Raw genomic sequence first — 42,092 nt, 5'->3', positions numbered from 1 at the left:
GGCGGAGGCTAACGAAGAACGTTAGTTTAATAAAAAACAACCGGCTACACCATTCGAGGAGGGAATTGCTGCAACCCTCCGCGAAATTCAGCGTTCAAAATAAAAGCAATACAAATCAAGTAGGGCTACTCCTCAGAAATGTATGGGATGCAGCCCCGCCGTTAAATAGAAAGACGTGTTATTGTTTGTTTTCCGCCCTGAAGGGCCTGCAAAAGGCGCGAATGTCATCGGCCATCCGCTCAGGCTCTTCCATCGCTGTGAAATGGCCAACGGAAGGTATTTCCGTCCAGCGAGTCACATTCAGATTGCGGATGATCCATGACTTGGGCGGAAGCGCGATATCTGCAGGGAAAATGGCGATGCCGGCAGGGACCTCTATTCGTCCTAGCGGCGGCAGCGTATGGGAATTCTCATAATAGATGCGCGTGGACGATCCAATCGTGTTCGTCACCCAATAGATCATAATCGCAGTCAGCAGATCATCCTCGCTAAATTTCTGTAGAAGGTTACCCTTACAGTCGCTCCATGCGCGAAATTTCTCGAGAATCCAGCCGGCCAAGCCTGCAGGAGAATCCGAAAGTCCATAAGCAAGCGTCTGAGGCTTCGTCGACTGAAGCGACATATAGCCTCCCTCCTGCGCAATCCATCTGGAAGCACTGATTTTATACTGCCGTTCTTCTTCCGTAAGCGCATCCTCATTATGAGCAGACAGGAGATCTCTAATAATGCCAACATCCGTTAAATGGATGCCGTATAGAAGCTCTGGATGATTGGCAGCCAGATAGCGGGTAACCCCCGAGCCAACATCCCCGCCTGCAGCGACAAAGCGGCTGTAGCCTAATACGGATGTCATGAGCTTTGCCCACATTTCGGAGACGGTCAAATTGTTGAAGCCAGGCTGGGTTGGACGGCCGGAGAAGCCAAAGCCCGGAAGCGAAGGGACAATGACATCAAATGCATCCTCCGGACGACCGCCGTGACTCGCCGGATCCGTCAGCAGTGGAATGATTTTGTGATAACGAAGATAACTATCCGGCCATCCATGGGTAAGAATAATAGGGATAGGGTTAGGCCCTTTGCCGCGCTCATGGACGAAATGCACGTCAATGCCGTCAATCGTGCAGCGATACTGGGACAAGCGGTTCAACTCGGCTTCCTGCGCGCGCCAATCGTACTGATCTCTCCAATAGGAGACAAGTGATTGCAATTCATATAAATCTGTTCCTCGCTCCCAGCCTGAGCCTTCTAATTGATCAGGCCAGCGGACGCGATGGAGCCGTTCTTTCAGATCGTCAAGAATATTATCGGAGATATGAATGCGGAAGAGTTCAATTGTCATGAGGCAAGCCCCCTTTTTAGCTGGTTCACAACGATATTATATCCCTAGGGCGTGTATGTTACACTGGTATACGTGCAGCAATTAACTATACTATTTGATAGGTGATGATGATGCCGCAATGGGATCGGCACAAGAAGCGTCTCGTGAATATCGAATTTGTTGCAGTGGAGGAGCTTAATCTTCTACCCTATCCCGAACGGTCTACACTGGTGTTTATTACATCCGGCAGCTTGAAGGGGATGTTGAACCAGCGGCCCATAACCATTAGCGCTCCTGGCATCCTTTGTCTGACCGAGGACGATCAGATGCAGGTGATGGAAAAGAATGATGTATCCGCCCAGTCCTTTAGCTTTCATACCGAGTTTCTGAACACGATCAGGCTGACCGAAACAGAGGCGCATTTTCCTGCAGCACCCAGAATACAAACGGGTCTATCGCTGTTTGAGCACGGATGTACGCATCATGGCGTGCCTCGCATAACCGAAAAAGCGTATCCGTTATTATTTGAATGGTTCTTTATTATGGGCACTGAGGTGCAGGCGCAAAGCGACGACCTCTGGGTATGCCGGATTAAAAAGTACCTCATTCAAATTATGGGGCTGCTGGAGGAGCTGAATCAGAGGCGGTACTGGATTATATTCACACGAACTACGCGAGAAAAATTTCGCTGGGGGATTTGACGGACTGTGCCCATTTGAACCGTATGACGCTGAATAAGCGGTTTCAGGATAGGTGCGGGAAGACAGCGATTGGTTATTTACAATCGCATCGCTTGAAGGTTGCAAGCGAGCTGCTGACACATACGGATATGAGTCTGAGTGACATTGCGCAGGCGACTGGATTTGAGTATGACACCTATTTGATCAAGCAGTTTAACGCCAAAAAAGGAATGTCCCCGACCATGTATCGGAGGTCATCCCGTCAATTCGCTATCATTCAATAAATCTGGCACGATCGGAATTTGTGCTATACTTGCGAAGAAGAGGGGGTGCTTTACTGATGGAGAATCTCTTGAGATTGTCTGTGACTTTCACAACTCATGCAAAGCCTATTATTGGAAAAGCGTTACTTTGCATGGGGTGAAACATGATTAACGCTGCATAGGCTTTTCTAATATTTTGGCTTTGCACCTTATTTTTCAACTTAAAAATAAGGAGTGGAGCGCAAGTGAAATATACGAATGCCAAACACATCTTGCCTGAAAAGCTGATTACAGAAATCCAGCAATATATTCAAGGAGAGACCCTTTACATTCCCAAGCAGGAAAAGGCATCTCGCAAGTGGGGCAGCATTAGCGGCGGAAGACAGTGGATTGATCGCCGTAATGCCGCCATTAGGCAGGCTTTTCGCAATAATAGTAGCATTGGACAGCTTGCTGAGGAGTATTTTCTCTCTGCTGATACCATTAAGCGGATTGTATATACCAAGCAAAAGTAAAAGCAGGAGCACTGGTGAAGATTTTCATCAGTGCTTTTTATTTTGCCTATGTCAACATTGATTCTTAGTTATTGTTTTCATATGATCAGGCGCTTGCGCAGCCTTAGAATAGGGATAGGGAACGGGTGATGAAACCTGTTTCTAAGGAACACTACGCCCATAATGGTCAGGTGATAAATAGGAAGGCGAGGAAGCAGCAGTGAGTGAACAAAAGAGCAGAAGCAGACATCTGGTTGACCCGGAAATTTCGAGCGCACTTGATTTATTTCCTACGAGCGATCTTACCGCCGCATCGCTGATGGTATCGCGTGAAAACCAAGCCAAGATGCTGCCGCAAATTGATGTAACGCCAATGTTTCCTGTTTCATTTGAAGAAATATCGGTGCCAAGCTACTTTGGCGGTCCAGATATACGCATCGAAATCATTAAGCCCCTTCAGCCCAAGCATGACAAAATGCCACTATACTACTCAATTCACGGCGGTGGCATGGTTATGGGCAGTCCAGTCGTTGACCGGACCGGCAATGCAGCGCTCGCTGCACAGCACGGCTTTTGCTGCGTAGCGGTCTATTACCGCCTTGCTCCCGAGCATGTTCAGCCAAGTCAATTGCAGGATTGCTATTCGGGCCTCAAGTGGTGCGTGGAGCACGCAGACACTTTGGGGATCGATGTGCAGAAGGTCGCTATTGGGGGAAGCAGTGCCGGCGCTGGCCTGGCAGCGGGGCTGGCTCTATATATTCGTGACCAGAAGGAATTTGACATTCATCATCTAAGGCTGCGCAGCCCGATGCTCGATGATCGCACAAGTGTATCGCCAGAGCATCCCTGTGCAGGCGAATTTGTCTGGACCAAGGGCAGCAACCATTTCGGCTGGAAGTCCGTACTAGGGCATGAACCCGGGCAGGCAGAGGAAAGCGAGTATTACGTCCCTGCGCGCGCCAAATCGCTGGCTGGCCTTCCGCCTACCTATATCAGTATCGGCAGCATTGATTTGTTTATTGACGAAGCCTTGTTATTTGCGAAGCAGTTGGTATTTGACGGTGTCCTGGTTGAGCTGCATGTCTATCCCGGATATCATCATTTATCCCCGATGTTTCCGAATGCCCATTATTCTCAGGAAGGCGCAAGATCAAGTGAACATGCCTTGCTGAAGGCATTAGGGCTGCTTTGATTTAAATTTTCGTGCCTTGCCACACTTTGGATTGTACCTGGATTTCGCCGCCGTGCGCTTCCACGATGGTTTTGGAGACCCTCAGCATTAAGGGAATTCTTGAATGAAAGCAGCCATTGGCTGGCCTTCGGGGATTCGAACGCGATGGAGGGTTAAAAATCCCTGATTTTTTACGGCGAACCCAGGCTTTGTCGTTACGGCAAATTCAAATCCAGCACGCTTAACCACCTGTAATACTTTCTGATTGAATTTACCAGAAGGATAAGCAAAAGCGATTATTGGATGCCCCAATCTCTTCTCCATCTTCTGTTTAGCTCCCCAAACTTCGTCCACAAGTTGTAATGGGGTGTTTTTTGTCAATTCTGCGTGATGCCGGGTATGCGCACCAATTTCAACGTATCTGGATTGTTCCATTTCTTTTATCTGCTCCCAATTCAAGTGATTAGGGTAACCGATAAAATCACTGGTGGCAAATATCGTTGCTCTCATTTGAAGCTTTTTTAAAATTGGATAAACGATCGTAAAATTATCCAAATAACCATCGTCAAACGTAATCAAAATCGGCTTATCCGGGATCATTTCTCCCGTTTTCCAATTGATTAAATCTTTGAAAGTCATAGTATGATATCCGGCATTCTTCAAATGTTCCATTTGTTTATGAAATAGCTTCGGGGGAACAAAAAGCGTACTGGATGGATTGTTGCCAATCGAATGATACATCAAGATGGGAATTGAATCTATGTTGACTTGAGAGATCATTTGAATGGGCTTACTTTTGGATGGAGATTGTTTTTCCTCAATTCGTGATTGGGGAAGAGGATCCGCTTTTCGTTCGCATCCGGTAATTAAAATAATGAGGATCATAAAAATGATGCTCATAGTGTGCGGTTTAAACACGATACTCAACCTCCCGTGTAGTATCATGTTCATTTTAGAACAAAATAAACTGGGAATTTTATTTAATGTTATCCCAGCATATTTCATCTTTAAGTTCTCAACTTTCTTTAATTATTACAGGAACACATATTTCGCAAAAATGATGGTTAATCATATCACCAGTGTATCTTTCTATAATCGGTTTATGGTCCATTTGATATCCGCTGTTTTGTAAGGCTGGAATAATTTCAGTCCATGCTTTTTGAACATCCTCCGTTGTATGTTTGACTTTGAAAACAACATATTTTCCCCCAATAAGTTCGCCTTCGCAAACGGAATCATCGATTGGATAATCCTTTGAAATGACGATACATGCATCATATCTACAGTGTTCAGGAAGTGTTGTTTCAGAGTTATCCTGTGGAATTCCGAGTATTATTGCCGATTCAGTAAGCAGATTTTTCTCCCTCGCCCATTTTTTTAACTTTTCCATGGTTTGAGTATTAGCAGGACCATAGGGACCAACTTGCCGTACATAGGCGATGCGATGGTTTGGAAGAGTTTCGACTTTAATATGCATTGTTTTTTCTCCCTTTCCTATTCATATTCAATACATTTGGAATACTATCATGATATAAAAATAAATTCATTCATTTTTTTAAATTATTTCCAGGAGGCGATAGTTCGATGGAGTTGTTAATTAAAATTGGGTGTACTAATAAATTTTCGTTGAACGTTCTTCGCTAATTTTTTAAAAAAGTTGACATAGTCCACTAAATGGATTAAATTATTTGTTGACATAGTCCATAAAAATCGGGGAGGCTGCAATGAACCTAGATGAAAATATCATAGCTGATATCCGGCAATTTAACCGGTTTTATACGAATATACTCGGCTTATTGGATAAGCACGTATTGAATACCGGATATTCTTTTACAGAGGCGCGGGTAATTTTAGAGATTGGTTTCCTGGAACAGTGTATCGCCAACCATTTAGTCGAAAAATTGGATATTGATCGCAGCTACATGAGCAGAATCATTGCCAAGCTCAGTAACGATAGCCTGATTATTAAGGAAAACTCGGCCTTGGACAGCAGAACGAGTCTGATTCGATTGACACCCAAAGGGACCGCTCTTTTTAACCAGCTGAATGAAAAATCTGATGAACAAATCGTGAGATTGCTGCAAGGTTTATCACAAAAAGAAATTAAAGACTTACATACTTCGATGTTGACGATTCAGAAGAAATTAGAAAAGGCGGAGGGAATTGAATGATACGTTTTGAAAACGATTATACGGAAGGCGCCCATGAGCGTATTTTGAATCGGATCGTGGAAACCAATGAAGAGCAGACACCCGGGTATGGTACGGACGAACATTGTGAACAAGCCAGAGCCTATATCAGAAAAGCATGCGGTGCAGAGAATGCGGATGTACACTTTTTAGTTGGAGGAACGCAGACGAATACTACGATTATCGCTTCCATCTTGCGTCCGCATCAAGGCGCGGTTGCTGCGATTACGGGGCATATTGCGGTTCATGAATCGGGAGCGATTGAAGCTACTGGCCATAAAGTGCTGACTTTGCCGAGCGATGATGGAAAAATTCAAGCCAAGCAGGTAAGAGAATTATATGATGCCCACTGGAATGATGTCACTCATGAGCATATGGTGCAACCTGGCTTGGTTTACATATCCCACCCTACTGAGAACGGAACGACTTACAGTAAATCCGAATTGGAAGAATTAATCGAAGTCTGCCGGGAATGCGGGTTGCCATTGTTTATGGATGGCGCGAGGTTAGGCTATGGTTTGGTTTCAAAAGACAGTGATTTATCCTTAGCGGATATTGCAAGGCTTTGTGATGTGTTCTATATCGGGGGGGACTAAGATCGGAGCATTGTTTGGGGAAGCAGCAGTCATCATAAATGATAACCTGAAAAAAGATTTTCGGTATTTGATCAAGCAGAAGGGAGGATTACTGGCTAAGGGGAGATTACTTGGAATCCAATTTGAATTATGATGTTATTAACGGAGGCATACATCGCTATAGTCTCGACTTCGGGCAGGATTTCATTGATTTTAACAGCAAATGGATTTCAGGCGGTCCGCACTTAGGGCAAAAGGGTCGGCATTGACTAAAAAATACGATTTACTCTAGGATACACTCGTCTCGCTTCCCGCAAATCCTGTTCAATTTGCTCCATCGTTTCGACATGAAAAGGAACATCGCTATACATGGTGCAGAAGCTGCACTCATTATGGCTGCATCCTCAGTCACTTGCAGTAATAATGAGTTCGCTTCAAAAGGCGGACGGTTTCATTTTCACTTCTCCTTTGTACATAGCATTTATTTCTATAAGTTTACAGCGGCAAAAATATTTAAGGTAGTACGCACTTTAAAGTACGTATCTTAAAGAAACCGGAGTCCGTTCGCCATCGCCTGAAGATGATCTTGATCCGCCCAGAGGATAAAGTACGGATATGTGCTGCCGTTAATCACTACAGGCTGCGGATATACGGCGATGAGTGCGGATTGCCGCCGAAACTCCGGCGCTTGATCCGGGGAAGGGAAGATAAAGCAGGCTTCCTGATTCTGCACTCGCCCCGGAACGATCCGCGGCGAAGTGCCGTATGGCATTAGCGGATGATACGCTTCGGAACGGCACAGTTCTTGAAACGGCAGATCGCTGGCCAGGGCGGAGATTTGGAAGAAACCGTCTGCGCCCTCGTACCGGGTCTCGCTGACCGCCCGCCACGCGGCGGGGTAGGGGAAGCTGACCCGGTACGCTGTACTGCGGAACTGGACGTAGCCTTCCGCCGGAATGGCTCCATGCGACCATTGTATGGAGGTAATGGCGCCTGTCCCGGAAATAACGCGGATCGGTGCGGGATGACGGATGTCGACGATCCAAATCTCACTTGCAAGCCCCGTTCCCCGGCAGCCGGACAAATAGGCAATGGATTCGCTGTCAGGGGACCAAGTGACGGGAGACGCGAAGCAATCGGAGACGGCCAGGATTTGTTGGCCCCCGCCTTGCGGACGTTCTGTCCGGATGGTCGAGAAGTAGCCTTTGCGTTCGGCGAAATCGGTTGCGCTGTACGCGATGATGGCGCTGCCCGGAGCCCAGGCCGGGTAATAATTTTTCGCTAATGGCCCGCCAGTGAGCTCGGTCACGTTCCCTGTGTTGATGTCAACGACATAGATGATGGAGATGCTTACGCCGGGAGAGGTGAAAAGGGCATAGAAGCCGTTCGGGGAGAGCTTTACATCGTTCTTAGGACTGAACGTATCGTGCGTAATTTGGCGCTGACCGGTTCCGTCGACACGAATCTCATAGAGCTGATCGTTCCCTGTGGTGTCCTGAGCCGCGAATAAAAGTTTATCGCTGGAGGGAAACCACTGCACATGCTTGGCGCCGGAAACGGGCAGCGTTCTGGCGAAAAAGGTTGCCAGCTCATAGAGAATGATCCGGCCTTGCTTCGTGTAGCCGATCTGCGTACTGTCCGGGGACCAAGTGAGAGTGGTATAGGGCTCGATTTGATCGATCTGCGTCAAGGTGCCTTGCAGCACGTCCAGGACGAAGAGAACTCCTTGCTTTCCGATAAAAGCAATCCGGCGATTATCCGGCGACCAATACGGCACGGAATGGGTATCGGCCTGCTGTTTCCCAACCGCTGTCGATTGGCCGCTCATTGGATCATATAGCCAGACATCGTATGCGCCGCCAAGGTTTGAAACATAGGCAAGCCGGCCGATTCCGCCCGGAGGAGCATATGGGATGATAAGGCGCATGCCAATGTTGATCAAGTCGGAAGGCAGCCTGTTCGCTTGGCGGATCAGCTCCGGTCTTCGGACGCCGCTAGTCGTGACGTTGTATCTGCCGGCAAGTCCATATAATGTATCTCCGGGCTGCACCACATAGTAAGGGATGCCCGGCGGAATTATCAGTATTTGATCAATATAGATTGTGTATGGCGGACTCAGCCGATTGGTTTCTATAATAACAGCCATAGGGACGCCGTACATTTGGGCAAGGAAGTAGACGGAGTCCCCGGATCTAACCTGAACGGTTGTCACACCGGCCGGAACCGAGAGCTGCTGACCGGGGTAGATCGTATAGGGAGACGAGAGATTGTTCGCTGCGATGAGCGCAGGGACAGGAACTTCCCACCTCTTGGCGATAGCCGACACGGAATCGCCGGGTCGCACGGTATAGAACGTCTGCACGAGGCTGACCTCCTCCTTAAAACCTTTTGTAACAAGTGTATTCGGCAGATGAACTATGCAGAAGAACGGAAGGGGTATAATAAATCGGCTGAAGCAGACAATAAAGGGGCAGTCCGTGGGTTATATAATAAGTAGATAGCTAAACATCCTAATGAAAAATGGAGATACGATGACAAAAACAATCATTGAAACAGGATGGAACTTCGACAACAGTTATGCCCGTCTGCCGGAATCATTTTTTACCAGACAAGATCCAACCCCTGTGCGCTCGCCGCAGCTGGTCATTCTTAATGATCCGTTGGCAGCCTCCCTGGGATTAAACGTCCAAGCGCTGCAAAGCCATGATGGCGCAGCGGTGTTTGCCGGGAACGAGATTCCCGAAGGTGCTGAGCCTCTTGCTCAAGCCTACGCAGGGCATCAGTTCGGGCATTTTACCATGTTAGGGGACGGCCGGGCTCTGCTGCTTGGCGAACAGATCACTCCCGGCGGTGAGCGGGTGGATATTCAGCTTAAGGGTTCGGGCAGAACGCGATACTCCCGCCGGGGCGATGGCCGGGCGACGCTTGGGCCGATGCTGCGCGAATACATCATCAGCGAAGCGATGCATGCGCTGGGCATTCCGACCACCCGGAGCCTGGCCGTGGTGACGACCGGGGAGTCCATCGTGCGCGAAACCCTGCTTCCCGGTGCAATCCTGACCCGCGTGGCCGCCAGTCATTTACGCGTCGGTACTTTTCAATACGCTTCAAAATGGGGCTCTCCCGAGGACCTCAAGGCCCTGGCCGATTACACGCTGCAAAGACATTTCCCGGAAGCGGACGCGGATGAGAACCGTTATCTGGGCCTGCTTCGGGAAGTGATCAAGCGTCAGGCCGCACTGATTGCCAAATGGCAGCTCGTTGGCTTTATCCACGGGGTGATGAACACCGACAACATGGCCCTTAGCGGAGAAACCATTGATTATGGTCCGTGTGCCTTCATGGATACGTATGATCCGGGAACGGTATTCAGTTCCATTGACCTTCATGGCCGCTATGCCTATGGCAATCAGCCGCATATTGCCGCGTGGAATCTCGCGAGATTTGCCGAAACTCTTTTGCCGCTTCTGCATGCTGATGAGAAGGATGCGGTCAAACTGGCCGAGGATGCAATTTCAGATTTTTCCGAATTGTATCAACGGAATTGGCTCGCCGGAATGAGGGCAAAGCTGGGGATTGTTAACGAAGAGCCGGAGGATGAATCCCTGGTTGAAGACCTTCTTCATATGATGCAAAAGAATCGTGCAGACTACACCAATACCTTCCGCGCATTAACTTTTGATAAGCTGGAGGATACGGTCTTGTACGGCACTCCAGAATTTGCGCAGTGGCATGGGCGGTGGCAGGCGAGACTGAGCAGACAGCAGGAACCCAAAGCCTCCTCGCAGCAGCTGATGCGAAGCAGCAATCCAGCGCTAATCCCGCGCAATCACCGGGTGGAAGAGGCGTTGGAGGCTGCGGTGCAAGGAGATTATAGCGTGATGGAGCGGCTGCTTGATGTTCTTGCGAGACCCTTCGCGCATTTCCCCGAACAGGCTGATTACTCGGCGCCGCCTGCACCGACCGCCTGTCCTTACCGAACCTTTTGCGGCACCTGATACCGAGGTATTAGACCAACGAATAAGAAAACTTTATAATCATATTACAGAAGAGGGCGGGCATATTGGCCCTTTTTTCTTTGGTCTTTTTTACAATGGAGGATGATACGCTTTGGATATTAAGGTGATTCAAAAAGAGCAAGTCTGGCAGCTGCGGCATGAGGTCATGTGGCCGGAAATGGATCTCGATTATGCAAACCGAACACACCTTTACTAAAGGCGGTAAAGATTATATTGTGATGGAACGGAATTTGTGAAATTGCTTGATGGTTTGTTGGAAAATGTTATCGTGGCCGATTACTTATGAGGAATCCAAGGAAAATGGCAGGCTGGTGTCCGTCACGGTATTCAAATAATGGAAAAGGCCGCTTTCCCGTCATTCGACGTGAGAGCAGCCTTGCTGCTATTTAACTTTCATTTTTAGGAATACCATTTAAACTTGGGACATAATCAGCAGCTTTATGGTTTCTAAGTGTCTGAGGTTCTTCGGTGAAATGATCGTTATTCTGTTGATTGTGTTTCTTATCCGCACGATTATCTGCGCGGTCGTATTTGGGATCGGCGCTATTTTTAGGCATGACATTCACCTCCATCTTCTTGCACATAGTATGAGGAGGGGGCTTGCATTTTATTCCAGAGGTCCGGAACTATCGGCGCTCTTTAACATAACGTTTCTTTTCTTGCATCACTATATAGAGTTATTCCATGACATCTGAAAGGAGAATGTTGTAAAAAGGTTCCGTTGATATAATAAATGAAAGCAGCCTGGCGCCGGAGCGGACAGGCAATAAATAATGTGAAATCGAGGTGAGCGGGATGGCGGCTGGAGCACCTGTCAAACTTACCCAAACGGCTCAACACGAAGGTAGGCCCCAAATCAGACCCCGGGAGCGATTGGTTTATTTGGATCTGATTAAAGTGGTTGCCATTTATTTGGTTTGTTTTTATCATTTCAACGATCTTCCTACCGATGTTCTGACCAACCCTTCTTTTTTCACGTATTTAAATTATGCTGTAAAAGGCATTGCCAGTGCCGGGGTTCCGCTGTTCTTTATGGTAAACGGGGCGCTGATGCTGAACAAGAGCTATAATCTCCGCAAGCATGTATACAAAATCATTATGATCTGCATTCTGACGGTGGTTTGGGGCATTCTTACCCTGGCTATCCTAATTCCGATCAACGGCGACAGCTATACGCCGGTTCAGTTTGCCAAAGCCTTGATCGAATGGAAGATGTTTAGAATAAACCATCTATGGTTTCTGCAGACGCTGGTCTGTCTGTATATCCTGTTTCCCTTGATTAAAGAAGTCTACGATAAAAAAGATAAAGGGCCGCTGTACTTTTTCTTCGGTGCGGCTTTTCTGCTCACTTTCGGGAACGTCTTTCTCAGCAATCTCGCCAATACGGCGGAATGGGTAATGAAGGTCAATTATTTGGAGAAGAATTATAACTTTTTCAATAACTTCAATGTATTCAACGGATTTTATGCTTTTTCGATCGTATACTTCATCTTAGGCGGTTGGCTGATGGCCCAGCTGCAAAAGAACCGTTTCCGCAGGCCCAGCAGTCCGGTGCTGACGGGGATTATATTGACCGCGCTGATTGCGCTGTTTGGATACGGGATAATCATGAGTCAGTCGAACGGGGAAGTATTCGATACGGTTTTTGACGGGTACGATACCCTAATGACCCTTATCGTTACCGCAGGTCTTTTTATCCTGTCCTCCCGCTACAAACAGGGCAAATCTCCCCGGCTGCCTAAGGGAATGGAGATCATCGGCTCGAATACGCTGGGGATTTATTTCATTCATGTCATAGTCGGCTGGTTTACGCTTCCTTACTATAAACTGCTGCCCTTTAGTACGAATTTGCTTGCCAATCTGATCTATGGAGCCGCCGTGCTGATTCTTTCCCTTGGGATAGTGCTGCTGCTGAAAAAGATTCCTGTCGTGAAGCTGTTGTTCCGGCTATAATGAGAAAAGGATCTTGAACGAACAAACGGCAGAGGCAAATCCAATGCTCTATAATGGACGGTTTGGCAAGCTGTCAGGGATCAGAAAATACAAACAGCAAGCTTCCGGTGATCCGGAGGCTTGCTGTTTTTGTGCGGGGCTTAAAGCCCGTTGAGTACCGGAGACCTCCCGTTAGACGGACGGTGCTGAGGGTCTTCAACTCGGACTTCTACTACAGACCTAACTTCTGTCCCTTTTCCAGACGCTGTATCTGCTGTTCCCCGGTGTCCGCCAGCTCTCTGAACTGATTGATGGTGTCACGCATTTTGGGAAGGGCCTCCTGCTTGTAAGTGCTGATCGAATCCAGAGCGGACAGCACGTCCGTGAAAGCCTGTTTTAACGTGTCTACTGAAATACTCGTTTCTAGTGACTGCTTATGAATCGCCGCACCTTGATCTTTCAGCATTTTTGAAGTGCCGCTTATTAGATCGTTGGTGGTTTGGTTAAGAAGCTCAATCTTTTTCAAGACGATCCGTTGATTGTAAAGCGCGCTGGCCACGGTGACGGAGATTTTCAGGGCGGAGATTGTCACGTTTCGGGCTCTGTCCACCCCGCGGATTAGCTCTTTGTTATTTCGGATGACGACTTCGATCGCCATGATCCCCTGCTGATTAACTACCTGCATTTGCTGTAAATCCATCACGCGCTGACGCAGCGGAAACAGCACCTCTTCGGTAATGAACCGGATTTTATCCTCCGACTCATTGCGTGATTTTGCCGCTTCAATCTGAGACTCAATTTCTTCATCCATCAGCATGCCAAGCTGGATTTCCTTTTGCAGCTTTTTGGTAAGCTCCCGCAGCGCCTGCTGTTCAAACTCCAAAGTCGTGTTATCATTTTTTAATACAGCCTTGCCTTTATCCAAAGAAGTAATAATGTCCGAAATGACCGCATCCGCCTTCTGATACTTGGCAAAGTAGCTGCGCAGCGGGTTAAACAACTTTCCCAGGAGACCGCTCTTGGCAAAATCCACTACACTCGGGTCCAAATCCTTCAACTGAAGCTGCAGCTCGGTTAACCCCTTGGCAACTTGGCCGCCTTCATCGCCCGTTCTGGACAGGTTCCCTACAGACACCTGCAAAAGAGCATTTTTCTCCGACGAAGACCGCATCGTATTCATCCCGAATTGATCGATCGATTGCAGGATCTCTTTCCGCTTCTCTAATGAATCGACATCCAGCTCCAGGATCGTGGAGACATTGTTTACCGCCAGCTCCTTAAGCTGGGCTACTTCCTCAGGCACCGGTTTAACCTGCTCTTCAATAGCCGACTTAATCTTCTCCGGATTAACGACTTCCATTGTAAATGCCATGGCAATCCCTCCCTAAAAAATAATCACATTTGAACGTTGAGCAAATTACCGATCTTGTACACAACATCATCTGTATCTGCGTTGATGCTGGCCGCCTCATTGATACCTGAAATGCTTTGCAGCGCTTTGATATTCGCATTATAGCCAATCGTGTATACCGGAATTTTATAGGTTTCAATTAGCCCTCTGATATCATCGAGCGAATGCCCTTCATTCGTTTCCCCGTCGCTTAAGACAAAGATTACAGGTTTAACATCAGGGTTAACCTTCAGCTCATCCTGAAGCATTTTCATGGCCACCACAATACCGTCAAAAGTAGCTGTGCCGCCGCCGGCCTGAAGGTTGTTGACCGCTCCGACAAACATCGATTGCTGATTCGTGTCGTACTTCCCAATCGGAAGCTGGATTGAGACTTCACTGGAGTACGAAACTAAACCAATGCTGTTGTCTCTGCCGAGGTATTTTTGACCTTTTAACAACGACTCTTTTAACCGATTGAGAGGTTCGCCGTCCATACTTCCTGACACATCGGCCACAAATACCGCCGCGATCGCCTTATTCCCGTTCTTCTTCTCCTTCCACAGCTTCTGCGCGGAGGATAGGAGGGTGCCGTCAACCGCTTTAAGCTCGGATTGGTAATCCGGAAGACCATTGAATCCTTTGTCCGCAGCTAATTTCTGATACTTATCCTGCCTTGCGAACTCCGCAAACTTCTTAATAATGTCCAGCTTATCTTGCGGCAAATTGCCCAAAGCGTACAGCGGACTGTCATGCCTTACCCCAAAAGGAGTGAACACATACCCGCTCTTCAGATCCGGCGCATTGACATACGTTTGGTACTCCAGGACAAAAGCGTCAAGCATTCCCGACTTAGCCGCATCACGCATTTGCAAAGTTGTGGACGCGGTAAAAGGGACATTAGCTTGGAACCGCTCGAACCCTTGAACTGCTTTTTCCCCAAGTAAATCCGTGCTGTCAAACGCCTGAAGGGCGGTCACCAGAAAGTTGAGGCCGGTGGAACTGGCGAACGGATCGGTGTATCCCATAGCCAGCTCGTTATCCGCTATAGCGTCTGTAACCGTCTTGATGTTCAAGGAGCCGTACTTGCCCACCAGCTCATCATACTTTTTCTTAGTTGTGACAATACCGGCCACATTGCCGGCAAGACGCTTCGATATAAGCTGAGTTTGGATGCCTTGCGCTTTGACCATTTCTCCCCACAGCTCATTGGAAGGAGTGAAGGCGTCCGGCATATATTTGCCCGATTTTATGTAATCTGCGGCTGTTCCCGAAGCAATATTGCGGATTTTAACAGAAACGGGCTTCCCATTTATGACAATGTTGGACTTGTTGAAATCTGTTGCTACTTCATTCAACCACCCGTCTACGCCGGTTCCTGACTTCTCCGTAGAAGAGAAAATCTCTGCGAAGCTGTCCGTTGTATTGGCTACGGATATAGGGAACTTGGAGATATCGGGCAATGAATCGCCGACAGACGCAGGATCAAGGTCGATCTGACCCTTTATCGGTTCAGCGGAAGTTACAGAAATGCCTTTGTACAATTTATCCAGCTGCTTGGCTGCATCTTCCGTGGTTACCTGTGCCTGGCTTTTACCTAAATTGGAAGTTAAGTTGATCCCAAAATACACAAGAACAAAAACGGCCACCGCAATAACCCCTAATACCACAAAAGCTTTCCCCCTTCTAGCCATGCTCATCTCCCTTTCATTGCTTATAGAACTTCGTCTGCTTGATCAATGCATCCATTTCCTGCATGCACGGCATATCCTCCACATTTTGATAATCTGTGCTGTCCAATTGAGAGATCTCCAGCAGCAGCTTGTCTAGCTTCAGCAGAATTTCTTCATTTGCGCCAAGGTACCCCGTTATGGAGGTTAAGTACTCATTGTGTAAAGCTGTTTTTTCTTGAACCAGTTTATTGGGCAACTGCGTGGGTTTCTGCTCGCTGGTGAAAGCGGAGACCTCAGAAGCATCGAATACGCTAAGCCTATTCAGGATTCCCTTGATATTCAGGTAAAAAAGTTGTTCTACCGCATCAATGACTGAATGGAACTTCTTGTAGCTTAGCTCCGCTTGATCAAATCTTTGGCTAAGGACATCTGACAAGGTGTATTTCTTCTTTTCTATCCGATCCAACTGATCCAGGGCGAGAGCGATATCCTTCTTTAACCCCTTTGCATTTCTGTAATGATTAAGCGCGGCTATATAATCCTCATGTGTTTTCATGTTTTTTACAGGCGCCAGAACAGGAGGTTTAAACAGTAAAGCATAACTCCCATACAGCAGCAGAAGGAAACTAATAACCAGCAAGGTTACGCCCGAAGCCGTCTCAAGGGCATTTTCACCTCCGATTTCCACTCCTAATAACCCCGGTGACAAAATTACAATATCCAAGACTATAACTCCAGCAATAAGCCCTAGCAGCTTCACGAATCTTGAGCTGTTCACAAGACGCACCTCCTTTATATATGATAACTTATCTCCAATATTTAGGGCTATGATTTCATTTAAAGGTATAACATTGAATACGTCCGTGACTACAGATAGATGCATAATTTTAACTTTTGGGAAAAAGCAAACAGCAAGCCTCCAATCAAACGGAGGCTTGCTGTTTTGCTTCTATAATATATTCGCAATCCATGAGGCGGTTTACACTCCATCTACGGACAAACTGGCGATCTTGGTCAAGCGGGATTCATCGACGGTTACTCCCAGTCCGAAGCCTTCGGGAACGGATACGGCTCCGTTCGATACTGTGAGTGCGCCGGCGGGATCGTCTTCGGGACGGACCCGCTGGAACCCCCACACTTCAAAGTGGCTGGCGCGCGAAGCCGCCGCGATTTGCAGCAGCGCGGCGGTAGCCAGCCGACCCTCGTCCATCTGCCCCAGCATATACGGGAGGCCGAAGGATTCGGCGACCGCCATCATCCGCAGCAGATTGGATACCGATCCCGCCTTTACAAGCTTCAAATGAACAATATCGGCTGCGCCGTCGGCGGCAATCCGTGCTACATCCGCGCAGGTCCGGCAGCTCTCATCGGCTACAACGGCGGCCCGTGTCTGCTGCCGGACCTGTTTCAGACCGGAGAAATCATCAGCGGGTACGGGCTGCTCCACCCATTCCACGCCGAGCGCTTCAAGTTCCCTCAAGCGAATGGACGCTTGCTTGGGCGTCCATCCCTGATTGGCATCGACACACAGAAGAACTTCTGCGCCAAGCCCGAGCGAATCAATAACGGCTCTGGCCCGCTGCACCCGTTCAAGATCAGTGGCCCGGTCCGGGCCGACTCTCACCTTAATGGTCCGAAAGCCGTTCTGTAAATACCGGGCCGCTTCCTCCTCGGCTTCATCCGGTGTGCCGAAGGCGATCGTGGCATCGCTTGGGATGGAATCCCGCATCCGTCCCCCCAGCAGCTCGGCGACAGACACTTTCAACTCCTTGCCCATGAGATCAAGCAGGGCAATATCCACCGCGGCGCGGGCCGCGCTGTTTCCGTTAATCAGCCTGTCGAGCTGGGCATTGATCCTATTTCTGTTCATCACAGGCTTTCCGAGCAGTGCGGGGCCCAGTGTATGCGTAAGAACGGCCGCCACTCGTTCGGGCGTATCGCCGGTAACGTATTCGCAGTTTCCGCGAACCTCGCTCCAGCCGGTGACGCCGGAATCTGCCGTAATGCGCAGATAGATTTCTTTTAGATGCGTGACGGTCCCGGACGAAGAATGAGTGAATGGGGGAGAGAGCGGGAGGTCACATCGGAACACATCAATTTGTGAAATAAGCATACCTACACCTCGTTTTTCAGTCGGCAGTAAGAAAATGATGTTATGAAATCTAACGTAATTTGAAGATTTTGATGCGGAATTAGATAGAAAATTGATATTTGATCAAATATCACAGTAATTATAGTCACATAAAATATTATTTTGCAACTGGAACTTCGACAAAATATCTATATTTTCGACTTAATGTCAGATATTTCGGCCTAATGACAGGAATATTTACAATTTGAGATATTTTTATTGACAGTTTGTCGAATCGCCCCTTACAATGTGACCTATATCACAGGTAATCAATGATCGTTGATATTTGATCAAATATCCGATCTTGGAATTTTAGAAAGGAGATGCTGAATGATTGAGTAGAATCCCAACCTTTGTTACCGCGTCGGAGCATGTGTACTCCGTTCTCAAGCAGTGGGTGTTATCCGGCGAATTGGCTCCTGGCGAGAAAATCGACCAAGACGCTGTCGCCGCCCGTCTCGGGGTAAGCAAAATGCCCGTCCGCAGCGCGCTGGACAAGCTGGCAGCCCAGGATCTGGTGCTGCTGCATTCACACAGGGGCGTAACGGTCACCCCATTGTCAGCGGAGCATCTCGAAGATATTTATCTGGTCCGCTGTAATCTGGAAGGCTTGGCCGTACAGCTTGCGACAGAGCAGTTAAAGCCGGACGACGTCGCCGTTCTTAACGGCATGATTCAGAAGCAGGAGGAACTGGCCAATCACCACATCCTCGACACCGAAGCCATTCTGGCCGCCAACCGCGAGTTTCATATGTTCATTTACAGTCTTGCACAGCGTCCTGTGCTGCTGTCGATCATTGAACGGTTATGGGAGCAGAGCGAACGATACCGCCGCATTCTTTTAATCCAGCCTGGAATGGTTGATGGTTCCCTTAACGAGCATCGCCGGCTGGTGGAGCTCATGACCCTCCAGAAGGCGGAGGAAGCCAGCCGTTATCTAGTCGAACATAATCGGAAGACCCAGCAAGTTGTACTGAGTGTAATGCAAAACAACCAGAACTGATGAGGAGAGATGAACGTGATGATGAAGAACACCAAGATGTTTGTTTGTGCGATGCTGGTATTGGTAGTTGCTGTATTGAGCGCATGCGGAACAAACAATGCAAACGGAGGGCAATCCTCTGCACCGGCCGAAAGCAGTAAGCCGGAAGAGACGGCAGCTGCAGCTCCATCTTTTTTAGTTGAAAAAGGGTTCCTGACCTACGGTACGGCTGCTACGTTTCCTCCTTTCGAATACATGGTGAACAACGAATTCACCGGCTTCGATATTGAGCTGGGACAAGCGATTGCGAAGGAAATGGGCGTAGAGGTAAAGATCCAGTCCATGAACTTTGACGGTCTGATTCCGGCGCTGCAGGGCAAACGGATCGACATCATCAATTCCGCCATGTATATCAAGCCCGAGCGGGAAGAACAAGTAGATTTCATCCCTTATATGGGCCTGGCCGATTCGATCGTCGTGAAGAGCGGCAATCCGAAGGGCGTTAAAAGCATGGATGATCTGTCCAATCTCACAGTCGCCGTCACACGCGGAGCTGTCGAGGAAATCAACGTTCGCGAAGAGAACGAAAAGCTGAAGCAAGCGGGCAAGCCGGAAATTAAAATTTTGGCGCTCCCGACGGCCAATGACGCTGTTCTTGCAACCGAGCAGGGCCGTGCCGACGCATTCCTTCACTCTTCTCCAGGAGCCGCTTATCTGCAAGAGGAGAAACCGGGCGTATTCGAAATCGCCGGCTCGTTCGGTGCGGATACGAAGATCGGAATCGCTGTTCGCAAGGGCGACACGGAAACCAAGACCGCAATCGAAGCGGCGCTGAAGAAAGTCGTTGAGAACGGAACCTATAAGCAATTGATGGAGAAGTACCATCTGCCGGCTGAAATGAGCTATTTCAAGTAATATCCGTCACCTAAGATAATCATAGCCGTCAGATTCGCGTGAACGAATTTTTTTCACCGAATCTGACGGAAGCTGTAAAAAGGAGGTTTAAGAATGGGATTTTTGGAAGGCGTTTGGGCGTATCTCGGTTCCCGTGCTTTTCTGGATGGAGCCGTGAACACGATGAAGCTTACGCTGGTATCGCAGATTGTCGCCGTCCTTCTTGGGTTCATCATTGCGCTTGCCAAAATGTCAAAGTGGAAGCTTCTGCGGGGTTTGGCGGCTTCGTATATATGGATTTTTCGCGGGATTCCGGTGCTTGTGCAGCTGATCTTTGTGTACACGGCGCTGCCCCAGTTCGGGATCAGGCTGACTGGGTTCCAGTCGGCATTCGTCGCGCTCGCGCTTAATGAAGCGGCCTACATGGCCGAAATCGTTCGTTCCGGCCTCGCATCGGTCGGCAAAGGCCAGCATCGGGCGGCTAACGCCCTCGGAATGAACAGCTGGCAGCGGATGAGATACGTCGTGCTTCCCCAGGCGTTTCGCGTCATCGTCCCGCCGACGGCCAACCAGTTCATCGGCATGCTGAAGACCTCGGCGATGGCCTCAGTCGTAGGCTATACCGATCTGCTGCTGACCGCTCAGCAGACCGCCAGCGCCAACTTTGATTACGTGGACACCCTGATCGCGGCCGTCATCTATTACCTTGCTTTTACGGCGTTGTTCACGCTTGTACAGTCTTACCTGGAGCGGCGGATGGATATTACCCGTTCGCGGACCCGCAAGCCCCTGCTGTCCTCGCTGGTTAACCGCGGGAAGTCAATCCTATAGCTTGAAAAACGGAAAGGAGGCTGAACATTGTGCTGCAAGTTAAACAGGTGTCCAAGCAATACCATAGCGAGCCGATCTTGAAGGAGGTCTCCCTCGATATCCATGAGGGTGAGCGAGTGGTTATTATCGGACCTTCCGGCTCCGGCAAGTCTACGCTGCTGAGATGCATGGCGGGGCTTGAGTCCATTGAAGGGGGACAGATCCTGTACAACGGGCAGGACGTTAACGGATCGCGGCATGCGCGGGCGGAGATCGGTATGGTGTTTCAATCATTCGATCTGTTCCAGCACCTGAACGCGATCCAGAATATTATGCTGGCTCCGAAAGTGGTGCGCAGGGAAAAAGAGCAGGAGGTCCGGGCGCGCGCGGTTCAATTGCTGGAACGGGTACGTCTGAAAGACCGGGCGGAGCACTACCCGGAGCAGCTCTCCGGAGGGCAGCAGCAGCGCATCGCCATTGCGAGGGCGCTGGCCATGAATCCGAAGCTGATGCTGTTCGACGAGCCGACCTCGGCGCTTGATCCCGAGATGACGGCGGAGGTCCTGGACGTGATCTCGGATCTCGCCAGAGACGGGATGACCGTCGTCATCGTTACGCATGAAATGGAATTCGCCCGCCGGGTAGGCGACCGCATCATCTTTATGGATCAGGGAAAGGTTGTCGAAGACCTGCCTTCATCGAAGATGGAGGAAGCTGGCAAGCATCCCCGCCTGGCGCAGTTCCTTAACCAGATTACGCAGTACTGACGGGACAAAGGCTGTGCAGCAGTAGTTTGAACTAAGGAATTCACGCTAAAAGGGGGAAGACGCTTGGCAACCGTTAAACTGGCGCTGGTGCAGTTCGAAAGCGCGCTGATGGATGTTGCCGCGAATGTCCGGAAAGGTCTGGAGTTCGTTGAACAGGCCTCGCGGCAGGGCGCCGATCTGATCGTGTTCCCGGAGCTGTTCGTCACCGGGTACGATACCGACGTCATCGGCGGCCGTTATCATGAGCTGGCCGAGGATACCGGCGGTTCAACCGTTCGGGCATTCAGGGAAGCCGCACGGGCGCATAACATTAACATCGTGCTTGGGATGGCCCTGAAGCTGGACGAAGGCGGGATCGCCAATGGTGCCGTTATTATTGACCGAAGCGGAGCCGTCGCGGGAACGTACAGCAAAGTTCATCTCTGGGAGGACGAGCGAAAATATTTTGAGCCCGGAGACGTCTGTTCACCGTATGAGCTCGACTTCGGCAAGCTCGGCGTCCTCATTTGTTACGATGCGGGGTTCCCGGAGGCGGCGCGAACCCTTGCCCTGCAAGGGGTGAAGCTGATCGTGACTCCATCCGCTTTTTCAATCGAAGACAAGCACAGATGGGATATTTATTTTCCGGCAAGAGCGCTTGAAAATACCTGCTTTGTGGCAGGCATTAACGGCGTGGGCGGCGGTCTGCGGCTGTTCGGCAACAATAAGCTGGCGAATCCGAAGGGCGAGCTCATCGTCAGCGGCCATTTGAATGAAGAAAACATGCAGGTGCTGGAGATCGATCTGGATGAAGCGGACGAATGCTCCAAGCTCACACCCTATTTAAGAGATTTAAGAATGGATACTTACGGCTATCAGGCTTGAAAACGACGAGTTCAGGGAAAGGGGTAGACACTATTGAGCGCCACATCATTGGTATTTTCCAGGGATGAATTTGATTCCCGCCTTCAAAATGTACAACGCGAGCTTGGACTCAAGGGGCTCAGCGGAATGCTGATTCACACCCCTGAAAATATTTTTTATCTGACCGGCTATCAGAGCCCGGGCTATTATATGTACCAATGCCTGGTCGTGCCGGCTTTCGGCGACCCGGTGCTTGTGCTCCGGCGAGGCGAGCTATCCAATGTTCAAACCTACAGCTGGCTGCCTGAAAGTCAGGTCAGAACCTATGACGATACGAATGATCCGGTCGCCCTGACTGCCGATACGGTCAGAGAGATCGGCATCGCTCCCGGTGCGATCGGCCTGGAGACGGGCTCCTGGTTCCTGCCTGTCCGTAATTACCAGAAGTTTGAGAAAATGCTTGGCGATTTCCGGCTCATGGATGCCCAAGGGACGGTTGAAGCATTCCGGGTCATCAAATCTCCGGCGGAAATTGCATACATCCGCGAAGCTTGCGCCGTGGCCGACAGCTCGATGCAGGCGGGGCTTGACGCGATCCGGGCGGGAGTGAATGAGGATGAGGCCGCCGCAGCGATGTTCTCCGCCATGATTTTGGCCGGGGGCGAGTATTTGGGGATGGAGCCGTTTATTTCCTCCGGCTACCGTTCGGGCAACATGCATGCCGCATGGGGGCATAAGGTCATTGGCGACGGTGAGACGCTTCTGCTGGAAGTGGCAGGGGCTCGCAACCGGTACCACGGGGCGCTGATGCGGGCTGCCTATACCGGTACGCCAACCGACGAAATCAAACGGGTGACCGAGGTGTGCATCGCTTCCTTGAACGCCGCGCTCGAAGTCATCCGTCCGGGCGTTACCGCCGGAGAGGTGGACGAAGCCTGCCGGGGAACGATCGAACGTGCAGGATTGTACGAGCAGTTCCGCAAACGGACCGGCTACTCGATCGGCGTCGCTTTTGCGCCGGACTGGGGCGAAGGCCATATTATGAGCCTTCAGCGGGACGATGAGCGCGTACTGCTGCCGGGCATGGTGTTCCACATCCCGCCGGCGCTTCGCGTTCCGAACCGCTACGGCGTCGGATTCAGCGAGACGATCCTGGTGACGGAAACCGGTTGCGAAGTGCTGACTAAGCTGCCGCGCGAGCTGACCCTGGCGAAGGGGGTTAACGCATGAGCGGACAATTCGCAGGGAAGACCGCGCTGGTAGCGGCGGCAAGCAAGGGGCTCGGCCGCGCCGTGGCGTTCGAGCTGGCGCGAGGCGGGGCAAAGGTCGCGCTGTTCAGCCGAAATGGCGCGGAGGCCAAGGACGTGGCTGCGGAAATTACCGCCGAAACGGGAATGCCCGCGCTCGGCCTTCAGGCCGACGTCTGCTCCGCATCGGACCTGTCCCGCTGCGTGGAAGAAACGGTCCGTGAATTTGGCGGGCTGCAAATTCTGGTTACTAACGCAGGCGGTCCTCCCGCCGGGAACTTCGAGTCGCTCAAAGAGGAAGACTGGAAGTACGCCTATGAGCTTAACGTGCTAAGCGTGGTTCGTCTTGTCCAGGGTGCGCTTCCGCATCTGAAGGAGCAGGGCGGCGCCATCGTCAATCTGGCTTCGTCCTCGGTCAAGCAGCCCATCCCCGGGCTGACGCTCTCCAACGTGATGCGGACCGGCGTGGCCGGACTCGGTAAGACGCTGGCGGAGGAGCTTGCCCCGTACGGTATCCGGGTCAACACGGTGGCTCCGGGCCGGATCGACACGGACCGGGTCCGTTCCCTGGACCGGATTCGGGCGGACAAGGCCGGGGTTACCCCGGAAGCGATCAAGGCGCAGAGTGAGAAGCAGATTCCGCTCGGGCGTTACGGGCAGCCGGATGAATTCGCCCGTGTGGTGGCGTTCCTCTGTTCGGACGGAGCGAGCTATGTAACGGGCCAGACGCTGCTGGTCGACGGCGGGATGGTGAAATCGCTATGAGCGAGGATCTTCGCACGGCAGCACCGGTGATCCGCCCCGAGCGAACGGTTGAGATACTGGCCGATCTGATCCGCTTTCAGAGCGTGAACCCTAGCGGTACGGAGGAAGAAGCGGCGGCTTATGTCGCCCAAGTTATGCGGGAAGCGGGCTGTGAAGTCGAGCTTCAGGAGATCGAGCCGGGACGGCCGAATGTGATCGCGCGCCTGAAGGGCACGGGCGGCGGGAAGACGATTATTCTGAATACGCATATGGATGTTGTTCCGGCCGGCGAGGGCTGGAGCTCCGATCCGTTCACCATGCTCCGCAAGGGTGACCGGGTCTACGGCCGGGGCGTTATGGATGCGAAGGGGCCTTTGGCCGCCATGATGGCCGCCATCGAAGCGATTGCCGCATCCGGCATTCAGCTTCCGGGGGACATCGTACTCGCGGCAGTCGTGGATGAAGAAGCCGCGAGCCTCGGAGCCCGCAGGCTCCCGGACGAGCTGCATGGCGATCTGGCGGTGATCGGCGAGGCGACCGACGGCAGCCTGGCGATCGCGCACCGGGGCAGCATTCGCCCCGTGCTCGTCGCCAAAGGGGTCTCGGCTCATTCATCAACGCCTCATCTTGGCGTCAATGCCGTGTCCTTGATGGCGCGTACGCTGGTAGCGCTTGAAGACTTCGCCGAGCAGGAGCTGACGAAGCGGATTCATCCGTTGACGGGGCAGTCGACCCTGTCCGTCACGGTTATTAACGGGGGGATCAAGGAGTCGATGATCCCGGACCGCTGCGAGGCGCTGATCGACCGCCGGCTTATTCCCGGCGAAGCGGAGGATGCCGCTCTGCGGGAGATTGAGCAGATCATTGCCGGTCTGCCCGCACTGGACGGCAGGGTCGGCATCGACCGGCTCGTTCCGACGACCGGAGTGGCGTCGGAAACCCGTCCCGATCACCCGATGGTCGAGCTGGCTTCCGCCGCGATCGAACGGGTCTACGGACGTAAGCCGGAGCTTACGGGCCTTACGGCCAATTGCGATATGACCCATTTTGTCAAACGGGGAATTCCGTCCGTCATCTACGGGCCGGGCGATTTCAGCGTGGCTCATAAAATCGACGAGTGGGTGACCTTATCAGAACTGGAGAATGCAACACGGGTCTACGCTTCCATTGCGGTGGAAGTCGCTGGCTCGTATAGATAAATAGAAGAGGTGATGGACGTTGTTGAACCAACATGTTCAGTTGGCGGATTGGGTGGAGCGCGTCCAGCCGTCCCCGACTGCAATGCTGGAGTCCACGGTGGCACAGTATCAGCGGGAAGGCCGAACCGTGTACCGCTTGGGCCTCGGGCAGCCGGACTTTCCAACGCCCGACCGGGCCAAAGCGGCCGCGATTCAGGCGATTCAAGATAATTTTACGGGATACACCGATACGAGCGGCATCCTGCCGCTGCGGGAAGCGATATGCAGAGCGCTTCTCCGGGATATAGGGCTCAGCTACGAGCCCGGGGAGATTATAGTTACGGTAGGAGGCAAGCATGCGCTGTTCAACGCGATTTGCACGCTGTGCCGGCCGGGGGATGAGGTGCTGATCCCGGTTCCGTATTGGGTGTCGTTCCCCGAGCAGGTTAAATTCGCCGGAGCCAAGCCGGTCTTCGTTCAGACCGGCGCTTCCTCCGGCTATAAAGTGACTCCGGAGACACTTGCGCCTTTGGTGAACGAGTCTACCCGTCTGCTGATTCTCAACCAGCCGAACAACCCTTCCGGCGCGGTATACAGCGCGGAGGAGCTGTCGAAGCTGGCCGAGTTCTGCCGGGAGCGGGATCTTTGGGTCATCAGCGACGAGGTGTATTCCGCGTTTGTGTTTAAGCCGGAAGGCTATACGAGCATCGCATCGTTTCCCGGCATGCGGGAGCGGACCGTCGTGATCAACGCGGTGTCTAAGTCATACGGGATGACCGGCTGGAGAATCGGTTATTCGGCCGCACCTGCGGCTGTTACCGGGGCGATGCTTCGTCTGCAGTCCCATACAACGAGCAACCCGTCATCTATTGCCCAGCAGGCGGCGCTGGCCGCGATTGACGGCCCTCAGGACGACCTTGAGGACATCCGAAATGAGTACGCGGCGCGCCGCGAGATTCTGGTCCAAGGGGTTCGGCGGATCAAGGGGCTGGAGTGCAGCGTTCCGGACGGCGCCTTCTATGTATGGGTGGACGCCTCCGCATGGAGAGGACAAGCCTTGGAGGGACGAACCATATCCACTGCCGACGATCTGGCGGATATCCTGCTGACGAAGGCTGGGGTCGCAGTGATGCCGGGAACCGGATTCGGCAGCCCGTATCATATCCGCCTGTCTTATGCCGTTTCCCGGGACGAGATGGAGAGCGGAATCAAGGCCATGGAGTCGCTTCTAGGGAGCAAATAAAGGAGGAAGTTATAAGACATGTCCACAACTGATTTGAAAGATAAGCTTAAAGGCATTTACGTGCTCGCCATCACTCCGATGACGGATACGCTCGCATTCGACCCGGCCGCGCTGCGCCGGAATATCGACCACTACATCACCTCGGGCGCTCACGGTGTTGTTGTCGGGGGCACCTACGCGGAGTATCCGAGCCTGACGATCGACGAACGGAAGCAGCTGTTCACCTCTGCTGCGGACGCGGTAGCCGGCCGGGTTCCGCTGCTGTGCTGCACGGCGGCCAGCGGGACTGACGAAGCCAGCGAGCTGGCGCATGCAGCCAAGCTGGCCGGAGCCGACGGCGTAATGGTAACGCCTCCGTATGTATCCGAGGTGCGGCCGCAGGATATTCTGTATCACTTCCAGCTGCTGAACGAAGCTGCGGAATTGCCGATCTTCATCTACAACAGCGCGAGCATCGGCGTCCATCTGTCACCGGAGGAAATCGCCGAGCTGGCCAAGCTGGACAACGTCGCGGGAGTCAAGCAGGGCGCCACGGACTTGCATGCGCTGGTCCGGACCGTCGCATACGCCGGTAAAGACATCTCGGTTATGTGCGGCTCGGACGGCCTCATCCTGGGCGGGCTGGCCTCCGGCTTGCCTGGCTGCACATCCACGAACGCTAACTTCATGACTTCCGAATTTGTCGCGCTCTACAACGAATTCCAGCAGGGCGAAAATGCCCGCGCCATTGAGCGTTACTACCGCTGGCAGCCGATCCGGGATCTGGCCCGCAAGTACGGACAGCCTGCGATGGTCAAGGCCGCGCTGGATATTATCGGCCTGCCTTCGGGACCGGTCCGGGCGCCTTTCCGTACGCTGGGGGAGGAAGCCAGAGCGGATATCGCACGCACCCTGCAGCAGACCGGCATCATAGCATAAGCACCGGCAAGCGAACCTCGCCGAAAGCCATTCGAGCTTTCGCGAGGTTTTTTTGAAATCGACGATATATTAGCGATTGTTTATATAAGTATATAGTTATATACTGATGAGGTGGAGGGAGATAAGAACATGAGCTTTGATCTGAAGGAGTTAGATGAAGTATCGCAGACGCTGAAGTTGTTGGGAGATAAGACAAGGCTGACGATCATGAAGCTGCTGGAGAACCAGGAACGCTGTGTATGCGAGCTCGTTGAGTTTTTTAAGACGAGTCAGCCGTCAATCAGCCAGCATTTGCGGAAGCTGAAGGATGCGGGGCTGGTTAAGGAGAACCGGAGAGGCCAGTGGATTTTTTATTCGGTCAATCCAAGCAGTGCTCAGTATGAGCTCATTCAAAAATTGATTGCCTTCGTTCCTTCACAAGATCATGCACTGGAAGAGCTAAGTAAGAAAGGCGTGATTTCATGTGAATAAATGGAGGTCGGCGGATTGGGGTCGGTACTGTTAGCGGGTTTCATTTTTGTTGTTACTTTAATCTTTGTCATTTGGCAGCCCCGAAATTTATCGATTGGATGGTCGGCCTGCGGAGGGGCATTGTTGGCGCTGGTTGCAGGCGTGGTGAGTTTTGATGATGTGCTGGACGTTACCCTGATTGTGTGGAATGCCACGTTAGCTTTTATTGCGATTATTCTCATTTCCTTAATTCTCGACAAAATCGGCTTTTTCGAATGGGCTGCCCTACATATGGCTAGATCCGCGCGCGGGAACGGAATCCGGATGTTCATCTATGTCACTATTCTTGGCGCGGTGGTGGCTGCCTTTTTTGCCAATGACGGTGCGGCGCTTATCCTGACTCCGATTGTCCTGGCTATGGTGCGTGCGCTCCATTTTGACGAGAAAAAGGTGTTTCCGTTCATCATCGCCAGCGGATTTATTGCCGATACAACCTCGCTGCCCCTTGTCGTCAGCAATCTGGTCAATATAGTATCTGCTGATTTCTTCGGAGTTACCTTTATGGAATACGCAGGGCATATGATTATGCCTACCCTGTTTTCATTGGCGGCCAGCATCTTGGTTCTGTACCTCTTTTTCCGCCAAAGCATCCCGGGACAGTTTGACGGCTCCCAGCTAAAAAATCCCGAAGACGCCATTAAGGACAAGAAGATGTTCAAGCTGTCCTGGATTGTCCTTGCGGTTCTGCTGGCCGGGTACTTTGTTAGTGAGTTCCTGAACATTCCCGTTTCCGTGATCGCCGGGATGATTGCAATTTTTTTCCTGCTTATGGCAAGAAGAAGTCCTTACGTACCTACAATGGAAGTGGTCAAAGGGGCGCCTTGGGCGATCGTGTTCTTTTCCATCGGGATGTATGTTGTGGTGTACGGGCTGCGAAATGCCGGTCTTACGGATGTCCTGGCTGATGTGATTCAAGGTGCTGCCGATCAAGGTCTATTCGTAGCAACGATGGGCATGGGTTTTACTGCGGCGATCATTTCATCGGTGATGAATAACATGCCTACGGTCATGATTGATGCGCTTGCCATTAATGCAACACACACGACAGGAATGATTAAAGATGCTTTAGTTTACGCAAATGTCATCGGTTCGGATTTGGGGCCGAAGATTACGCCGATCGGTTCGCTGGCTACCCTACTGTGGCTGCATGTGCTTTCGGCCAAAGGTGTGAAGATCTCTTGGGGGACGTACTTTAGAACAGGCATCATCCTGACTATTCCTACCCTGTTTATCACCCTTTTGGGTCTCTATTTAAGGTTAACCCTATTTTAAATTTAAAGGAGATAATTTCGGATGGACAAGAAAACCATTTACTTTTTGTGTACAGGGAACTCCTGTCGAAGCCAGATGGCGGAAGGCTGGGCAAAAAAATACCTCAGTGATGGCTGGAATATCTACAGCGCCGGTATTGAAGCGCATGGTCTAAACCCCAAGGCCGTACAAGCCATGAGTGAAGTGGGCATAGATATCTCGGGGCAGACCTCCGATATTATTGATCCTGAGCTGCTGAATAACGCCGATCTGGTCGTTACGTTATGCGGAGATGCTGCGGACAAATGCCCGGTTACGCCTCCGAAGGTGAAGCGTGAGCACTGGGGATTTGATGATCCGGCCAAGGCACAAGGAACGGAAGAAGAGAAATGGGCAGTGTTCCAGCGGGTCCGCGATCAGGTCGGAGCACGCATTAAACAATTCGCCGAAACCGGCGAATAATTCAGTCGGGGGAATCCCCGGCTTTTTTAAAAAAATAATTCTTGACTAAATGATCTGGAAAGGGTAAGATGGAATCAACAAGGAGGTGGTCAACAATAACCGCAGGAGGGAAACTTTAATACTTAATGGAAGATGTTATTTTTTTGAATATTACAGACTAAATAGTCTAAATTAAAAGGAGGAAAATAAAATGAACAACAACAAACTTACAGCAGGAGCTATTCGCGAGCGGGCACAAGAGACATTTCGGAATCACTTGAAATATTTGTCGGGTGGAGATATTGAAGCGTGGATCGGTCTTTGGCATGAAGATGGAATCCTGGAATTCCCTTACGGACCGGCAGGATTTCCTGAATACAAGCAAGGGAAAGCCGACATGTACGAATATATGCTGAACTTCCCGAAACACTTCGATGTGCAATTTACAGATCTGGAGTTCCATCCGGCTGTCGATCCCGAGCTTGTCATTGCAGAATTCAAATCCACTGGGAAGCATAGAGAGACGGGGAACCCTTACAATCAGACATACATCAGTGTGGTTGAAACTAAGGACGGCCTCATTACGCGCTATCGGGATTTCTGGAATCCGCTAGTAGCGATCGAATCGACTGGCAGCATGAATGAAGCCGTTCAATTCTCCGGGAATCAAAAGTAATATTGACTAAATAATCTGGAAAAGATAATATAAATGTCACAGGGAGGTGTACTCGTCAAAAATGGCAAGAAGTAAAGAATTCGATACAACGCTTGTTCTGCACAAGGCTATGGAGGTATTTGGGCATTACGGTTACGAAGGCACTTCGCTGCAAAATCTACTTGATGGGCTAGGCATAGCGCGACAAAGCCTGTACGATACCTACGGCACCAAGCGGGATCTCTTCATCAGGGCCGTCAAACATTATGTAAATGAGAAATCGGATGCGGTCATTTCGTATTTAGAGCGTTCAGACTCAGTTAAGAAAGCGATTGCCGATATTTTTCATGAAATTGTGAATGTTCTGAAGGATGATCTGCGCCGTAAGGAATGCTTCATTATGCACAGCGCCATTGATCAGGTTCCTCATGATCCGGAAATCGCAGCGTTTTTTGAACGGGATATGACGCGTTTGATTCAAGCCTTTTATGAAGCGCTGGTTCGCGCACGAAATCAAGGTGAACTGAGTGGAGACCGTGATTTGCTTGCTCTTGCACGGTATTTGTACCATGAAAGATATTCGCTGACCCAAGTGGCTAAATTAACCACGGACCCTAAAGTTTTGGAAGATATTGCTGCCGTTACTCTTTCTAAGCTGGACAATTAATGGAGCGTAAAAAAGACGCTTCAGTATATTTTCGGATTTTTAGATCGAATGGTCTGAAATGTGATAGGCTCTTATGCGAGTGGAATTCGGGGGTAGAGTCAATTTGTTGCCCCTATTCCCCCTCCATTAAAATAGGAAGAAATTTTTTATCTATATTTTAGACTGAAAAGTCTGATAAAGAAAAGGAGCGGATTATTATGAATTCGACTAGACACAAAGGATTGGCATTGACGATCCTTGCTTTATCCCAATTAATTTTGGCGCTGGATTACACGATTATCTTCGTGGCACTGCCTTCCCTTGCAGCAGACTTGGGCTTTGGTGCGAACCAGCTTCAATGGGTTATCAGCGCGTTCTCCCTGGCCTTTGGAGGATTCCTGCTTATCGGTGGAAGATTGTCCGATTTGCTGGGCAGACGGCGGATGTTCATCATTGCCATGGGGCTCTTCGGTTTAGGTTCTCTGCTTGGCGGTATCGCAGACTCTCAGCTGTTCCTCATTATTGCAAGGGGACTCCAAGGTCTAGGCGGAGCGCTGCTGTCACCGGCTACACTGTCACTGATCATGTCCAATTTTGAAGAAGGCCCGGAACGCAACCGTGCATTAGGCACTTGGGCGGCAATGGGTGGGGTGGGCATGTCCGTCGGGTTATTGCTTGGCGGTGTGTTAACAAGCTTTATTGGATGGGAAGCCACCTTTTTTGTCAATGTTCCAATAGCCGTCTTCGTTATTATCCTCGCTCCGATCACGCTTTTGGAGAGCAAGGCGGCATCGTCAAAACGCCATTTTGACGCAGCAGGCGCGATTTCCGTAACGGCGGGTATGATCTTGATTTAAATTATCTTATTCAAGCCCCGGTTGTAGGCTGGATTCATCCAACAGCAATTATTCCTGGCATTATCGGTGTTATTCTGCTCCTGTTGTTCGTAGTCATTGAAAATCGCACAAAAGATCCTTTGATCCCCTTTAGACTGTTTCGGATACGGAGTTTGACTGGGGCCGCGATTACCGCAGCATTGTTCTCCGCATCATTCGGAACGTTATACTACTTTCTCACACTCTACACGCAAGAGGTGCTGCATTACTCTGCCATTCAATCCGGATTAAGCTTCCTGCCGCTGACCATTAGCGCTTTTGTAGGGGCGAAGTTGATTAACAAAATGCTGGCAACCGTAGGTGCAGCCGGTACAATTGCAAGCGGAATGGGACTTGGCGCGATTGGTTTTATGCTGCTTACTCAGCTCTCCGAACGCGGGTCGGCATGGGGAATTATTCCAGGTACCGTTATCATGGGTATTGGTCAAGCCTTTATTTTTACAACGATGTTCATTGCGGCAAGCACGGGAATTGATATGAAAGAGCAGGGTGTTGCATCCGCAATCGTTTCTACCGGGCAGTAAATTGGCGGAGCGGTCGGATTGGCTGTTATCATGGCCATTATTTCCGCAACCCTCGGTTCTAACGCTTCTCTGGAAACGATGGAGCCCTCGGATTTAACCGGAGCGATTCGCATGGCATTCGTCATTGACGCGGTTATTGCGCTTCTGGGTATTCTCGTATCGTTCATAGCGTTTAAGCAAAAAAATGCCGCTGTTATGGAAGTGAAGTCGGCGCATGAGTAAAAGGGTGCTCAAATGACAACATGATTTCAATGATCACAAAGGGCCATGAATGTCTGCGCAAGTAGAGTTCAAGGCCTTTTTCGGCGCAAGCCGGCAAAGGAAAACTGATTGATGGCTATCGACTGGCCCGCCGTGTCCCTGTTCAACACTTGACTTAGATCTTGCTCTAGGGACTATAATTAAGGTAACGTACCTGAATCCAAGGTTCACCTAAAATAAGGCGGAGGTCAAACCTATGAGCCTCAACATACAATATACGATTGGCCAAGTGGCAGAGAAGTCCAATTTGTCGATCCACACCTTAAGATATTATGAAAAAGAGGGCATCCTGCCGTTCATCAAACGAAACGAAAGCGGCATCCGCATTTATGAAGATGAGCATATCGAGTGGCTTAAATTCATATGCTGCCTCCGCGATACGGGCATGTCCATATCACAGCTCAAGGAATTTGTTGAACTTACCGTACAGGGCGACGCAACTATTGAAGAGCGTATACAAATGCTTGAGCTGCAGAAGAAAACCGTTCAAGACCAGGTCAACACCTTGATGTCCTATATCGGGATGATTGACTTCAAGATCGATAGGTATTCCAAAGAAAAAGCCGGCATCAAGAGCACCGGACAACCAGAATAAAAATATATGCAAAAGGGACGAACCGAAGTGTTTCGGCTCATCCCTTTTTTTCTGCTGCTTAGTTCTGATTCGGGTAACGATCCTCGATATAAACGGCAGGGTTCCATAGAGGATACTCCGGCTGCAGACGGCTGGCTTGATCCAGGCGGGACAGCTCCTCCTCGTTCAAAACAATACCGGATGCTCCAAGATTGTCCCGAAGCTGGTCAGGCCGCTTGGCACCGACAATCACGCTCGTGACGGCCGGTTGATTCAGCAGCCAGGCCAGCGCGATACGGGCGACCGAAGTTTCCCGCGCCTTTGCGATTTCCTGCAAAATATCAATCAGGACATAACCCTTCTCCCGGTTAACCGGAGGGAAATCGAATTTGTTGCGCCGGTCATCCGCCCCGCCTTGATTGTCCCGCGTATACTTGCCCGACAGAAATCCGCCGGCCAAAGGACTCCATACGAGCAAGCCCATCTTCTGATCCTGAAGCACGGGGATGATATCCCGCTCAACGTCGCGTCCGGCAAGCGAATAATAAGATTGGGCCGTTTGGAAAGCATGCAGGCCCAGTTGACGGGAAATGCCGTTTGCCTTCATCATCTGCCAGCCCTGCAGGTTGGAGCAGCCGATATACCTTACTTTGCCGCTGCGAACGAGATCATCCAGCGCGCGCAAGGTCTCTTCCCAGTCCGTAAGCGGGTCGGGGCCATGAATCTGATAAAGGTCATGTAATCTGTTCCAAGACGCTTGAGGCTTTCTTCCGCTTGCTGGATAATATGACCTCTCGATAATCCTACCTGGTTCGGACCCGGTCCCATTCGGAATCTTACCTTGGTCGCGATCACCGCTTCATGCCGCTTGCCTTTAAGCGAACGTCCTAATATCTCTTCCGACTCACCTACGCCATATACATTAGCGGTATCAAAAAAATTAATGCCTGCTTCGAGCGCTTCGTTCACAAGCTGCCCTGCTGCTTGATCATCCAGGGCGCCCATTGCGGAGCTCATCGGATCTGTGCCGCCGAAGGTCATAGTACCGAGACAGAATTCCGACACCATCAGACCTGTACCGCCTAGCTGTTTGTATTTCATGCTTCATCTCTCCCTTGCTGGTTGATTATGTCCTAACAAAAATCATCATAATACCTAGAGTTTACCCTAGGTCAAGACTTGTATTTTGGCGATTATTCTTATTGGGAACAAAGTAGTATTTGGGAAAAATAGCATGGCAAAATTTTGTAGACTATTGTACAATTTTGGGGTAAATAAAACTTTTTGACTACATATAAAGCACTAGTTATAAAGAAACCAAGTGCTTGAACAAAGGCAAACCCGTTCGAAAGTTGGGGACGCAAAGCCACGGGCCTTCCGTCATGATCCAATCATGACCTGGCAGCCGGGTTGCTCAAGAGGCTTGGTTTTTTTGTTGTCATTAGTGGGGGGGATTGGTGTTTGTGAAGAGTGTTTTGAAAAAATGCGTTGCGGGATTACTGGTCACGGGATTAATGGCGGCAGGGACAGTATCATCGGGACATCGGGTATCCGCTGAGACGGTCTACACCTACAAGGATGAATTGTCCTCGTTCACTGTTGAGGGAAGCAATGTCCGAATATCGGGGACACATGTGGTTTGGCGGTCCAATGCCGCAAATTATGCCGGACAAATCTATTACGGTAACACGGATACCGGTCAAAAGCTAGAGGTAACGAGCCATGGCAAACCAACCGATACGCCTGTCGTCGGCGTGGGTGGAAAAGGAGAGCCGATCGTCGTATGGGCAGACAAAAGAGATCAAAACGGCGGCGCCGGCAATCTGAACTGGGATATCTACAGCTACAATGTCAAGACAAGAACCGAGTCCAAGCTAAATACGGATGTCGGCCAGCATCGCATACCTTCCATAGACGGCAATTATGTTGTCTGGCAGACAAATCCTCAACAGAACTACTGGTAATGACGCTACGGCATATTTTAATAAAGATGGTTCCTATGTAGTAGTTGATAATGGTACAGGTAAGGTAGTGCAAATCAGTAATAAGAATAATCCGAACTGGGCTCCAGATAAGTCGATTGTTGACCCATATATCCCAGGTAAGTAATGGAGGAGTAATATGGACGTATTAAATCAGCTAAAAAATGTTGGGCAAGGTACTATGCTTAATTATAATGGAGACACATATTTTTCTTTGGAGCGGTTGACGTTTTTGACAAATATTTTATCTAAAAATGAGCTAATCACTGAATTGGTAATTACTCCATATTATTTTTTCGACGACAGAATAATGGAGTTATATGATTATGCTCTTTCGATTAAGATAGTCGAGAGCATAGGTTCGAGAGAAGCTTTTTTGCTTGAGGAGACTGGAAAAAAGAGCATTGAAGAGATTGATTTAGAGGTAGTTGAGAAATTAGATAACACATACTTTGAAGTAGAACTAGGCGACCTGGAAACATTTCTTAATAGCCTTAGAAAATATTTGGGCTATATGAATGAACAAGAACCACATTTATTAACTCAAACAAGAAAAGAACTAAGCACTCATGGAATGAATAATGATGGTATTTTTTACAGACTAAATTAGATTAAGTACAACCTTGATTGGCTCTTGGCTCAGTGCCTTTCAAGGTTTTTTTCTTTTGGTGGGGGCTACCCAGTGACGAATGAACCCATCATTTAACCAATAACACATATAACCCATGTAAAACCTGTATGAAGATTTTGTAATTTCTGTTGTACGCACAACAATACTTGAATTTTATCCCCTAAATAATGCTATTCCGTTTCATCAAACAGGTCGATTATGGTCAGATACCACCATGATTGACCTGTTTTTTGTTATCTTCGTTTTCTCACAGGTTTTTGAAAATAATCGCAACTTTGTGAATACATATAATGCTACGATGATAACAACGGCTGGGAACCGACGCCTGGAGCTTAACCGGGCGTGCAGCCGAAGACGTTGTGGTACATTCAGGATGCGCTGGGCAGCACTCTTGGACTTGTGGAGAAGGACGGACGCGTATCCTCCCGCTACCACTACGACGAATTCGGCGTGCCACAAGACGCGAAGAAGTTCGATCTCAACTGGCCGGGGCCGGATAACTTGTTCGGTTACACGGGACTGGGTTATGATTTTACCAGCAGCAATACGTATGCCGGAGCACGATATTATAAGCCTGAGATCGGCAGGTTTGTAAGTGAGGATACGTATAAAGGGCAGATTGATGATCCGCAGACGTTGAATTTATATACGTATGTGGAGAATAATCCGTTGTTATATACTGATCCAAGTGGGCATACGAAGGAATGGGAGACCTATGAGGTCCACGAACTTAGAGGTTTACTGAATGATGTAAGGGCTAAAAATTACAGTAAATTTGATAAATATTTTCAGGCAGCCAAAGATGTCATATGGAATCGCTACAACTTTGCGTCTTTCATGACCACAAACCAGTACAATTACTTGTATGGTCTGTTAACGGGAACAAGTCCCTATAAGAATAGTGCCGGCAATGCAGATTGGGCGAGAGAACAGTTAATAAGTGCGTTTTATAAATCAAAAGAGGTTAAGTATATCGCATTACTTGCTCTAGGAATGAGGTCACTTAGTTGGCGGGAATCCAGGTGCCAGAAGTAGCTAAGGGGAAAGGTATACTTCTACTCAGCGCTCTCAAGGTAAGCCATATGAGAATCATACAACTGTACAGAAAACCAAAACGTTTAGAAGTTTGAAGGCCGCTTTATACCTAATTCCTCAGTGAATCTTTATGATGAGAACGGCACACTGATACAAAGAAGATATTACGACAAAAACGGGCGAGCAATAGAAGACATTGATTATGAACACTCAAATGGAGATAATAGCCATGCATTCCGACATAGACATACCTGGGATTGGAGTAGTGGTACTCCAGAGAGAAGCGCCCACTAATAAAACATCGATTATTCATGCTTGGAGGTTAGAGGGAAATTGCTTAGTATACATGACAATAAAATTGTATCCTATGAAGTTGATTTCCAAAAGTCTAGAATTACATTGCACACGATAGATGGTAAAAGAGATTTAGTTATCACCAAAATCGAGTTTAATGATGTCCTGGCTCATGTGTTTGAAACACAGCTACGGGGAAGTATTATTCTTGACATTAGCACATTAGATGTAAGCCTATTTCTTAAACATAACAAGGAACTGTTGGAGAAAGAGAAGGATTATGCATGGCCAATGTATTATGAAAAAATAGAGGATCTGCTTGAACATTTACAAAATGAAAAGTATAACTATTATGTGATTTCAGCTTCATATGGTCTTAATGGGTGGGTAATTGCTAAAGAATATAAAGTTTATAATTAATCTAATGGATCAAGCTTTGTACTTAGATCATCCTAGCCTTCAGAGAATCTCTAAGAATGAGTTTGATCGAGTATGGAATATCGTTAATAATAATCAGTTGCCTGAATGGATAAAACTCAAAGAGGTTCTTCCTCTTGGAACAAAAATAGATGGATATATAGAAGTTTTTTATCCGCAGGGTGTTATAGTGAGTATTCCCGGTTATGAGGCTTTAGGTGTAGCCAATTTTGAAGAATGTGCTGCAAACTCACAGAAACGCAATATGCATAAGGATTTAATAATCAAAGCCGAAGTCATAGGATACGATAAGGTGAATTATTGGGTAATACTTGGAAATCCAGAAGTTTTAGATAAAGAATATCTATTTTGAAAGGAATCAAAATGACACCATCCAAAACAGTTCTGGTCGTTGGCGTATCCATCCTGCGGGACGGTAAGGTGCTGATGATCAAGGAGAATAAACCATCCGTCCGGGATACGTGGAATTTCCCATCCGGCCGGATCGAACCGGGAGAAGATATACCGGAGGCCGCGCGCCGTGAGGTCCAAGAGGAAACCGGATATGAGGTCAGGCTTACAGCGGCGACGGGCGTCTATAATTTTGTCAGCAGCATGGGCGATCAGGTTATTTTGTTTCATTTTTCCGGGGAAATTGTCGGAGGCGCTCTTCAACTAGAAGAGAACATCATTGTAGACAGCCGATGGGTGAGCGTACCTGAATTATTGGACTGGGACCCGAAAGAAATACGTGAGGCCGGAGTTATCGCACAAATTACAAACAACCTCATTGCCGGCATAGCGTATCCGATGGCTGTATTTCATCCGCAGCTGCCGCCCTGCATGCGCAATGTCACATCATCATTTTCAGAAATACGATAAAATTTTCATAAAAATTGATGGTTTTTGATGGAAACCTCAATAGTAAAGTTATATAAGGAGGCATCTTGATGATTAATCAACAGACGCTTGAAAGCTATTATGAGAAAAAGGGCAGACTGCAGCAGAATTTTCTGACAAAACAATTTCAGGCGGATCTCCCTAAGTTTTCGGCACATGAGGAGGCAGCCGGCTGGTTCAAAGAGCTGTTCGGAGATGACTTCATCTTTGTAGAGAAGACGAAAGCGGCAAATGAAACAGAATTCTACTACCTGTACGACATTATTCATGACCGCGAGAGATGGGAACGCAGAGAAAGAGATATTAAGGAGAAGGGCTTTGCGAACGGTTTGGGCATGCTGCTGTGCGCCCAGCGGGTCGATATTTACGAGGACGGTTCGGTAGAGCTGGCTTTTTAAAAAGATATAAAGATATAATGGAACAAAGGTTCATGACAAACAACCGGTCAATGCGCAGGCAGAGTGCATGGCTGGTTTTTGTTTTCCTGTCAGTGATGATAAAGTACTAGAAGAAGCTAGGGGTTATGGGTATGAAACTACTGAAATACGTTTCGATTTTCCTTATCCTTCTCATTTCGTCCGGATGCGGCAACGGTACCACTTCAGCGTCGAAGCAGGGTCCAAACGGGACGGCGGCTCCAAATACAATCGAATCGGCAGCTCCGGCAGCAATCCCATCGGTGGCTCCAACGGCTATCCCATCGGCAGCACCGACGGCAGTCGGAACGGCAGCTCCTACGGCAGTCCCGTCGGCGGTCCCGACGAAAGCTCCATCAGCGGCTGGGGAGAGTGAGGAGTTTTGGGCGAAACTGGATAAAGAGCTCGAAAGTGAAGATTACAGCTCCATTGCGGCGGAATTTGAGAAAGTCCCCAATCCAAGCGAGGACCTGACCGCCATGTATAACTTTGCCATGTACAATATTTACGGGCAGGACGGGGACGATAAGAAGTCACTCGAATCTTTATACAAAATTCCGGCGGACTACCAGGGCAGACATGCGGATCTCGTATCCTATTGGAAGTTCGTTCATGAATCGTACGCTGAAGGCAAGACGGAGAACATTACGTTTGACGAGTATAAGCAGAAGTATTATAAACCCGGCAAAAGCGCATTCTAGCACAAAAAAGGTGCAGACTATCGGCGCGCCATTAGCGGGCAAAGAGAAACGGATGCCACCCTTCTAAGGAGCGGGCAGCCGTTTCTTTTTGTTTGGGTTTAAGCTTTCGGAACTGCCAGAAGATGTTCCAGGAATGGAAGAATAAAAAGATGGATATTTTTGAAGTTCAGGAGAGGTTGAACGAAAATATCCTGCCGGAAGGCAAGTTGACTTTCACTGTCTTCTTGCGATACCATATGCATGAGCATGCATTTTACATAATAAGGAGGGATTCCATTGACCGATTTATTTTCTCCGTACAAACTTAAAGGATTGGAACTCAAGAACCGGATTGTCCTGCCTCCGATGTGCCAGTATTCGGTAACGAAAAAAGATGGCATAGCAGGCGAGTGGCATCATACCCACTATGTCAGCCGGGCGGTTGGCGGGACTGGATTAATTATTATCGAAATGACTGATGTCGAGCCGGACGGCCGGATTACCGATTATGATCTAGGGCTGTGGTCTGACGAACAAATTCCGGCACTGGCCCGCATTGTGGAGGACAGCCACCGTTATGGCGCGAAGGTCGGCATCCAAATCGCGCACGCCGGCCGTAAAGCCCAAGATGCGCCGATTCCTGTCTCCTCATCGCCGGTTCCGTTCAACGAGCAGTCAAAGACGCCGCGCGAGCTGTCGACCGATGAAGTGAAAGAGATGGTGGAGAAGTTCCGGCTGGCGGCGCGCCGGGCGATTCAGGCGGGATTTGACACCATTGAGCTGCATGGCGCTCACGGGTATTTGATCCACCAGTTCACCTCGCCGCTTACCAACCGGAGAAGTGACGAGTATGGGAAGGATCTGACGAAGTTCGGCTGTGAAGTGATCGCTGCGGTTAAGGGCGAAATGCCGGAAGACATGCCGCTTATTCTGCGTATTTCCGCTCAGGAGTACGTTGAAGGCGGTTATGGCATCGAGGATAGCTTGAAATTCAGCAAGGTATTTAAGGAAGCCGGCGTAGACATGTTCCATATCAGCGCCGGAGGCGAAGGCCCGATCGCTGCGGACGGACGCCCGGGTACGCATGCCGCATACCAGGTTCCGCTTGCGAGAGCCATCAAAGAGGGGCTGAACGTTCCGGTCATCGCGGTTGGCCGTCTGGATGATTCTGCGCTTGCCAATGCTGTTATCGGCAACGAGGAAGCCGATCTGGTTGCCGTGGGACGCGGCATGCTGAAGAACCCTTATTGGGCGCTAACGGCAGCTGTCGAGCTGCATAAAGAGACGGTAATTCCAAAACAATATGAGCGCGGCTTTGCCTTGTCTAGATAAGATCGGCTACGCCGTTCCGTTAAGCCGGTAAGAAACCGAAAACCCCGTTTCAAGACGAGCGTCTTGGAACGGGGTTATTTTGTGTAATGTATGGGTCTAGTTGACGAAGCTGTTGGCGATGACGTTCTCTACGCCCTTCATCTGATGCAGCAGATCAGCCAGACGGGGCTTGATGCTGCCGACCATGCCGATAAGCGTCCGGTGGGTTTCACGCTGCGTATAGACCTTCAGACCCTCACTTTCAAGAATATTAATAATGGCCTGAAGTTCTTCCTGCTGGCTGGATGCAACGATCATCATAACTGAAACCTCCCTTTCCCGGATTTGATAAAACCATTTTCTTTGTCGCTTTTAAGCTTTTATGCTTTTGTGCTTTTAGGTGATAAAGCAACTTTAATCGATCTTATAAATTTAGTCAATAGATTTTTCGATTACTTTCTATGGATGGATAAAAAAAGCCTGAACGCTTCCTGACAGAAACGTTCAGGCGTGTTCAGACTGATGAGTGCGGTGTCTCAAATACCGGGTGCAGCCCGGCGCTGGGACATGATTCACTTTCCTGCGGCTAAGAAAGCCTATCGTGATAAATAATCGGCGATGCCGTCCGCGATTGCCTGAGCTGCTTTCCTCTGGTACGAAGCTCTGCGGACGATGGACTCGTCGTCTGGGTTGGTCAGAAACCCTAGTTCGACCAAGGCCGCCGGCGTTGTATTGGTTCTCAGAATATGGTAATCGCCGAAGGAAACCCCGTTGCTTTTAAGGGCGATGCCCTCGCCAAGCCGGTTCTCAATGGCGCGGGCCAGCTTCAGGTCATCGGACTCCGAATAAAAAAATGTCAGCGTCCCCGATATTTTTTTCGGTGAGGAATTGAAATGAATGCTGATAAAAGCGTCCGCAGAAACCGACTGGGCGAGCCCTGACCGGGCAGACAGCGAAGGCCGCTCATCGTCCCGTGTCCGCGTCATGGTCACCCGTGCGCCTGCGGCTTCCAAATCATCGCGCAGGTACAGCGCCGTCTGCAGATTCAGGTCTTTTTCCATCGTGCCGTAGGTTGTGCCGATCATCCCGGGATCGTCTCCGCCATGGCCGGGATCGACGACAATCCGCTTGCCGCGAAGACTTGCTGATGCGTGTCTGCTGGCGGCGGTGCTGCTGCTTGTCCGGTTTATGCCGGCAGCGGAGGCGG

The 42,092-nt window shown here is 49.8% G+C and carries 47 protein-coding genes, 2 pseudogenes and 1 riboswitch; of the genes and pseudogenes, 37 read left to right on the top strand and 12 right to left on the bottom strand.

From position 1 onward, the window contains the following. Positions 1-178: 178 nt before the first annotated feature. Positions 179-1,339, bottom strand: coding sequence for an epoxide hydrolase family protein (locus L691_RS0119825; RefSeq protein ID WP_025692102.1), 1,161 nt, complete (start codon positions 1,337-1,339; stop codon positions 179-181). A 143-nt stretch (positions 1,340-1,482) separates the two neighbouring features. On the opposite strand from L691_RS0119825, the gene L691_RS33700 reads away from it, so the two are divergent. The 4 genes from L691_RS33700 to L691_RS0119810 all read left to right on the top strand — a co-directional run bounded on the left by L691_RS33700 (position 1,483) and on the right by L691_RS0119810 (position 3,947). Next, complete coding sequence (locus L691_RS33700; RefSeq protein ID WP_232229229.1) at positions 1,483-2,019, top strand: hypothetical protein; 537 nt, start codon at positions 1,483-1,485, stop codon at positions 2,017-2,019. Then, positions 2,016-2,282 (top strand): helix-turn-helix domain-containing protein, encoded by a 267-nt coding sequence (locus tag L691_RS33695; RefSeq protein WP_232229228.1) that lies wholly within the window; start codon positions 2,016-2,018, stop codon positions 2,280-2,282. The genes L691_RS33700 and L691_RS33695 overlap by 4 nt, the downstream gene beginning before the upstream one ends. A gap of 224 nt (positions 2,283-2,506) precedes the next feature. Further along, positions 2,507-2,776 carry a CD3324 family protein gene (locus tag L691_RS0119815; RefSeq protein WP_025692101.1) on the top strand — a complete coding sequence of 90 codons (270 nt, stop codon included), beginning with the start codon at positions 2,507-2,509 and terminating at the stop codon, positions 2,774-2,776. A 199-nt stretch (positions 2,777-2,975) separates the two neighbouring features. Further along, positions 2,976-3,947 carry an alpha/beta hydrolase fold domain-containing protein gene (locus L691_RS0119810; RefSeq protein WP_025692100.1) on the top strand — a complete coding sequence of 324 codons (972 nt, stop codon included), beginning with the start codon at positions 2,976-2,978 and terminating at the stop codon, positions 3,945-3,947. 87 nt (positions 3,948-4,034) lie between these two features. Here L691_RS0119810 and L691_RS29520 read toward each other — a convergent pair whose 3' ends face one another. Both L691_RS29520 and L691_RS0119795 read right to left on the bottom strand, forming a co-directional pair. After that, complete coding sequence (locus L691_RS29520; protein ID WP_025692099.1) at positions 4,035-4,844, bottom strand: polysaccharide deacetylase family protein; 810 nt, start codon at positions 4,842-4,844, stop codon at positions 4,035-4,037. 97 nt (positions 4,845-4,941) lie between these two features. Beyond that, the gene (locus tag L691_RS0119795; protein WP_025692098.1) at positions 4,942-5,403 is read right to left on the bottom strand and encodes an AraC family transcriptional regulator; all 462 of its coding nucleotides are present in this window, start codon (positions 5,401-5,403) and stop codon (positions 4,942-4,944) included. A gap of 247 nt (positions 5,404-5,650) precedes the next feature. Between L691_RS0119795 and L691_RS0119790 the strand changes: the two genes are divergently transcribed. Together L691_RS0119790 and L691_RS29515 are read left to right on the top strand one after the other, a co-directional pair. Then, on the top strand, positions 5,651-6,097 hold the full coding sequence (locus L691_RS0119790) for a MarR family winged helix-turn-helix transcriptional regulator (RefSeq protein WP_025692097.1): 447 nt from the start codon (positions 5,651-5,653) through the stop codon (positions 6,095-6,097). Beyond that, positions 6,094-6,838, top strand: a pseudogene (locus tag L691_RS29515) (threonine aldolase family protein); the annotation flags it as partial. The gene L691_RS0119790 and the pseudogene L691_RS29515, both read left to right, overlap by 4 nt. A gap of 396 nt (positions 6,839-7,234) precedes the next feature. Here the strand turns inward: L691_RS29515 and L691_RS0119780 are convergent. Then, entirely contained in the window at positions 7,235-9,052 is a 1,818-nt protein-coding gene (locus L691_RS0119780; protein ID WP_025692096.1) for a LysM peptidoglycan-binding domain-containing protein, read from the bottom strand. A gap of 169 nt (positions 9,053-9,221) precedes the next feature. On the opposite strand from L691_RS0119780, the gene L691_RS0119775 reads away from it, so the two are divergent. After that, positions 9,222-10,688, top strand: coding sequence for a protein adenylyltransferase SelO (locus tag L691_RS0119775; RefSeq protein ID WP_025692095.1), 1,467 nt, complete (start codon positions 9,222-9,224; stop codon positions 10,686-10,688). A gap of 407 nt (positions 10,689-11,095) precedes the next feature. Here the strand turns inward: L691_RS0119775 and L691_RS33000 are convergent, their stop codons facing one another. Beyond that, entirely contained in the window at positions 11,096-11,266 is a 171-nt protein-coding gene (locus L691_RS33000) for a hypothetical protein (protein WP_198023074.1), read from the bottom strand. Positions 11,267-11,591: 325 nt separating this feature from the next. Between L691_RS33000 and L691_RS0119760 the strand changes: the two genes are divergently transcribed. After that, positions 11,592-12,662, top strand: coding sequence for an acyltransferase (locus L691_RS0119760; RefSeq protein ID WP_051459410.1), 1,071 nt, complete (start codon positions 11,592-11,594; stop codon positions 12,660-12,662). Positions 12,663-12,873: 211 nt separating this feature from the next. Here the strand turns inward: L691_RS0119760 and L691_RS0119755 are convergent, their stop codons facing one another. The 4 genes from L691_RS0119755 to L691_RS0119740 all read right to left on the bottom strand — a co-directional run bounded on the left by L691_RS0119755 (position 12,874) and on the right by L691_RS0119740 (position 17,817). Beyond that, entirely contained in the window at positions 12,874-14,013 is a 1,140-nt protein-coding gene (locus tag L691_RS0119755; RefSeq protein ID WP_025692093.1) for a toxic anion resistance protein, read from the bottom strand. Positions 14,014-14,036: 23 nt separating this feature from the next. Then, complete coding sequence (locus L691_RS0119750) at positions 14,037-15,725, bottom strand: vWA domain-containing protein (RefSeq protein WP_025692092.1); 1,689 nt, start codon at positions 15,723-15,725, stop codon at positions 14,037-14,039. 13 nt (positions 15,726-15,738) lie between these two features. After that, positions 15,739-16,482 (bottom strand): hypothetical protein, encoded by a 744-nt coding sequence (locus L691_RS0119745; protein ID WP_025692091.1) that lies wholly within the window; start codon positions 16,480-16,482, stop codon positions 15,739-15,741. Positions 16,483-16,683: 201 nt separating this feature from the next. Next, positions 16,684-17,817, bottom strand: a complete 1,134-nt coding sequence (locus L691_RS0119740; protein ID WP_025692090.1) for a mandelate racemase/muconate lactonizing enzyme family protein — start codon at positions 17,815-17,817, stop codon at positions 16,684-16,686. A gap of 352 nt (positions 17,818-18,169) precedes the next feature. Here L691_RS0119740 and L691_RS29510 point away from each other — a divergent pair, with 352 nt between their 5' ends. The 19 genes from L691_RS29510 (at position 18,170) to L691_RS0119655 (ending at position 33,240) form a co-directional block, all read left to right on the top strand. Next, positions 18,170-18,838, top strand: a complete 669-nt coding sequence (locus L691_RS29510; RefSeq protein WP_025692089.1) for a GntR family transcriptional regulator — start codon at positions 18,170-18,172, stop codon at positions 18,836-18,838. A gap of 18 nt (positions 18,839-18,856) precedes the next feature. Continuing rightward, the gene (locus tag L691_RS0119730; RefSeq protein ID WP_025692088.1) at positions 18,857-19,732 is read left to right on the top strand and encodes an ABC transporter substrate-binding protein; all 876 of its coding nucleotides are present in this window, start codon (positions 18,857-18,859) and stop codon (positions 19,730-19,732) included. 93 nt (positions 19,733-19,825) lie between these two features. Next, positions 19,826-20,542, top strand: coding sequence for an amino acid ABC transporter permease (locus L691_RS0119725; RefSeq protein WP_025692087.1), 717 nt, complete (start codon positions 19,826-19,828; stop codon positions 20,540-20,542). 29 nt (positions 20,543-20,571) lie between these two features. Continuing rightward, entirely contained in the window at positions 20,572-21,288 is a 717-nt protein-coding gene (locus tag L691_RS0119720) for an amino acid ABC transporter ATP-binding protein (protein WP_025692086.1), read from the top strand. Positions 21,289-21,351: 63 nt separating this feature from the next. Further along, the gene (locus tag L691_RS0119715; RefSeq protein ID WP_025692085.1) at positions 21,352-22,152 is read left to right on the top strand and encodes a nitrilase-related carbon-nitrogen hydrolase; all 801 of its coding nucleotides are present in this window, start codon (positions 21,352-21,354) and stop codon (positions 22,150-22,152) included. A gap of 33 nt (positions 22,153-22,185) precedes the next feature. Continuing rightward, positions 22,186-23,361, top strand: a complete 1,176-nt coding sequence (locus L691_RS0119710) for a M24 family metallopeptidase (RefSeq protein WP_025692084.1) — start codon at positions 22,186-22,188, stop codon at positions 23,359-23,361. Beyond that, a complete protein-coding gene (locus L691_RS0119705; RefSeq protein WP_025692083.1) occupies positions 23,358-24,143 on the top strand; it encodes an SDR family oxidoreductase in 786 nt (261 codons plus the stop codon). The genes L691_RS0119710 and L691_RS0119705 overlap by 4 nt, the downstream gene beginning before the upstream one ends. Next, positions 24,140-25,321 (top strand): M20 family metallopeptidase, encoded by a 1,182-nt coding sequence (locus tag L691_RS0119700; RefSeq protein WP_025692082.1) that lies wholly within the window; start codon positions 24,140-24,142, stop codon positions 25,319-25,321. The genes L691_RS0119705 and L691_RS0119700 overlap by 4 nt, the downstream gene beginning before the upstream one ends. Before the next feature lie 19 nt (positions 25,322-25,340). After that, on the top strand, positions 25,341-26,543 hold the full coding sequence (locus L691_RS0119695; protein WP_025692081.1) for a pyridoxal phosphate-dependent aminotransferase: 1,203 nt from the start codon (positions 25,341-25,343) through the stop codon (positions 26,541-26,543). Positions 26,544-26,561: 18 nt separating this feature from the next. Beyond that, entirely contained in the window at positions 26,562-27,461 is a 900-nt protein-coding gene (locus tag L691_RS0119690) for a dihydrodipicolinate synthase family protein (protein WP_025692080.1), read from the top strand. Between the two features lie 129 nt (positions 27,462-27,590). Continuing rightward, complete coding sequence (locus L691_RS0119685; RefSeq protein WP_025692079.1) at positions 27,591-27,932, top strand: ArsR/SmtB family transcription factor; 342 nt, start codon at positions 27,591-27,593, stop codon at positions 27,930-27,932. A 15-nt stretch (positions 27,933-27,947) separates the two neighbouring features. Further along, complete coding sequence (locus L691_RS0119680) at positions 27,948-29,243, top strand: arsenic transporter (protein WP_025692078.1); 1,296 nt, start codon at positions 27,948-27,950, stop codon at positions 29,241-29,243. Between the two features lie 21 nt (positions 29,244-29,264). After that, positions 29,265-29,684: an arsenate reductase (thioredoxin) gene (gene arsC, locus L691_RS0119675; RefSeq protein WP_025692077.1), complete on the top strand. Its 420-nt coding sequence runs from the start codon at positions 29,265-29,267 to the stop codon at positions 29,682-29,684. 190 nt (positions 29,685-29,874) lie between these two features. Continuing rightward, positions 29,875-30,339 carry a nuclear transport factor 2 family protein gene (locus tag L691_RS0119670; RefSeq protein WP_025692076.1) on the top strand — a complete coding sequence of 155 codons (465 nt, stop codon included), beginning with the start codon at positions 29,875-29,877 and terminating at the stop codon, positions 30,337-30,339. A gap of 61 nt (positions 30,340-30,400) precedes the next feature. After that, a complete protein-coding gene (locus L691_RS0119665) occupies positions 30,401-30,985 on the top strand; it encodes a TetR/AcrR family transcriptional regulator (RefSeq protein ID WP_025692075.1) in 585 nt (194 codons plus the stop codon). 197 nt (positions 30,986-31,182) lie between these two features. Continuing rightward, positions 31,183-31,821, top strand: a complete 639-nt coding sequence (locus tag L691_RS33690; protein WP_232229227.1) for an MFS transporter — start codon at positions 31,183-31,185, stop codon at positions 31,819-31,821. Between the two features lie 152 nt (positions 31,822-31,973). Next, positions 31,974-32,384 carry an MFS transporter gene (locus tag L691_RS33685; RefSeq protein WP_408634770.1) on the top strand — a complete coding sequence of 137 codons (411 nt, stop codon included), beginning with the start codon at positions 31,974-31,976 and terminating at the stop codon, positions 32,382-32,384. A gap of 18 nt (positions 32,385-32,402) precedes the next feature. Then, complete coding sequence (locus tag L691_RS33680) at positions 32,403-32,606, top strand: hypothetical protein (protein WP_232229225.1); 204 nt, start codon at positions 32,403-32,405, stop codon at positions 32,604-32,606. Between the two features lie 235 nt (positions 32,607-32,841). After that, entirely contained in the window at positions 32,842-33,240 is a 399-nt protein-coding gene (locus tag L691_RS0119655; RefSeq protein ID WP_232229224.1) for a MerR family transcriptional regulator, read from the top strand. Positions 33,241-33,298: 58 nt separating this feature from the next. Here L691_RS0119655 and L691_RS29500 read toward each other — a convergent pair. Continuing rightward, positions 33,299-34,224, bottom strand: a pseudogene (locus L691_RS29500) (aldo/keto reductase). Positions 34,225-34,543: 319 nt separating this feature from the next. Then, positions 34,544-34,637, top strand: a riboswitch (cyclic di-GMP riboswitch). 45 nt (positions 34,638-34,682) lie between these two features. Here L691_RS29500 and L691_RS0119645 point away from each other — a divergent pair. The 10 genes from L691_RS0119645 (at position 34,683) to L691_RS0119600 (ending at position 40,906) form a co-directional block, all read left to right on the top strand. Beyond that, a complete protein-coding gene (locus L691_RS0119645) occupies positions 34,683-35,183 on the top strand; it encodes a hypothetical protein (protein WP_156934294.1) in 501 nt (166 codons plus the stop codon). Then, positions 35,143-35,328 (top strand): colicin E5-related ribonuclease, encoded by a 186-nt coding sequence (locus L691_RS34350; protein ID WP_156934293.1) that lies wholly within the window; start codon positions 35,143-35,145, stop codon positions 35,326-35,328. Before L691_RS0119645 ends, L691_RS34350 begins: the two co-directional genes overlap by 41 nt. A gap of 12 nt (positions 35,329-35,340) precedes the next feature. Further along, positions 35,341-35,811, top strand: coding sequence for a hypothetical protein (locus L691_RS0119640; RefSeq protein ID WP_025692072.1), 471 nt, complete (start codon positions 35,341-35,343; stop codon positions 35,809-35,811). 363 nt (positions 35,812-36,174) lie between these two features. After that, positions 36,175-36,867 carry an RHS repeat domain-containing protein gene (locus L691_RS0119635; protein ID WP_025692071.1) on the top strand — a complete coding sequence of 231 codons (693 nt, stop codon included), beginning with the start codon at positions 36,175-36,177 and terminating at the stop codon, positions 36,865-36,867. 333 nt (positions 36,868-37,200) lie between these two features. Next, a complete protein-coding gene (locus tag L691_RS0119630; RefSeq protein WP_025692070.1) occupies positions 37,201-37,581 on the top strand; it encodes a hypothetical protein in 381 nt (126 codons plus the stop codon). Next, positions 37,553-37,951 carry a hypothetical protein gene (locus L691_RS0119625; protein ID WP_025692069.1) on the top strand — a complete coding sequence of 133 codons (399 nt, stop codon included), beginning with the start codon at positions 37,553-37,555 and terminating at the stop codon, positions 37,949-37,951. Before L691_RS0119630 ends, L691_RS0119625 begins: the two co-directional genes overlap by 29 nt. An 11-nt stretch (positions 37,952-37,962) precedes the next feature. Continuing rightward, on the top strand, positions 37,963-38,460 hold the full coding sequence (locus L691_RS0119620; protein WP_025692068.1) for an NUDIX hydrolase: 498 nt from the start codon (positions 37,963-37,965) through the stop codon (positions 38,458-38,460). Positions 38,461-38,528: 68 nt separating this feature from the next. Next, positions 38,529-38,876 (top strand): hypothetical protein, encoded by a 348-nt coding sequence (locus L691_RS0119615; protein ID WP_025692067.1) that lies wholly within the window; start codon positions 38,529-38,531, stop codon positions 38,874-38,876. A gap of 131 nt (positions 38,877-39,007) precedes the next feature. After that, complete coding sequence (locus L691_RS0119610; protein WP_025692066.1) at positions 39,008-39,595, top strand: hypothetical protein; 588 nt, start codon at positions 39,008-39,010, stop codon at positions 39,593-39,595. 276 nt (positions 39,596-39,871) lie between these two features. Further along, positions 39,872-40,906, top strand: a complete 1,035-nt coding sequence (locus L691_RS0119600; RefSeq protein WP_025692065.1) for an NADH:flavin oxidoreductase/NADH oxidase — start codon at positions 39,872-39,874, stop codon at positions 40,904-40,906. A 96-nt stretch (positions 40,907-41,002) separates the two neighbouring features. Here the strand turns inward: L691_RS0119600 and L691_RS0119595 are convergent, their stop codons facing one another. Both L691_RS0119595 and L691_RS0119590 read right to left on the bottom strand, forming a co-directional pair. Further along, positions 41,003-41,206 (bottom strand): hypothetical protein, encoded by a 204-nt coding sequence (locus L691_RS0119595; RefSeq protein WP_025692064.1) that lies wholly within the window; start codon positions 41,204-41,206, stop codon positions 41,003-41,005. A 275-nt stretch (positions 41,207-41,481) separates the two neighbouring features. Next, the coding region (locus L691_RS0119590) for an N-acetylmuramoyl-L-alanine amidase family protein (RefSeq protein ID WP_025692063.1) at positions 41,482-42,092 on the bottom strand (611 nt) is incomplete at its 5' end.

It is taken from the genome of Paenibacillus zanthoxyli JH29, from assembly GCF_000520715.1.
Lineage (GTDB): Bacteria > Bacillota > Bacilli > Paenibacillales > Paenibacillaceae > Paenibacillus_AQ > Paenibacillus_AQ zanthoxyli.
This window is presented reverse-complemented; position numbering and strand designations above follow the sequence as displayed.

What these genes read in the sequence shown, in the direction of transcription:
- L691_RS0119775 (WP_025692095.1), top strand. Translation starts at nt 9,222, where the DNA reads ATGACAAAAACAATCATTGAAACAGGATGGAACTTCGACAACAGTTAT.
- L691_RS0119705 (WP_025692083.1), top strand. Translation starts at nt 23,358, where the DNA reads ATGAGCGGACAATTCGCAGGGAAGACCGCGCTGGTAGCGGCGGCAAGC.
- L691_RS0119740 (WP_025692090.1), bottom strand. Translation starts at nt 17,817, where the DNA reads ATGCTTATTTCACAAATTGATGTGTTCCGATGTGACCTCCCGCTCTCT.
- L691_RS0119790 (WP_025692097.1), top strand. Translation starts at nt 5,651, where the DNA reads ATGAACCTAGATGAAAATATCATAGCTGATATCCGGCAATTTAACCGG.
- L691_RS0119725 (WP_025692087.1), top strand. Translation starts at nt 19,826, where the DNA reads ATGGGATTTTTGGAAGGCGTTTGGGCGTATCTCGGTTCCCGTGCTTTT.
- L691_RS0119670 (WP_025692076.1), top strand. Translation starts at nt 29,875, where the DNA reads ATGAACAACAACAAACTTACAGCAGGAGCTATTCGCGAGCGGGCACAA.
- L691_RS34350 (WP_156934293.1), top strand. Translation starts at nt 35,143, where the DNA reads ATGTTGTCTGGCAGACAAATCCTCAACAGAACTACTGGTAATGACGCT.
- L691_RS0119750 (WP_025692092.1), bottom strand. Translation starts at nt 15,725, where the DNA reads ATGGCTAGAAGGGGGAAAGCTTTTGTGGTATTAGGGGTTATTGCGGTG.
- L691_RS0119665 (WP_025692075.1), top strand. Translation starts at nt 30,401, where the DNA reads ATGGCAAGAAGTAAAGAATTCGATACAACGCTTGTTCTGCACAAGGCT.
- L691_RS0119620 (WP_025692068.1), top strand. Translation starts at nt 37,963, where the DNA reads ATGACACCATCCAAAACAGTTCTGGTCGTTGGCGTATCCATCCTGCGG.
- L691_RS0119755 (WP_025692093.1), bottom strand. Translation starts at nt 14,013, where the DNA reads ATGGCATTTACAATGGAAGTCGTTAATCCGGAGAAGATTAAGTCGGCT.
- L691_RS0119615 (WP_025692067.1), top strand. Translation starts at nt 38,529, where the DNA reads ATGATTAATCAACAGACGCTTGAAAGCTATTATGAGAAAAAGGGCAGA.
- L691_RS0119795 (WP_025692098.1), bottom strand. Translation starts at nt 5,403, where the DNA reads ATGCATATTAAAGTCGAAACTCTTCCAAACCATCGCATCGCCTATGTA.
- L691_RS0119730 (WP_025692088.1), top strand. Translation starts at nt 18,857, where the DNA reads ATGATGAAGAACACCAAGATGTTTGTTTGTGCGATGCTGGTATTGGTA.
- L691_RS0119700 (WP_025692082.1), top strand. Translation starts at nt 24,140, where the DNA reads ATGAGCGAGGATCTTCGCACGGCAGCACCGGTGATCCGCCCCGAGCGA.
- L691_RS0119825 (WP_025692102.1), bottom strand. Translation starts at nt 1,339, where the DNA reads ATGACAATTGAACTCTTCCGCATTCATATCTCCGATAATATTCTTGAC.
- L691_RS33000 (WP_198023074.1), bottom strand. Translation starts at nt 11,266, where the DNA reads ATGCCTAAAAATAGCGCCGATCCCAAATACGACCGCGCAGATAATCGT.
- L691_RS0119595 (WP_025692064.1), bottom strand. Translation starts at nt 41,206, where the DNA reads ATGATGATCGTTGCATCCAGCCAGCAGGAAGAACTTCAGGCCATTATT.
- L691_RS0119640 (WP_025692072.1), top strand. Translation starts at nt 35,341, where the DNA reads ATGGACGTATTAAATCAGCTAAAAAATGTTGGGCAAGGTACTATGCTT.
- L691_RS0119655 (WP_232229224.1), top strand. Translation starts at nt 32,842, where the DNA reads ATGAGCCTCAACATACAATATACGATTGGCCAAGTGGCAGAGAAGTCC.
- L691_RS0119690 (WP_025692080.1), top strand. Translation starts at nt 26,562, where the DNA reads ATGTCCACAACTGATTTGAAAGATAAGCTTAAAGGCATTTACGTGCTC.
- L691_RS0119610 (WP_025692066.1), top strand. Translation starts at nt 39,008, where the DNA reads ATGAAACTACTGAAATACGTTTCGATTTTCCTTATCCTTCTCATTTCG.
- arsC (WP_025692077.1), top strand. Translation starts at nt 29,265, where the DNA reads ATGGACAAGAAAACCATTTACTTTTTGTGTACAGGGAACTCCTGTCGA.
- L691_RS0119685 (WP_025692079.1), top strand. Translation starts at nt 27,591, where the DNA reads ATGAGCTTTGATCTGAAGGAGTTAGATGAAGTATCGCAGACGCTGAAG.
- L691_RS33690 (WP_232229227.1), top strand. Translation starts at nt 31,183, where the DNA reads ATGAATTCGACTAGACACAAAGGATTGGCATTGACGATCCTTGCTTTA.